47 protein-coding genes and 1 pseudogene are annotated in these 52,554 nt (G+C 61.8%); 19 read left to right on the top strand and 29 right to left on the bottom strand.

Annotation, left to right across the window (positions count from 1 at the left end; all coding sequences use genetic code 11):
* The first annotated feature begins 342 nt into the window (after positions 1–342).
* Positions 343–1,296: a triacylglycerol lipase gene (locus tag DBO86_RS04925; RefSeq protein ID WP_017676782.1), complete on the top strand. Its 954-nt coding sequence runs from the start codon at positions 343–345 to the stop codon at positions 1,294–1,296.
* Positions 1,297–1,423: 127 nt separating this feature from the next.
* Positions 1,424–2,455, top strand: a complete 1,032-nt coding sequence (locus tag DBO86_RS04930) for a lipase secretion chaperone (protein WP_108233122.1) — start codon at positions 1,424–1,426, stop codon at positions 2,453–2,455.
* 3 nt (positions 2,456–2,458) lie between these two features.
* Here DBO86_RS04930 and gntR read toward each other — a convergent pair whose 3' ends face one another.
* The 4 genes from gntR to DBO86_RS04950 form a co-directional block, all read right to left on the bottom strand.
* The gene (gene gntR / locus DBO86_RS04935) at positions 2,459–3,478 is read right to left on the bottom strand and encodes an HTH-type transcriptional regulator GntR (RefSeq protein WP_108233123.1); all 1,020 of its coding nucleotides are present in this window, start codon (positions 3,476–3,478) and stop codon (positions 2,459–2,461) included.
* A gap of 178 nt (positions 3,479–3,656) precedes the next feature.
* Entirely contained in the window at positions 3,657–4,670 is a 1,014-nt protein-coding gene (locus DBO86_RS04940) for a TRAP transporter substrate-binding protein (RefSeq protein ID WP_108233124.1), read from the bottom strand.
* Positions 4,671–4,727: 57 nt separating this feature from the next.
* Positions 4,728–6,005: a TRAP transporter large permease gene (locus tag DBO86_RS04945; RefSeq protein WP_108233125.1), complete on the bottom strand. Its 1,278-nt coding sequence runs from the start codon at positions 6,003–6,005 to the stop codon at positions 4,728–4,730.
* Between the two features lie 49 nt (positions 6,006–6,054).
* Complete coding sequence (locus DBO86_RS04950) at positions 6,055–7,176, bottom strand: gluconokinase, GntK/IdnK-type (protein ID WP_108233126.1); 1,122 nt, start codon at positions 7,174–7,176, stop codon at positions 6,055–6,057.
* Between the two features lie 157 nt (positions 7,177–7,333).
* Here DBO86_RS04950 and DBO86_RS04955 point away from each other — a divergent pair, with 157 nt between their 5' ends.
* The gene (locus tag DBO86_RS04955) at positions 7,334–9,400 is read left to right on the top strand and encodes a TonB-dependent receptor family protein (protein ID WP_170961189.1); all 2,067 of its coding nucleotides are present in this window, start codon (positions 7,334–7,336) and stop codon (positions 9,398–9,400) included.
* Between the two features lie 481 nt (positions 9,401–9,881).
* On the opposite strand, the gene sucD is transcribed toward DBO86_RS04955, so the two are convergent.
* The 9 genes from sucD to sdhC form a co-directional block, all read right to left on the bottom strand.
* Complete coding sequence (sucD, locus tag DBO86_RS04965; protein WP_003459991.1) at positions 9,882–10,769, bottom strand: succinate--CoA ligase subunit alpha; 888 nt, start codon at positions 10,767–10,769, stop codon at positions 9,882–9,884.
* A complete protein-coding gene (sucC, locus tag DBO86_RS04970; RefSeq protein WP_108233127.1) occupies positions 10,769–11,935 on the bottom strand; it encodes an ADP-forming succinate--CoA ligase subunit beta in 1,167 nt (388 codons plus the stop codon). The genes sucD and sucC overlap by 1 nt, the downstream gene beginning before the upstream one ends.
* 244 nt (positions 11,936–12,179) lie before the next feature.
* On the bottom strand, positions 12,180–13,616 hold the full coding sequence (lpdA, locus tag DBO86_RS04975; RefSeq protein ID WP_108233128.1) for a dihydrolipoyl dehydrogenase: 1,437 nt from the start codon (positions 13,614–13,616) through the stop codon (positions 12,180–12,182).
* Positions 13,617–13,682: 66 nt separating this feature from the next.
* Complete coding sequence (gene odhB, locus DBO86_RS04980; RefSeq protein ID WP_074856060.1) at positions 13,683–14,909, bottom strand: 2-oxoglutarate dehydrogenase complex dihydrolipoyllysine-residue succinyltransferase; 1,227 nt, start codon at positions 14,907–14,909, stop codon at positions 13,683–13,685.
* A gap of 65 nt (positions 14,910–14,974) precedes the next feature.
* Complete coding sequence (locus tag DBO86_RS04985) at positions 14,975–17,806, bottom strand: 2-oxoglutarate dehydrogenase E1 component (protein ID WP_108233129.1); 2,832 nt, start codon at positions 17,804–17,806, stop codon at positions 14,975–14,977.
* Positions 17,807–18,055: 249 nt separating this feature from the next.
* The gene (locus DBO86_RS04990) at positions 18,056–18,763 is read right to left on the bottom strand and encodes a succinate dehydrogenase iron-sulfur subunit (RefSeq protein ID WP_003459986.1); all 708 of its coding nucleotides are present in this window, start codon (positions 18,761–18,763) and stop codon (positions 18,056–18,058) included.
* 11 nt (positions 18,764–18,774) lie between these two features.
* Positions 18,775–20,547, bottom strand: a complete 1,773-nt coding sequence (sdhA, locus tag DBO86_RS04995; RefSeq protein ID WP_003459985.1) for a succinate dehydrogenase flavoprotein subunit — start codon at positions 20,545–20,547, stop codon at positions 18,775–18,777.
* A gap of 3 nt (positions 20,548–20,550) precedes the next feature.
* Entirely contained in the window at positions 20,551–20,919 is a 369-nt protein-coding gene (sdhD, locus tag DBO86_RS05000) for a succinate dehydrogenase, hydrophobic membrane anchor protein (protein ID WP_003459983.1), read from the bottom strand.
* A complete protein-coding gene (gene sdhC / locus DBO86_RS05005) occupies positions 20,913–21,287 on the bottom strand; it encodes a succinate dehydrogenase, cytochrome b556 subunit (protein ID WP_003459981.1) in 375 nt (124 codons plus the stop codon). The genes sdhD and sdhC overlap by 7 nt, the downstream gene beginning before the upstream one ends.
* 362 nt (positions 21,288–21,649) lie before the next feature.
* On the opposite strand from sdhC, the gene gltA reads away from it, so the two are divergent.
* Positions 21,650–22,933 carry a citrate synthase gene (gltA, locus tag DBO86_RS05010; RefSeq protein WP_059392428.1) on the top strand — a complete coding sequence of 428 codons (1,284 nt, stop codon included), beginning with the start codon at positions 21,650–21,652 and terminating at the stop codon, positions 22,931–22,933.
* A 254-nt stretch (positions 22,934–23,187) separates the two neighbouring features.
* On the opposite strand, the pseudogene DBO86_RS05015 reads toward gltA, so the two are convergent.
* From DBO86_RS05015 to DBO86_RS05025, 3 genes and pseudogenes are all read right to left on the bottom strand, one after another.
* Positions 23,188–23,786, bottom strand: a pseudogene (locus DBO86_RS05015) (START domain-containing protein).
* A gap of 66 nt (positions 23,787–23,852) precedes the next feature.
* On the bottom strand, positions 23,853–24,104 hold the full coding sequence (locus DBO86_RS05020) for a YkgJ family cysteine cluster protein (protein ID WP_003459965.1): 252 nt from the start codon (positions 24,102–24,104) through the stop codon (positions 23,853–23,855).
* Positions 24,105–24,177: 73 nt separating this feature from the next.
* Entirely contained in the window at positions 24,178–25,092 is a 915-nt protein-coding gene (locus DBO86_RS05025) for an NAD(P)-dependent oxidoreductase (protein ID WP_256672069.1), read from the bottom strand.
* A 268-nt stretch (positions 25,093–25,360) separates the two neighbouring features.
* On the opposite strand from DBO86_RS05025, the gene DBO86_RS05030 reads away from it, so the two are divergent.
* The 3 genes from DBO86_RS05030 (at position 25,361) to rhtA (ending at position 27,698) form a co-directional block, all read left to right on the top strand.
* Positions 25,361–25,909, top strand: coding sequence for a 3'-5' exonuclease (locus DBO86_RS05030; RefSeq protein ID WP_108233131.1), 549 nt, complete (start codon positions 25,361–25,363; stop codon positions 25,907–25,909).
* A gap of 138 nt (positions 25,910–26,047) precedes the next feature.
* Entirely contained in the window at positions 26,048–26,329 is a 282-nt protein-coding gene (ppnP, locus tag DBO86_RS05035) for a pyrimidine/purine nucleoside phosphorylase (RefSeq protein WP_003459961.1), read from the top strand.
* A 517-nt stretch (positions 26,330–26,846) separates the two neighbouring features.
* Entirely contained in the window at positions 26,847–27,698 is an 852-nt protein-coding gene (rhtA, locus tag DBO86_RS05045; protein ID WP_003459960.1) for a threonine/homoserine exporter RhtA, read from the top strand.
* Here the strand turns inward: rhtA and DBO86_RS05050 are convergent.
* The 3 genes from DBO86_RS05050 to DBO86_RS05060 all read right to left on the bottom strand — a co-directional run bounded on the left by DBO86_RS05050 (position 27,695) and on the right by DBO86_RS05060 (position 31,305).
* Positions 27,695–29,452, bottom strand: coding sequence for an ABC transporter transmembrane domain-containing protein (locus DBO86_RS05050; RefSeq protein WP_003459959.1), 1,758 nt, complete (start codon positions 29,450–29,452; stop codon positions 27,695–27,697). The genes rhtA and DBO86_RS05050 overlap by 4 nt on opposite strands.
* 137 nt (positions 29,453–29,589) lie before the next feature.
* Positions 29,590–30,180, bottom strand: a complete 591-nt coding sequence (locus tag DBO86_RS05055) for a DUF1287 domain-containing protein (RefSeq protein ID WP_074856050.1) — start codon at positions 30,178–30,180, stop codon at positions 29,590–29,592.
* Between the two features lie 9 nt (positions 30,181–30,189).
* Positions 30,190–31,305 carry an ATP-NAD kinase family protein gene (locus DBO86_RS05060; protein ID WP_003459956.1) on the bottom strand — a complete coding sequence of 372 codons (1,116 nt, stop codon included), beginning with the start codon at positions 31,303–31,305 and terminating at the stop codon, positions 30,190–30,192.
* A gap of 148 nt (positions 31,306–31,453) precedes the next feature.
* On the opposite strand from DBO86_RS05060, the gene DBO86_RS05065 reads away from it, so the two are divergent.
* Positions 31,454–31,633, top strand: coding sequence for a PA1571 family protein (locus DBO86_RS05065; RefSeq protein ID WP_003459954.1), 180 nt, complete (start codon positions 31,454–31,456; stop codon positions 31,631–31,633).
* Positions 31,634–31,680: 47 nt separating this feature from the next.
* On the opposite strand, the gene msrB is transcribed toward DBO86_RS05065, so the two are convergent.
* Complete coding sequence (msrB, locus tag DBO86_RS05070; protein ID WP_003459952.1) at positions 31,681–32,079, bottom strand: peptide-methionine (R)-S-oxide reductase MsrB; 399 nt, start codon at positions 32,077–32,079, stop codon at positions 31,681–31,683.
* A gap of 170 nt (positions 32,080–32,249) precedes the next feature.
* On the opposite strand from msrB, the gene DBO86_RS05075 reads away from it, so the two are divergent.
* From DBO86_RS05075 to htpX, 3 genes are all read left to right on the top strand, one after another.
* Positions 32,250–33,461: a pyridoxal phosphate-dependent aminotransferase gene (locus DBO86_RS05075; protein WP_108233132.1), complete on the top strand. Its 1,212-nt coding sequence runs from the start codon at positions 32,250–32,252 to the stop codon at positions 33,459–33,461.
* A gap of 6 nt (positions 33,462–33,467) precedes the next feature.
* Positions 33,468–33,914 carry a hypothetical protein gene (locus tag DBO86_RS05080; RefSeq protein ID WP_003459949.1) on the top strand — a complete coding sequence of 149 codons (447 nt, stop codon included), beginning with the start codon at positions 33,468–33,470 and terminating at the stop codon, positions 33,912–33,914.
* 93 nt (positions 33,915–34,007) lie between these two features.
* Positions 34,008–34,880: a protease HtpX gene (gene htpX, locus DBO86_RS05085; RefSeq protein ID WP_108233133.1), complete on the top strand. Its 873-nt coding sequence runs from the start codon at positions 34,008–34,010 to the stop codon at positions 34,878–34,880.
* A gap of 54 nt (positions 34,881–34,934) precedes the next feature.
* Here the strand turns inward: htpX and DBO86_RS05090 are convergent, their stop codons facing one another.
* Entirely contained in the window at positions 34,935–35,591 is a 657-nt protein-coding gene (locus DBO86_RS05090) for a thiopurine S-methyltransferase (RefSeq protein WP_108233134.1), read from the bottom strand.
* Between the two features lie 189 nt (positions 35,592–35,780).
* On the opposite strand from DBO86_RS05090, the gene DBO86_RS26450 reads away from it, so the two are divergent.
* The 3 genes from DBO86_RS26450 (at position 35,781) to DBO86_RS05105 (ending at position 38,369) form a co-directional block, all read left to right on the top strand.
* Positions 35,781–36,347, top strand: a complete 567-nt coding sequence (locus tag DBO86_RS26450; protein ID WP_244185511.1) for a type 2 periplasmic-binding domain-containing protein — start codon at positions 35,781–35,783, stop codon at positions 36,345–36,347.
* A gap of 674 nt (positions 36,348–37,021) precedes the next feature.
* A complete protein-coding gene (locus DBO86_RS05100; RefSeq protein ID WP_003459939.1) occupies positions 37,022–37,789 on the top strand; it encodes a DODA-type extradiol aromatic ring-opening family dioxygenase in 768 nt (255 codons plus the stop codon).
* Positions 37,790–37,889: 100 nt separating this feature from the next.
* On the top strand, positions 37,890–38,369 hold the full coding sequence (locus tag DBO86_RS05105; protein ID WP_108233135.1) for a hotdog fold domain-containing protein: 480 nt from the start codon (positions 37,890–37,892) through the stop codon (positions 38,367–38,369).
* A gap of 37 nt (positions 38,370–38,406) precedes the next feature.
* Here the strand turns inward: DBO86_RS05105 and DBO86_RS05110 are convergent, their stop codons facing one another.
* Both DBO86_RS05110 and sohB read right to left on the bottom strand, forming a co-directional pair.
* Entirely contained in the window at positions 38,407–39,396 is a 990-nt protein-coding gene (locus DBO86_RS05110) for a YhdH/YhfP family quinone oxidoreductase (RefSeq protein WP_075747956.1), read from the bottom strand.
* Between the two features lie 36 nt (positions 39,397–39,432).
* On the bottom strand, positions 39,433–40,452 hold the full coding sequence (sohB, locus tag DBO86_RS05115; RefSeq protein WP_003459934.1) for a protease SohB: 1,020 nt from the start codon (positions 40,450–40,452) through the stop codon (positions 39,433–39,435).
* A gap of 199 nt (positions 40,453–40,651) precedes the next feature.
* Here sohB and DBO86_RS05120 point away from each other — a divergent pair, with 199 nt between their 5' ends.
* The 4 genes from DBO86_RS05120 to DBO86_RS05135 all read left to right on the top strand — a co-directional run bounded on the left by DBO86_RS05120 (position 40,652) and on the right by DBO86_RS05135 (position 43,791).
* Entirely contained in the window at positions 40,652–41,350 is a 699-nt protein-coding gene (locus tag DBO86_RS05120; RefSeq protein WP_108233136.1) for a histidine phosphatase family protein, read from the top strand.
* 56 nt (positions 41,351–41,406) lie between these two features.
* On the top strand, positions 41,407–41,718 hold the full coding sequence (locus tag DBO86_RS05125; protein WP_003459932.1) for an SCP2 sterol-binding domain-containing protein: 312 nt from the start codon (positions 41,407–41,409) through the stop codon (positions 41,716–41,718).
* Positions 41,719–41,939: 221 nt separating this feature from the next.
* Positions 41,940–43,007: a phosphotransferase family protein gene (locus DBO86_RS05130; RefSeq protein WP_108233137.1), complete on the top strand. Its 1,068-nt coding sequence runs from the start codon at positions 41,940–41,942 to the stop codon at positions 43,005–43,007.
* A gap of 16 nt (positions 43,008–43,023) precedes the next feature.
* Positions 43,024–43,791 carry an SDR family oxidoreductase gene (locus DBO86_RS05135; protein WP_108233138.1) on the top strand — a complete coding sequence of 256 codons (768 nt, stop codon included), beginning with the start codon at positions 43,024–43,026 and terminating at the stop codon, positions 43,789–43,791.
* Between the two features lie 307 nt (positions 43,792–44,098).
* Here DBO86_RS05135 and DBO86_RS05140 read toward each other — a convergent pair whose 3' ends face one another.
* Complete coding sequence (locus DBO86_RS05140; RefSeq protein ID WP_108233139.1) at positions 44,099–44,746, bottom strand: hypothetical protein; 648 nt, start codon at positions 44,744–44,746, stop codon at positions 44,099–44,101.
* A gap of 102 nt (positions 44,747–44,848) precedes the next feature.
* Between DBO86_RS05140 and DBO86_RS05145 the strand changes: the two genes are divergently transcribed.
* A complete protein-coding gene (locus tag DBO86_RS05145; protein ID WP_003461436.1) occupies positions 44,849–45,628 on the top strand; it encodes a TSUP family transporter in 780 nt (259 codons plus the stop codon).
* A 47-nt stretch (positions 45,629–45,675) separates the two neighbouring features.
* Here the strand turns inward: DBO86_RS05145 and nudC are convergent, their stop codons facing one another.
* From nudC to dnaQ, 5 genes are all read right to left on the bottom strand, one after another.
* Entirely contained in the window at positions 45,676–46,497 is an 822-nt protein-coding gene (nudC, locus tag DBO86_RS05150; RefSeq protein ID WP_108233140.1) for an NAD(+) diphosphatase, read from the bottom strand.
* Positions 46,497–48,176 carry a FimL-related protein gene (locus DBO86_RS05155; protein ID WP_108233141.1) on the bottom strand — a complete coding sequence of 560 codons (1,680 nt, stop codon included), beginning with the start codon at positions 48,174–48,176 and terminating at the stop codon, positions 46,497–46,499. Before DBO86_RS05155 ends, nudC begins: the two co-directional genes overlap by 1 nt.
* Before the next feature lie 37 nt (positions 48,177–48,213).
* Entirely contained in the window at positions 48,214–49,026 is an 813-nt protein-coding gene (locus tag DBO86_RS05160) for a crotonase/enoyl-CoA hydratase family protein (RefSeq protein ID WP_108233142.1), read from the bottom strand.
* Between the two features lie 201 nt (positions 49,027–49,227).
* Positions 49,228–51,471 (bottom strand): Orn/Lys/Arg family decarboxylase, encoded by a 2,244-nt coding sequence (locus tag DBO86_RS05165; protein WP_108233143.1) that lies wholly within the window; start codon positions 51,469–51,471, stop codon positions 49,228–49,230.
* A gap of 121 nt (positions 51,472–51,592) precedes the next feature.
* Positions 51,593–52,351 (bottom strand): DNA polymerase III subunit epsilon, encoded by a 759-nt coding sequence (gene dnaQ / locus DBO86_RS05170; RefSeq protein ID WP_108233144.1) that lies wholly within the window; start codon positions 52,349–52,351, stop codon positions 51,593–51,595.
* Positions 52,352–52,554 lie beyond the last annotated feature (203 nt).

The following is a 52,554-nucleotide window of genomic DNA, read 5'->3' on the forward strand; positions in this document are numbered from 1 at the left end:
CGCCCCCACTTCGACCCCAACCTTCGATTGGGCGACGGTCAGTCCGCGCATTTCCATCCGCTCAAAAGACCCGTTCCTGGCCCTGGACGCCCCGCCTGGCCAGATCGATTGCGGCCCTCGGCGCGACCTGACGTTTCGGCACGTAACAGAAAGTACGCAGCGATATCGAGGCCAAGTCGCCCGATAACCCCGGAAGGTGCCTGTATAGAGGGTTCGCCGGAAACTGCAGGACGATGGCATGTTTCCTGCCATCGTTCTTGCGCCGTACGCGCCACGGAATGGGCGTGATCTGTGTTGCTGGAAGCAGCTGACTGCCTCAACAAACCCCCATCGAGAGCGCCCATGAAGAACAATAAAACCCTGCTCGCCCTCTGCCTCGGTACCGGCCTGCTCGCCAGCGGCCAGACCCAGGCTTTCTGGTTCGGTTCATCCGGCTACACCCAGACCAAGTACCCGATCGTCCTCGGCCACGGCATGCTCGGCTTCGACAGCATCCTCGGCGTCGATTACTGGTATGGCATCCCGGCAGCACTGCGCCGTGACGGTGCCAGTGTCTACGTCACCGAAGTCAGCCAGTTGGACACCTCCGAAGCACGTGGCGAGCAATTGCTGCAGCAGGTCGAGGACATCGTCGCCATCAGCGGCAAAGGCAAGGTCAACCTGATCGGCCACAGCCATGGCGGCCCAACCACCCGCTACGTCGCCGCCGTGCGCCCGGATCTGGTGGCATCGGTCACCAGCGTCGGTGCACCGCACAAGGGTTCGGCCACCGCCGACTTCCTCAAGGGCATCAGCGACGGCCCGGCCGGTCCGGTCGCCACCCCGCTGCTGGTTGGCATCGTCAACGGCCTGGGGACGCTGATCAACTTCCTTTCCGGCAGTTCCAGCACCACCCCGCAGAATGCGCTGGGCTCGCTGGAGTCGCTCAACAGCGAGGGCGCAGCACGCTTCAATGCCAAGTTCCCACAAGGCATACCCACCAGCGCCTGCGGCGAAGGTGCCTACAGCGTCAACGGCGTGCGCTACTACTCCTGGAGCGGCACCAGCCCGCTGACCAACCTGCTCGACCCGAGCGACCTGCTGATGGGTGCCTCCTCACTGACCTTCGGCAATGAAGCCAATGACGGTCTGGTCGGCCGCTGCAGCTCGCGCATGGGCCAGGTGATTCGTGACAACTACCGAATGAACCATCTCGACGAGGTCAATCAGACCCTGGGCCTGACCAGCCTGTTCGAGACCGACCCGGTGACCGTCTACCGCCAGCACGCCAACCGCCTGAAGAACGCCGGGCTCTGAACTGCTGCGCTTCGTAGGCTGCGCCGCGCGCACCGGATGCTGGGAACGTCGGCATTTCGGTGCGCGCGTCGCACCCTGCGAGGTACCAGCGCTGAGCAATGGTTCGAACGCCTTACTGGAACCTGCCGTGAAGAAAACCCTGTTCGCCCTGCCTTTACTGATCGTTGCCGGCCTGGCGTTGATGCTTTACCTGCAACCCGGACACCAACCGACCCAATTCACGCCTCCCGCCGCCACTGCCACGCCTACGCAGCCCGGGCCGGCGCCGGCTGCAGAGGCCTTAACACCGACCAGCCAAGATACCCAGAAGAAGGCCACGACGCTGGCCCTGCCCAGCTCCTTCGTCGGCACCGAAGTCGACGGCAGCTTTCGCGTGGATGCTGCCGGCAATCTGATCATCAGCGAAGACATCCGCCGGATCTTCGATTACTTCCTCGCCAGCATCGGCGAGGAAAGCCTGGATGCCAGCGTGTCACGCCTGCGCAATTACATTGACAGCCAATTGCAGGAACCTGCGCGTACCCGCGCGCAGGCACTGCTGGAGCAATACCTGAGCTACAAGCGAGAGCTGGTGCTGCTGGAGCGCGACCTGCCGCAAATGGCCAGCCTGGATGCCATGCGCCAGCGCGAGACCGCCGTGCAGGCCCTGCGCGCAAGACTGTTCGACAGCGAAACCCACCAGGCCTTCTTCGCCCGTGAGGAAGGTTACAACCGCTTCACCCTGGAGCGCCTGGCCATCCAGCACGACAGCACAATGAGCGCAGAGGAGAAAGGCGTTGCCGTCGACCGCCTGCGCGCATCCCTGCCTGAAGAGCTGCAGGACGCCGTACTGCCGCAACTGCAGCAGGAACTGCGGCAGCACACCGCGCGCCTGCAGGCCGAAGGCGCCAGCGCGGCGCAGATCCGCCAGATGCGTCAGCAGTTGGTAGGCGCCGAAGCCACCACGCGCCTGGAGGCGCTGGATAGCCAACGACAGAGTTGGCAGCGGCGTCTGGATGACTACATCACCGCCAAGACGAAGATTCAGGTCAATGAGGGACTCAGCAGTGGCGACAAGCGCGCGGCGATCGAGGCGCTGGCTGCAGAACGTTTCGATGAGCGTGAACGCCTGCGCCTCGACGCCGCCGAGCAATTGGCGGCGGCCAACAAGAAGCAGTAGGTCTCAGGCGCTGTCGCGCATCACCAGTTCGAAACCGACGTCAATGCAGTGCTGTTCCGGCATTTCGCCACGCATCAGCGCCAGCAGCATGTTCGCCGCCAGCTCGCCGATACGCCCACGCGTGGTACGTACCGTGCTCAGCGCCGGATGCATCCAGGCCGCTGCCGGCAGGTCGTTGAAACCGGCGATGGCCAGGCGTCCCGGCACGTCCAGGCCCAGCTGACGCGCGCGGAACAGCGCGCCCATGGCCAGGTCGTCGTTGTTGAAGAACACCGCATCAATCTGCGGCTGCTGCGCCAGCAGGCGATCGAGCAACTCGGCGCCCAAGCCGATGGATGACAACTGCGGTGTCAGCAACTCCAACGCCGGATCATGTCGATTGAGGTAGCGCATCACCTGTCGGTAGCCTTCTGCACGCTGCAAGGTGCGCGGGTCAAGCTGCGCTGCGGCGAAGGCGATATGGCGGTAACCACGCTGCACCAGGGCACGGGTCATGGCGGCGCCGGCTTCGACCTGAGAGAAGCCGACGCAGTAATCCTCCGGCTCCTCGCTCAGCTCCATCAGCGTTACCAACGGGCAACTGCTGGCGCCGAGGATTTCGCGCGCCGCGTCGCTGCGCTCGAAACCCGTAAGCAGCAGACCCGCTGGCTGGTGCGCCAGATAGGAACGCAACAGGCGCTCATCCTCCTCGACCCGGTAGTGACTGACGCCGATCATCATTTCGAAGCCGGCCGGCATCAGCACCCGCTGGATGGCCTCCACGGTATCGACGAACACCGAGTTCGACAGCGACGGGATCACCACAGCCACCAGGTTCGAGCGTGAACTGGCCAATGCCCGCGCTGCCGGGTTGGGCACGTAACCCAGCGCCTGGGCCGCGCGCATCACCTGCTCGCGCAACGCATCAGACACCCGCCCCGGCTGCGACAGCGCGCGCGAAGCGGACATCAACGAGCAGCCCGCGGCCTTGGCCACGTCGGACAAGGTGACACGTTCTGCGGACCGGCGACGGCGTTGGCTCATAGCGCCTCCAATGATTTTCAGCGGCCGATTCTACCAGCCCCGCCGGGGAATAAAGCGCGGGACACGCCGCCCGGGGTAACGCCACCATGCAAGGAGCGATACCACCTGCGTGCCCCGCGAAACTGCGAACCTGCCCAGAATCAGCGGCGCACTGGCCTAGCCGGTCCTGGGCAAGCCCTTATAGAGCGGCCTTTTCGGCCTCAGTCTGCACCTGATCGAACAGTTGCTGACCGACTGTGTCGACGACCTTCTGGATCGCCGGCGCGGCCTGCTCACGCATGCGCTGCACTTGCGCCGCTTCCACTTCGTTGATCTGCATACCCTTGTCTTTCAGCTCGGCCAGGGCACGGGCTGCTTCCTCGCGGGTGTCCTTACGCTCGAAGTCACGCGCCTTCTTCGCCGCCTCCAGCAGGATGTTCTGCTCGGTTTGCGACAGGCCATCCCACCAGCGCTTGGATACGGTGACGATCCACGGGCTGTACACGTGGTTGGTCACGGTCAGGTACTTCTGCACCTCGTAGAACTTCGAGGAAAGAATGGTGTTGAAAGGGTTTTCCTGGCCGTCGACGGCCTTGGTCTCCAGCGCGGTGAACAGCTCGGAGAACGGCAGCGGCACGGCATTGGCGCCCATCAGCTTGAAGGTCTCGAGGAATACCGGGTTGGGCATCACGCGCAGTTTGACGCCGGAGAAGTCCTCCAGCTTGCTGATCGGCCGCGTGTTGTTGGTCAGGTTGCGGAAACCGTTCTCCCAGTACACCAAGCCGACCAGGCCCTTCTCCTCCAGCTTGTCCATGACCTGGCGGCCCACCGGGCCGTCGAGCACGGCATCGGCCTGCTCGGCACTGCTGAACAGGAAAGGCGTGTCCCACACCGCCATTTCCTTGGTGATGCCCACCAGAGTCGCGGTGGAACCGACCATCATTTCCTGCGCGCCACCGATCAGCGCACTCTGCATCTGATCATCCGAGCCCAGGCTGGCGGAGCCGAAGGTGCGCACCTTGAGCTTGCCGTCGGAGGCCTTGGCCACCTCCTCGGCGAACAGCTTGGCCGCGCGGCCCTGATTGCTGTTCTCGTTGAGACCGTAACCGAAGCGGATCATGCGCGAACGCACGTCATCGGCATGGGCGGTGAAACTGGCGAGCGGGCTGCACAGCATGGCAGCGGTGAGGATGGCGAGCAGTGGACGTTTCATCGGGTCTACCTCTTATTGTTGTGAATGATGTCGGCGCGCCAACGCCGTCAGGTCAACTCAGCGCAGCCAGGCCAGCGGCACGGTGACGATGGACGGGAACGCCACCAGCAACGCGACGATGATCAGGTAAATCAGGAAGAACGGCATGACGCCGCGTACCAGCACCTCCATGCGCAACTTGCCGATACCGCCGACGACGTTAAGCACGGTGCCCACAGGCGGCGTGATCAGGCCGATGGAGCCGATCAGCACGAACATCACGCCGAAGTACACCGGATCGACCCCAGCCTTGATCGCGATGGGCGCCAGCACTGGCGCCAGAATCAGGATGGTCGGCGTCAGGTCGAGCACCATGCCCACTGCGATCATCAGCAGCATGATCGCCAGTACCAGCAGTTTGGGGTGCTCGGCCAGCGGCCCGAGCATGGCGCCGATTTCGTCAGGCAACTGCGCCAGGGTAATCATGTAGGCCGAGACCGTCGCCGCGGCGCACAGGAACATCACCGACGCCGTGGTGCGACTGGCACGGGTCAGGGTCTCCATCAGGTCGTTCCAGCTCAACTCGCGGTAGAGCAAGGTGGACACGGCCAGCGCGTACATGGCGGCTACCACGGCGGCCTCGGTGGGCGTGAAGATACCGAAGCGCAGACCGCCAACGATGATCACCGGCAGCATCAGGGCAGCGGCGCCGTCGATCAGCACGCGGCGACGCTCGGCAGCAGTAGCCTTGGGCGGCGTAGGCTCGGTGAAGTCGCGAGCGATCAGCGTCCAGGCGACGATCAGGCCGGCGCCCATGATCAATCCCGGCACCAGGCCAGCCATGAACAGCTGGCTGATGGAGGTGTTGGTGACCACGCCATAGATCACGAACGGCATCGACGGCGGAATGATCGGCGCGATGATGCCGCCAGCGGCTACCAAGCCCGCCGAGGAATGCACCGGATAACCGCGCTGACGCATCATCGGCAACAGCAGGGTGGCGAGCGCAGCAGTATCGGCCAGTGCCGAACCGGACATGCTGGCCAGCAGCACGGCGGCCGCAATGGCAACGTAGCCGAGGCCTCCGCGCAGGTGGCCAAAGTAGGCCTGCGCCATGGCGATGATGCGCCGGGAAATGCCGCCGGCGTTCATCAGCTCGCCGGCCAGGATGAAGAACGGCACCGCCAGCAGCGGGAAGCTGTCAGCGCCGGCGAGCAGGTTCTGCGCCAGCAACTGCACGTCCCAGAAATCCAGGTACCACATCAGTACGGCCGCGGTAAGGATCAGGGCAAAGGCGATGGGCATGCCGAATGCCATGAACCCCAGCAGGGAAGAAAGAAATACCGCGACAGTCATCGGCAGGTCCTCGGTGGGCAGTGCCCGTCTTGTTGGAATGGAGCCAGCTTCATTCGACGTGCGCCTCACTCAGGGCCGGCTGCGGCGTACGCCGCCAGAGGTTGATCAACTGCACCACGGCGAGAATCGCCAGCACCAGCATGCTTGCCAGCACCGGTAGCATCGCCAGCACCACTGGGTAACCAACCACCGTACTGACGTTGCCCCAACCGAACTGCACCTGATTCCAAGCACCCAAGGCCGAGAGCAGGCTCGCTCCTGCCACGAGAATCCAGCTCAGTGAATCCACCAGCCGTTGCGCCAGCAGTGGGAAGCGGTCGCGAATCATGCGGAATGTCATCAGCTCGCCCCGCCGCATGCCAGAGGCCACACCGACGAAGACCAGCCAGACGAACGCCAACCGTGAAAGCTCCTCGGCGCCCGGCCAGCCGGTGCCGAAGGCGTAGCGCAGCACCACATTGGTAAACACCGCCACCACCATGAAGGCCATCAGCACCGCCATCAGGCCATCGGTCAGGCGATCGAACATGCGCGCGATGCGACCCTCATAGATCGGTTCGGCGCCTAGCTGGGCTGCTTGGTTAGCGCTATCAATTTCGCTATCGAGCATATCCTGGGCCTGGCTCGACACGGCCTCCGTGGCTTCGCGACGAACCCAGGCCTGGATATCGGCCACCAACGCTTGCCGCGACTGCTGCGCATCGACGACTCGTACGTATGGTTCACCTGCCGGGCTTTCGAGGGTGGCGAACTGGCTGTCGACCAGAGAAGTCGGCATGAAATGTCCAGGCCGAGCGCCGACACGCTGCACCGCGGTGGCGTGATCAATATCCAGATGCACGAACTGCAACCCCGGAACCACCTGACGCAGGCGCTCGCGGTAAGCGCGCTTGAGCGCCGAGCAGGCCAGCACGAAGCATTCACCTGCGGCCTGCGCGCCCTGAATCTGCTCGCACAGTGCATCCAGCCAGTGGCGACGGTCTTCGTCGCTCAGCGCGTTGTCCGCGCGCATGCGCTCTATGTTTTCGGGAGGATGGAAATGATCGGCTTCGATATGGCGCCAACCGAGTGCGGTGGCGACCGCCTGGCTGATCTCGCTCTTGCCGGAGCCACTGACCCCCATGACCACCAGGGTGGTACGGGCGGCCAATGCGCAAGACTGCTGTTGCATGGGAACTCCATGGGCACCATCGAGGTGGCGCCGCTCATTGTTTGATCCAAATGTCAGCGCTACCCAAATCATCCGACAACCCTATTTCGGCAACATTTCGTAGAGCATTTCCGCTAATGGCTATCACCCAGCGCTGGCCCGCTACTGGCTGCCCGCATTGTTCCTGCCACTGGCTGCACAGGCCGAAAACGCCACCTACCAGGCCGACCCACTGGTGATCACCGGCAGCCGCTATCTGGCCAGCGGCTGGCAACTGCCCTTCTCGGTCAACCGCATCGATGCCGAACAGGCCACACTGGGCAAAACCGGCGTCAACCTCTCCGAAGCACTCGGCAGCGTTCCGGGACTGGTGGTGCAGAATCGGCAAAACTATGCGCAGGATCTGCAAATATCCTCACGCGGCTTTGGCGCCCGCTCGGCCTTCGGTATTCGTGGCATCAAGCTGCTGGCTGATGGTGTGCCGCTGTCCAATCCGGACGGCCAGGGCCAGGCGGCGACCTTCGACCTCGACACCCTGGAGCGCATCGAGGTCCTGCGTGGGCCATTCGCCAGCGTCTACGGCAGCAACTCCGGTGGTGTCATCCAGCTGTTCTCGCGCGATGGCGAAGGTGCCCCCAAGGTCGCGCTCGACACCTCCCAGGCCGCTTACGGCACCAGCCGTACCCGCGTCTCGGCCGAAGGCGGCAACGACAGAGCCGGTTTCATCATCAACCGCTCGCATTTCGAGACAGACGGTTACCGCGACCACAGCGGCGCCATCCTCGACAAGACCTTTGCCAAGCTGACCCTGTACCCGGATGACCTCAGCAAGCTCAGCCTGAGCTTCAGCGAACTGGATCAGAACGACACCCAGGACCCGCAGGGGCTGGAGTGGAAAGATGTAAAAGCCAACCGGCGTGCTGCCGCGCCTAGCGCTCTGGAGTTCAATACGCGCAAGACCGTTGATCATCGTCAATTCGGTCTCAACTACGAACGCAGCTTTGCCGCTGGCATCTGGCAAAGCACGCTGTACAGCGGGACACGGCGGGTGATTCAGTACCAGTCGATTCGCCCAAACTTTCAAGCACCACAAAGCCACTCCGGCGGAGTGATCGACTTCGAGCGCCGCTTCCACGGTATCGGCAACCGCTGGATTCAATCGTTCGACCTGGGTAGCAGCCTGCTGACCGTCACCACCGGCCTGGACTACGACTATTCGCGCGATGACCGTCAGGGCTACGAGAACTTCGTCGGTGACACCCTCGGTGTGAAGGGCGATCTGCGCCGCGACGAGCGTAATGAGGTCACCAGTCTGTCGCCCTATCTGCAGGCAGCCTGGCAATTGGGCAAGCTAGAGATACAGGCTGGGCTGCGCCACAGCCAGGTGGAGTTCGACGTGGATGACCGCTTCCTGAGCAATGGCGACGACAGCGGCTCGGTCACCTACCGCAAGCTCACGCCCACTCTTGGCGCCAGTTACGCCTTGCTGCCAGATCTGAATATCTATGCCAGTTGGGGCAAGGGGCTGGAGACACCCACGCTCAACGAACTCTCCTACTCAGGCCCAGGCAACAGCTTCGGCTTCGATCTGAAACCTGCAACTAGCGAGCAGTTCGAGATTGGGCTGAAAGCCCGTCTGGCCGAGGCCACCAATCTGCAAGTGGCGCTGTTCCAGATCGATACCGACGACGAGCTGGTCGTAGCATCGGCCAGTGGTGGCCGCAACAGCTTCCAGAACGCCGCCCAAACCCGCCGCCGTGGCCTTGAGCTTTCCCTGGAAAGCCATCTGAGCGAAACCCTGCGCGCCAACCTCGCCTACACCCACATCGACGCCACTTACAGCAAGGATTTCACCAGTCGTAATCAACTCGTAGAATCCGGCAAGCACATGCCAGGCATTCCCGCCAACACCCTGTATGGTGAACTCGCCTGGCAGCCGGTGGGCTGGTTCAGCACCGCAGTCGAAGGCCTGTACCGCAGCAAGCTGTACGTCGAAGACAGCAATACTGCCAAGGCAGCGCCCAGCTATGCACTGTTCAACTGGCAGGCACGCTTCGAACAGAAGGTCGGTGCAATGACTTTCAACCAGGTGCTACGCATCGACAACCTGTTGGATCGCGAGTACATCGGCTCGGTGATCGTGGCCAATGACAATGGCAGCCCGGGCCCAGCAGGCCGCTATTACGAACCCGGCCCGGAGCGCGCCTGGTATGTTGGCGCGGGCGTGCAGTACCAGTTCGATTGAGCTTGGCGAAGCATGCGCGCATCCAATACCCGGTCCTGAGACCCTCTGCCCCACTTGTGGGGTAAGGCGCCGGATACGCACGCGTTCAAAATCGGGTAGGAGACGGGGTTACCCCCGCCGTCCTCCCACACCACCGTACGTACGGTTCCGTATAAGGCGGTTTACGTCGTAGCGTTCCGTGCAAGTATCGGGCTTTGGCAATCGCTGCTACCTCACCCCGCTACGCCGCCTCTATCCGCTTCCTGTTCGTCAGGCCAGCATTTTGCCTCGGGCTTCCTTCAGATTCGCAGNCGCCCGCGACACCCTTGCCTCTGGCTAACACTTCCCCTTGCCGGGTGTGTAGAGGACTTTCACCTCCAAGTCGTCCAGTCCACCACCACAATGAACCGAACAGCGCCAGTCACGGCGCTACGCGCCATGCCTGGCGCACAACGAAAAAGGCCACCCGAAGGTGGCCTTATCGCGAGCAGTCAGCGAAGGCTTAGGCCTTCTTGACTTCCCAACCGGTCAGCTCGGCCAGGGCCTTGCCGATGTCAGCCAGGGAACGCACGGTTTTCACGCCAGCGTCCTGCAGTGCAGCGAATTTCTCGTCTGCAGTGCCCTTGCCACCGGAGATGATGGCGCCAGCATGGCCCATGCGCTTGCCCGCAGGTGCGGTAACACCGGCGATGTAGGAAACGACAGGCTTGGTGACGTTGGCCTTGATGTAGGCCGCAGCTTCTTCTTCAGCGGAACCGCCGATCTCACCGATCATAACGATCGCTTCGGTCTGCGGGTCTTCCTGGAACAGCTTCAGGATATCGATGAAGTTGGAGCCCGGGATCGGGTCACCGCCGATGCCGACGCAGGTCGACTGGCCGAAGCCGGCGTCGGTAGTCTGCTTGACAGCTTCGTAGGTCAGGGTGCCGGAACGCGAAACGATACCGACCTTGCCTGGCAGGTGGATGTGACCCGGCATGATGCCGATCTTGCACTCGCCCGGAGTGATCACGCCTGGGCAGTTCGGGCCGATCAGGGTCACGCCCAGCTCGTCGCACTTGACCTTGGCATCCAGCATGTCGAGGGTAGGAATACCCTCGGTGATGCAGACGATCAGCTTGATGCCACCGAAGGCGGCTTCCAGGATCGAGTCCTTGCAGAAAGGAGCCGGTACGTAGATGACCGACGCGTCAGCGCCGGTAGCTTCTACAGCTTCCTTGACGGTGTTGAACACCGGCAGGCCCAGATGAGTGGTGCCGCCCTTGCCCGGAGTCACGCCGCCAACCATCTTGGTGCCGTAGGCGATGGCTTGTTCGCTGTGGAAAGTGCCCTGCGAGCCGGTGAAGCCCTGGCAGATGACTTTGGTGTCTTTATTGATCAGGACGCTCATTACTTGCCCTCCGCGGCTTTGACGACCTGCTGGGCAGCGTCGGTGAGGCTGGTAGCCGCGATGATGTTCAGACTGCTGTCGGCCAGGACCTTGGCGCCCAGCTCAGCATTGTTACCTTCCAGACGGACCACGACCGGCACTTTCACGCCGACTTCTTTCACGGCGCCGATGATGCCTTCGGCGATCATGTCGCAACGAACGATGCCGCCGAAGATGTTCACCAGAACGGCAGCGACGTTGCTGTCGGACAGGATAATCTTGAAGGCTTCGGTCACGCGCTCTTTGGTTGCGCCGCCACCTACGTCGAGGAAGTTGGCTGGCTTGCCGCCGTGCAGGTTGACGATGTCCATGGTACCCATGGCCAGACCGGCACCGTTGACCATGCAGCCGATGTTGCCTTCCAGGGCCACGTAGTTCAGCTCGAAGCTGGCAGCGTGGGCTTCACGAGGATCGTCTTGCGACGGGTCGTGGAAGGTCTTCAGCTTCGGTTGACGGTACATGGCGTTAGCGTCGATGTTGATCTTCGCGTCCAGGCAGTGCAGGTCGCCGTCGGCCTTGATGACCAGCGGGTTGACTTCCAGCAGAGCCAGATCGTGATCCTTGAACAGCTTGGCCAGACCTACGAAGATCTTGGCGAACTGAGCGACCTGCTTGCCTTCCAGGCCCAGCTGGAAAGCCAGCTCGCGACCCTGGTACGGCTGAGCGCCGACCAACGGATCAATGGTGGCCTTGAGGATCTTCTCAGGGGTTTCGTGGGCCACTTTCTCGATGTCCACGCCACCTTCGGTGGAAGCCATGAACACGATGCGACGGCTGGAGCGGTCCACTACAGCGCCCAGGTACAGTTCCTTGGCGATGTCGGTGCAGGATTCGACCAGGATTTTGCTGACCGGCTGACCATTGGCGTCAGTCTGGTAAGTCACCAGACGCTTGCCCAGCCAGTTGGCGGCGAAGGCCTTGGCGTCTTCTTTGCTCTTGACCAGCTTTACGCCACCGGCTTTACCGCGGCCACCAGCGTGGACCTGAGCCTTGACGACCCACTCGCTACCGCCGATTTTTTCGCAGGCTTCTGCGGCTTCTTCCGGGGTGTCTACCGCGAAGCCCTTGGATACGGGCAGGCCGTATTCAGCGAAGAGCTGCTTACCCTGATACTCGTGAAGATTCATGCTTGTCTACCGTCTTCGTTTAGGTATTGCGCATTCGGCGCTGTACTTGTGATACCGCACCACCTGTGACTGCCGAAGCAGTCCGCCGGGCCTTCCGCCGCGAGTCGAGCTCGACGCGGGCCACCCGACGTGGTTCTGCTTGCAAATACCACCGTGGCGATGAGGCGATTACACGACGCCCCACCTACCACGGTGGCTTACAACAACTGCTGCAGTGGCCGGACGCTACCGGCCATTTGCACACTCAACGCTTCTTGCGATTGGCGATATGGATCGCGCCACCGTTGACCGCCAGGGCCGCTTCGTGCAGCGCCTCGGACAGGGTCGGGTGGGAGAAGACCATCATGCCCAGGTCTTCGGCACTGGTGCCGAATTCCATGCCGATCGCGCCTTGCTGTACCAGCTCGGCAGCGCTTGGGCCGATCACGTGCACGCCCAGTACACGGTCGGTGTTGGCGTCGGCAATGACCTTGACGAAGCCGCCGGTGTCGTTGGCCGCCATGGCACGACCGCTGGCAGCGAACGGGAAGGTGCCGACGTTGACGGCAACGCCTTCGGCCTTCAACTGCTGCTCGGTCTTGCCGACCCATGCGATTTCCGGGTGGGTGTAGATCACGGACGGGATCAGGTCGTAGTTCATCTGCGCCTTGTGGCCGGCGATACGCTCGGCAACCATCACACCCTCTTCCGAGGCCTTGTGCGCGAGCATGGCACCGCGCACCACGTCACCGATGGCGTAAACGCCCGGAACGCTGGTTTCGCACTGGTCGTTGACGAAGATGAAGCCGCGCTCGTCCAGGTCCACGCCGCTGTCGGCAGCCAGCAGATCAGTGGTCACCGGACGACGGCCTACGGCCACGATCAGCTTGTCGAAGGTCATCTTCTGCTCGCCATTGGCGTCAGTGAAGGTGACGGTTACCTGCTTCTTCTTGACCTCGGTACCAGTAACGCGAGCGCCCAGGCGGATGTCCAGGCCCTGCTTGGTCAGGGTCTTCTGGGCTTCCTTGGCGATCTGCTCGTCGGCGGCTGCGAGGAATTTGTCCATGGCTTCCAGGACGGTGACTTCCGCGCCCAGGCGAGCCCAGACCGAGCCCAGTTCCAGACCGATGACGCCAGCGCCGATGACGCCCAGCTTCTTCGGTACGCTCTGGAATTCCAGGGCGCCGGTGGAGTCGACGATCACATCCTGGTCGACCGGTGCCGGCGGGATCTCGACCGGCTTGGAGCCGGAAGCGATGATCACATGAGCGGCTTCGACCACCTGGCTCTTGCCGTCAGTGCCGGTCACTTCGACCTGCTTGCCAGCCAGCAGCTTGCCGTGGCCTTCCAGCAGGGTCACGCCGTTGGCCTTGAACAGGCCGGCAACACCACCGGTGAGGTTCTTGATGATGGTGTTCTTGCGCGCCACCATGGCCGGCACGTCGATGGTCACACCCTTGGCTTCGATGCCGTGTACAGCGAAGCCTTCTTTGGCTTCGTGGTACTTCCAGGAGCTGTCCAGCAGCGCCTTGGACGGAATGCAACCGACGTTCAGGCAAGTGCCGCCGAGAGCGACCTTGCCGTCGCTGCCCTGGTACTTCTCGATGCAGGCAGTCTTAAGGCCGAGCTGCGCTGCTTTGATGGCGGCTACATAGCCACCAGGGCCGGCACCGATGACTACCACGTCGAATTTCTGGGTCATAACGTATTCCTTCTCGAATAAACCGGACGGCCCTGAGAACAGGGCCGCCGTGGAGGAGACTGGCTTTTAGATTTCCAGCAGCAGGCGAGCCGGGTCTTCAAGCAAGTTCTTGATGGTTACCAGGAAGGTCACGGCTTCCTTACCATCGATCAGGCGGTGGTCGTAAGACAGCGCCAGGTACATCATCGGACGGATCACCACCTGGCCGTTGATCGCCATCGGGCGCTGAACGATGTTGTGCATACCCAGGATCGCAGCCTGCGGCGGGTTGACGATCGGGGTCGACATCATCGAACCGAAGGTACCACCGTTGGTGATGGTGAAGGTGCCGCCAGTCATTTCTTCGATCGACAGCTTGCCGTCTTTGGCTTTCTTGCCGAAGGTGGCGATGCCGCTCTCGATTTCAGCCAGGCTCATCTGCTCGGCGTTACGCAATACCGGCACCACCAGGCCACGGTCGCTGGACACGGCAACACCGATGTCGGCGTAGCCGTGATAAACGATGTCGTTGCCGTCGATCGAGGCGTTGACTGCCGGGAAACGCTTCAGCGCTTCGGTAGCTGCCTTGACGAAGAACGACATAAAGCCCAAGCGCACGCCGTTGTGGGACTTCTCGAACAGGTCCTTGTACTTCGAACGCAGGGCCATGACTTCGGTCATGTCCACTTCGTTGAAGGTGGTCAGCATGGCCATGGTGGACTGGGCTTCAACCAGACGCTCGGCGATCTTGGCGCGCAGACGGGTCATCGGCACACGTTTCTCGGGGCGGTCGCCAGTGGCGACTACAGCAGCGGCAGCAGCCAGGGCAGCGGCAGGCTTGGCAGCGGCAGCCGGAGCGTTCTTCTTGGCTTCGACGGCAGCGACCACGTCTTCCTTGGTCACACGGCCACCTTTACCGGTGCCGGCAATGCTGTTCGGGTCGATGCCGTTCTCTTCGGCCAGCTTGCGCGCGGCCGGCGAGAGGATGGCGTCGTCACCAGCAGCAGCCGGAGCAGCAGCCTGGGCCGGCGCAGCGGCAGCGGCCGGTGCAGCAGCCGGAGCGGCGGCGGCAGCACCACCTTCGGTCAGTTTGCCCAGCAGCTCGTTGGAAAGAACGGTGTCGCCTTCGTTCTTGATGATTTCAGCCAGGACACCATCGGCCTCGGCCAGTACTTCGATCACGACCTTGTCGGTTTCGATGTCGACGATCAGCTCATCGCGCTTGACCGCTTCGCCAGGCTTCTTGTGCCAGGTGGCCACGGTACCGTCGGCAACCGATTCCGGGAAGGTTGGGGCTTTGATCTCGATAGCCATTGTATGCGTTTCCTTAAATTCGGTTTTACCGCCAGGTGGCATCTGCCACCTGGCGGATGAAGGCGTTAAACAGTAAAGGCGTCCTGCAGCAGTTTTTCCTGCTGCTCGGCGTGCATCGACGCATAACCGCAGGCTGGCGCTGCCGACGCATCACGACCGGCGTACTCCAGAATCAGCGACTTCTTGTGCGCGGTAGCGACGCGACGCATGTGGTGCTGGCTGCAGTACCAAGCGCCTTGGTTCATCGGCTCTTCCTGACACCAGACGATGTGCTTGAGGTTCTTGTACGGCGCCAGCGCCTCGGCCAGATCGTCTTCCGGGAACGGATAGAGCTGCTCGATACGAATGATGGCGATGTCTTCGCGTCCCTCGGCACGACGTTTTTCCAGCAGGTCGTAGTAGACCTTGCCGCTGCACAGGATCAGACGCTCGACCTTTTTCGGATCCAGCGAATCGATCTCGCCGATTACGGTCTGGAAGGAGCCTTCGGCCAGATCTTCCAGGGTCGAGATGGCCAGCTTGTGACGCAGCAGCGACTTGGGCGTCAGCACCACCAGCGGCTTGCGCAGAGGACGGATCACCTGGCGACGCAGCATGTGATAGACCTGCGCCGGGGTGGTCGGTACGCAGACCTGCATGTTGTGCTCGGCACAGAGTTGCAGATAACGCTCCAGACGCGCCGAGCTGTGCTCAGGCCCCTGCCCTTCATAGCCGTGCGGCAGCAGAACGGTGAGACCGCAGAGACGACCCCACTTGGTCTCGCCGCTGGAAATGAACTGGTCGAATACCACCTGGGCACCGTTGGCGAAGTCGCCGAACTGGGCTTCCCAGATCACCAGCGCGTTCGGCGTGGTGGTGGCATAACCGTATTCGAACGCCAGTACTGCTTCCTCGGAGAGGAAGGAGTCGTACAGTTCGAACTTCGGCTGAGCGTCGTACAGGTTCTTCAGCGGAACGTAGGTCGAGCCATCCTTCTGGTTGTGCAGCACCGCGTGACGGTGCGAGAAGGTGCCACGGCCGATGTCCTGGCCGGTCATGCGGATCGGATGACCTTCGACCAGCAGAGTGGCGTAAGCCATGGTCTCGGCGAAGCCCCAGTTGATCGGCAAGCCGCCCGCGCCCATCTTCTGACGGTCTTCGAGTATCTTCGCCACCTGACGCTGAACCAGGAAGCCCTCAGGAATTTCCAACAGCTTGGCAGACAGATCCTGCAGGGTCTTCAGGTCGAAGCGAGTGTCATGACGCGCAGTCCAGGTGTGGCCCAGGTACGGACGCCAATCGACGAACAGTTCCTTGTTGGGCTCCTTGACCAGGCTCTTGACCACGTGTTGACCGTTATCCAGCGCGGTACGGTATTCGTCGATCTTGGCCTGCACGTCTTCGCTGCTCAGCACACCGGCAGCGACCAGTGCATCGGCATAAAGCTCACGAGTAGTGCGCTGCTTGGCGATCTGCTGGTACATCAGCGGCTGGGTGCCGTTCGGCTCGTCGGCCTCGTTGTGACCGCGACGACGGTAGCAGACCAGGTCGATGACCACGTCACGCTTGTACTGCATGCGGTAATAGACAGCCAATTGGGTCACGAACAACACGGCTTCCGGATCGTCGCCGTTCACGTGGAAGATCGGCGCCTGGATCATCTTCGCCACGTCGGTGGCATATTCGGTCGAGCGCGAGTCTTCCGGATGGCTGGTGGTGAAACCAATCTGGTTGTTGATCACGATGTGGATGGTGCCGCCCGTCTTGTAGCCACGGGTCTGCGACATCTGGAAGGTTTCCATGACCACGCCCTGACCGGCGAATGCCGCATCACCGTGGATGGAAATCGGCAGTACCTTGTCGCCACTGGCGTCGTTGCGACGATCCTGGCGGGCACGTACCGAACCTTCGACCACCGGAGAAACGATCTCCAGGTGCGAGGGGTTGAACGCCAACGCCAAGTGTACTTCGCCACCGGCAGTCATGACGTTGGAGGAAAAGCCCTGGTGGTACTTCACGTCACCGGACGACAGACCTTCGATCTTCTTGCCTTCGAACTCGTCGAACAGGTCGCGCGGGTTCTTGCCGAAGGTGTTGACCAGAACGTTCAGACGGCCGCGGTGAGCCATGCCGATGACCACTTCCTTGGTGCCGTAGGAGCCGGAGCGCTGGATGATTTCGTCCAGCAGCGGGATCAGGCTCTCGCCACCCTCCAGGCCGAAACGCTTGGTCCCCGGGTATTTGGTGCCCAGGTACTTCTCCAGGCCTTCGGCGGCGGTGATGCGCTCGAGCACGTGCGCCTGCACTTCAGCGGAAAATTGCGGACGACCACGCACGCTTTCCAGGCGCTGGGCGAACCAGTGGCGCTGGCCGGAATCGACGATGTGCATGAACTCGGCACCGATGGTGCGACAATATGTCTGCTGCAATGCGCCGAGAATTTCACGTAGGGTCGCCTCTTCCTTACCGATGTACAGCTCGCCGGTACGGAAAGTGGTATCCAGGTCAGCGTCAGTCAGGCCGTAGTGGTTGATCGACAGATCGGACGGCGCGGTACGCACCCACAGCCCCAGCGGATCGAGCTGGGCGGCTTGGTGGCCACGCACGCGGTAGGCCTGGATCAGACGCAGCACTTCTACCTGCTTCTTCTCGTGCTCGCTGCTGACGGCCCCGGCAGAAACCGGCTGGGCACGACGCGAATTCTTGGCGAGCAGGACGAAATAATCGCGAATGGTCGAGTGCGGCACATCCGCTGCAGCGCTACCGTCGGTCGGCAGCTTCTGGAAGTAAGTGCGCCACTCTTCTGGCACAGCGTTGGGATCGTGCAGGTAGAGCTCGTAGAGCTCTTCCACGTAGGCAGCGTTGCCACCGGATAGGTGGGCACTGTCCCACATGCGCTGCATCACGCTTTCTTGCATGCTTGGTCACCCTCGGTAAAGGGACACCACCGGCGCGAATACCGCATGGTCCTGATCAAAGTCATGATGCTGCGACTCGGATAAAGCCACTTGGGTTCCCGCAGATAGTCCGGGCACCAGCCCGGATGCCCCTGCTGGTCGTCATATTTTTCGAGTATGAGCCGCAGCTTTGTGGGCTGCAGCTCTGGCTTTACTGCGAGGCCGACCTGGGCCGGACTCGCAGGTATTACAGGTATAGCAACTTGCGAATCAGGTACCGCTCTGCAGCAGCATGTTACGCACGTGGCCGATCGCCTTGGTCGGGTTCAGACCCTTGGGGCAGACGTTCACGCAGTTCATGATGCCGCGGCAACGGAACACACTGAACGGATCGTCCAGCGAGGCCAGACGCTCGGCGGTCTTGGTGTCACGGCTGTCGGCCAGGAAGCGATAGGCCTGCAGCAGTGCAGCGGGACCGAGAAACTTGTCCGGGTTCCACCAGAACGACGGGCAGCTGGTCGAGCAGCATGCGCACAGAATGCACTCGTACAGACCGTCGAGCTTTTCGCGCTCTTCCGGAGTCTGCAGACGTTCGATGGCCGGAGCCGGCGTATCGTTCTGCAGGAATGGCTGCACCTTCTCGTACTGCTTGTAGAAGATGCTCATGTCGACGACCAGGTCACGAATGACCGGCAGGCCCGGCAACGGACGAATCACCAGTTTGCCACCCTTGAGGCCGGCAGCGGAGATCGGTGTGATACAGGCCAGGCCGTTCTTGCCGTTGATGTTCATGCCGTCTGAACCACACACGCCTTCACGGCAGGAACGACGGTAGGAGAAACCTTCATCCTGTTCCTTGATCAGCGCCAGCACGTCGAGGACCATGATGTCCTTGCCGCCGGTGTCGACCTGGAAGTCCTGCATGAACGGAGCAGCGTCCTTCTCCGGGTTGTAGCGATAAACACTGACTTGCAACATATCAGTCACCCTTAATAAGTCCGAACCTTGGGTTCAAATGCCGGAACGGTCTTCGGCGCGAAGTTGACATCACGCTTGGCAACGCGCTTCTCGCCTGGGAAGTACAGGGAGTGGCACAGCCAATTCTGGTCATCGCGCTCCTCGAAGTCTTCACGAGCATGGGCACCACGGGACTCTTTACGAGCCTCGGCGGCAACCGCAGTCGCTTCAGCCACTTCGAGCAGGTTTTGCAGTTCCAGCGCTTCGATACGCGCAGTGTTGAACGCCTGGCTCTTGTCCGCGATTTTGACTTTCGCGATGCGCTCACGCAGGTCGGCCAGTTGTTGGATGCCCTTCTGCATGTATTCGCCAGTACGGAATACACCGAAGTAGTTCTGCATGCACTGTTGCAGCTCTTTACGCAGCGGGGCGACGTCTTCACCGGTGCTGCGCTCGTTGACACCAGCCAGACGCGACAGCGACTGTTCGATGTCGGTTTCGCTGGCACCACGGACTTCCACGCCTTCTTTCAGCGCTTTTTCCAGGTGCAGGCCAGCGGCGCGGCCGAATACCACCAGGTCCAGCAGCGAGTTGCCGCCCAGACGGTTGGCACCGTGTACCGATACGCACGCCACTTCACCTACGGCGAACAGACCTTCGATGATCTTGTCGTTGCCGTTGGCATCCTGAGTGATGGCCTGGCCGTGAATGTTGGTCGGCACGCCGCCCATCATGTAGTGGCAGGTCGGGATCACCGGAACCGGAGCGACGACCGGGTCGACGTGAGCGAAGGTCTTGGACAGTTCGCAGATACCCGGCAGACGGCTGTGCAGCACTTCTTCGCCGAGGTGGTCGAGCTTGAGCAGTACGTGGTCCTTGTCCGGGCCACAGCCGTTGCCGGCGATGACTTCCTTGACCATGGAACGGGCAACCACGTCGCGACCAGCCAGGTCTTTGGCGTTCGGCGCATAACGCTCCATGAAACGCTCGCCATGGGCGTTGATCAGGTAACCACCCTCGCCACGGCAACCTTCGGTGACCAGTACGCCAGCGCCGGCGATACCGGTCGGGTGGAACTGCCACATTTCGATGTCCTGCACCGGCACGCCGGCACGCAGGGCCATGCCCACGCCGTCACCGGTGTTGATCAGGGCGTTGGTGGTGGAGGCGTAGATACGACCAGCACCGCCGGTGGCCAGAACCACGGCCTTGGAGCGGATGTAGACGGTTTCGCCAGTCTCGATGCAGATGGCGATGACGCCGACGATGGCGCCGTCCTGATTCTTCACCAGGTCAACCGCGTACCACTCGTTGAGGAACGAGGTGCCGGCTTTCAGGTTGGCCTGATACAGGGTGTGCAGCAGTGCGTGACCGGTACGGTCGGCAGCAGCACAGGTACGAGCAGCCTGGGTCGGATTGTCCGGCCCCTTGGACTGACCACCAAACGGACGCTGGTAGATGCGGCCCTGCTCGGTACGGGAGAACGGCAGACCCATGTGCTCGAGCTCGAACACAGCTTCCGGACCGACGGAGCACATGTATTCGATAGCGTCCTGGTCACCGATGTAGTCGGAACCCTTGACGGTATCGTACATGTGCCAGCGCCAATCATCGTTCGGATCGGCCGAAGCGATGGCGCAGGTAATGCCACCCTGAGCGGAAACGGTGTGCGAACGAGTCGGGAACACCTTGGTGACCACGGCAGTCTTGTGACCGCCCTGGGCCAGTTGCAGCGCAGCACGCATGCCGGCGCCGCCGCCACCCACAATGATGGCGTCATAGGAAAGAGTACGGATGCTAGCCATGAATCAGAAACCCCACAGAATCTGCACGCCCCAGACGAACATCGTGAACATCGCGATGCCACACACAGCCTGGAACAGGAAACGCACACCAGTCGCCCACTTGCCCAGCGCCATCGGCGTCAGGTAGTCGGTGGAGATGGTCCACATGCCAACCCAGGCGTGCACGCTCAGCGCTACAAGAGCCAGCAGACTGAAGATACGCATTGCGGCATGCGAGAACAGACCATGCCATTCGGCGTAGCCCATACCTGGATTACAGATCACATAGCCCAGCAGAAACAGCGTGTAAGCCGCGAGAACGACCGCAGAAACGCGCTGAGCCATCCAGTCATAGAGGCCCGAACGCGAGAAATTCGTGACATTAGTTACCATATCCACACCCCCAGCAGCACGATCACGACCGCCGAGACGGCGATGACGATTTGCGAGCCCAGCTTGCCGCCTTCCAGCGTCTCACCGATGCCCATGTCCATGATCAAGTGGCGTACACCGGCCACCAGGTGGTACAGCAGAGCGGACAACAGACCCCAGATCACGAACTTGGCCAGCGGACTGGTCAGACATTCTTTCACCTGGGCGAAGCCCTCCTCGGAGGTCAACGACTTGTCGAGGCCAAACAGCAGAATGGCGATACCGACAAAGAGGATGACACCGGAGATACGGTGAAGAATGGACGTGTAAGCGGTGATCGGAAGCTTGATAGTCCGAAGGTCTAGGTTTACAGGTCGTTGGCTATTCACGGCTTTTTTATCACACTGAGAGCCCCTAACGATCAGGGCAAAGTTGTTGGGAAGTGCACTGGCAAGGTACCCATCACCCAATGAGTGACAACCGCCATGACACGGCCTAAAGCCTGTGGCGGTCGGCCGCAGAGTATAGACAGTTAGCAGACTAATGACAATGCAATGCCCTCCCCCAAAAAGCGCATTGCAGCCTTTAAACAAATGGCGTAAATAGCGCCCTTTTTTCGTTGAAAATACCGTTCAAACCCTTCTACTGCCTGGGTTCTCGCAAATTGACTTTCGGATTTATCCCACTATAGTGGTGCGGGCCCTGCGTGGGGGGCTGTCTGATGATTTCAAGCATAACTAGGAGGCCACATATGGCTGACAAAAAAGCGCAGTTGATCATCGAGGGCAATGCCCCCGTCGAACTGCCCGTTCTGACCGGCACTGTTGGTCCCGATGTAATCGATGTGCGGAGCCTGACCGCCACGGGTCGGTTCACCTTTGATCCTGGCTTCATGTCGACCGCCTCTTGCGAGTCGAAAATCACCTATATCGACGGCGATCAAGGCATCCTGCTGCACCGCGGCTACCCCATCGAGCAGCTCGCCGAGCAGTCTGACTACCTGGAAACCTGCTACCTGCTGCTCAACGGCGAACTGCCGAGCAAGGAAGAAAAGGCCAAGTTCGTCAGCACCATCAAGAACCACACCATGGTTCATGAACAGCTGAAAACCTTCTTCAACGGTTTCCGCCGCGATGCCCACCCGATGGCCATCATGTGCGGCGTGGTTGGTGCCCTGTCCGCCTTCTATCACGACTCGCTGGACATCAATAACCCGCAGCACCGCGAAGTGTCGGCCATGCGCCTGGTGGCCAAGATGCCGACCATCGCCGCCATGACCTACAAGTACTCCATGGGTCAGCCCATGATGTACCCGCGCAATGACCTGAATTACGCGGAAAACTTCCTGCACATGATGTTCAACACCCCGTGCGAGATCAAACCGATCAGCCCGGTTCTGGCCAAGGCGATGGACAAGATTTTCATCCTCCATGCCGACCATGAGCAGAACGCCTCCACCTCCACCGTACGTTTGGCTGGCTCCTCGGGTGCCAACCCGTTCGCCTGTATCGCAGCCGGTATCGCCGCGCTGTGGGGCCCGGCACACGGTGGCGCCAACGAAGCCGTACTGGCCATGCTCGACGAGATCGGTGACGTTTCGAACATCGACAAGTTCATCGCCAAGGCCAAGGACAAGAACGACCCGTTCAAGCTGATGGGCTTCGGCCACCGCGTGTACAAGAACCGCGACCCGCGCGCCACCGTGATGAAGCAGACCTGCGACGAAGTTCTCGGCGAGCTGGGCATCACCAATGACCCGCAGCTTGAACTGGCCATGCGCCTAGAAGAGATCGCCCTGACCGATCCCTACTTCAAAGAGCGCAACCTGTACCCGAACGTCGACTTCTACTCGGGCATCATCCTCAAAGCCATCGGCATTCCGACCTCGATGTTCACCGTTATCTTCGCCCTGGCACGTACCGTGGGTTGGATCTCGCACTGGAAGGAAATGCTCTCGGGTCCGTACAAGATTGGCCGTCCGCGCCAGCTGTACACCGGTTACGAGCAGCGCGATCTGCCGACCAACCGCGATTGATAGCGCCCCGAGACGAAAAAGGCTGCCCATCTGGCTAATGTCAGTCAGTTAAGCGCCTAGGCACTTGGTTTACGGGCGCTGCAATCGTATAGGAAGGAATTTAACTGTTGCCAGTCGGTTCGACTTGTAGGGTGGGCTTCAGCCCACGCCGGCCGCCGTTGGTGGGCTGAAGTCCACCCTGCAAGAGCAAAAAACCTTATCTGATCGGCATTAGCCCATCTGGCAGCCTTTTTATTCCCTGGCGAGTATCTCGCTCAGCGCCCTTCCACCTTCGCTCGCAAACCCTGCAGCGTCTGCAGCGGCGCATCGACGACGAAACTGTTGGCCAGCCAGGAGGGCACACTGCCGCCCGGTTCAGTGTGCACCTCGTAGGTCACCTCCACCCTGTCCTGGTCCGCGGTTTGAGATGCCACTCGCCGTCGACACGTTACACCCGCACGAAATCCTTATCCTCCGGCAATCACTGCGGCACCGCCTTGAGCAGGCGCTTGACAGCGCCGTCAGCATCAGTGCGCCTGGTCACATGGATCACCGAATCACGCGCCTTCACCGGCCAGGGCGTCTCGAAACGGGTGTACAGCTCGCTCACATTACCCTAGGTCTCGAGCAGTCGCTGCTGCTGGCAGCTGAAGATTCAGGAGCAGGACCCCGCGACATCCTCCTGCGCCGCCTGTATCCCGGCCAGGTCAGCGTTGATCGCCACCACACCGCGATAGGCCTTGTACTTGGATACAGGTACATCAGCCTGGTAAACGCTCACACCGTCTTCTTCGCGCTCCAGCTGCCACTGCCTCTCGGCAACCTGGACAGCGGCCACGCACAACAGCATGGCCAGAACGGAATAACGCATCATCTTCGAGCAACTCCCGGTGGAACTGTTTGCGTTTCGACCCGCACGGGCCGTGAGCGGTTCACATCGTCAGACAGTCGCCTGCTCCAGCCAACCCAACATACGAATGGCGCTCTCGCGATCATCCGCGCACAGCTGCTCTTCCGCCTTGAACCCACCGCACACTGCGGGCCTCTCCGGGCGACCGAAGATGGCGCAGAGAAACTCGGCATTGAGATGGATACAGCGCACGCCAGCGGGCTTGCCGTCAGGCATGCCCGGAATCGGTGAGCTGATGGAAGGCGCGATGCAGCAGGCACCGCAACCGGCACGACACTCCATGAAACGACCTCGACTGGAAGCGAACGGCGGCGATCCTAATGAGCTCCGCGCATGCCGTCGAGGCCTTTGGCGATCAGCGGTTACGCTGCAGGCGAGCCAGCAGGCTGGAGGTATCCCAGCGCCCACCGCCCATGGCCTGAACGTCGGCGTAGAACTGATCGACCAGCGCCGTCACAGGCAGTTGAGCACCGTTGCGACGCGACTCGTCGAGCAGAATCGACAGATCCTTGCGCATCCAGTCGACCGCGAAACCGAAGTCGAACTCGCCGGCCAGCATGGTCTTGTAGCGATTTTCCATCTGCCAGGACTGCGCTGCGCCCTTGCTGATCACATCGACCACCGCATGGCCATCCAGCCCCGCGCACTGAGCGAAGTTGAGCGCCTCTGCCAAACCCTGAACCAGACCGGCGATGCAGATCTGATTGACCATCTTGCTCAACTGGCCGCTGCCGGCCGGCCCCATCAGGCGCATCATCCGCGCGTAACTCTGGATGACCGGCTCGGCAAGCGCATAGGTTTCGGCCTCGCCACCGACCATCACGGTCAGCACACCATTGATCGCACCGGCCTGACCACCGGATACCGGCGCATCGAGAAAACCCAGGCCATGCTCGGCCGCAACAGCCGCCAGCTCACGCGCCACATCGGCCGAGGCGGTGGTGTGATCGACCAGAATGGCGCCCGGAGCCATACCGGCGAACGCGCCCTGCTCGCCCAGAATCACGCTGCACAGGTCGTCATCGTTACCGACGCAACACATCACCAGTTCGGCGCCCGCCACCGCCTCACGCGGGGTCGGCGCAGAGCTGCCGGCATATTCACCCATCCATTGCTCGGCTTTGCCCGGCGAGCGGTTATAGACCGTCACCTGATGCCCTTTGCGTGCCAGATGCCCGGCCATCGGATACCCCATGACGCCCAAACCGAGAAACGTGACCTTTGCCATAGCAACCTCCTGCAGATATAGGCGCCAGAGCCTAACGGGCATGGCGCGAATCATCAAAGCCTTTGCAGCACGCCGCCCCTCATCCGACGCTACGCGCCACCTTCTGCCACAGGAGAAGAACATCAGAAACCGTCGCTGCGCCACGCACGCGTCAACGACGTTTGCCCTGGCCGAAAAGGCCTTCCATACTGCCTGCGATTCGATTCAGAACGGATGCTTGAGCTTGGAGCCTTGGCCCTGATGCCAGGAGCCTTTTCCATGCAGCGAGGCCGAAGCGCAACAGATCGCAGACAGGTTCTAAGGAGCGCCCATGGGGCATTGGCTAGTCATCGACCTGGAGGCCACCACTGATGAGGGCGGCTGGGCGATGGAGGAAATGGAAATCATCGAGATCGGTGCCAGCCTGGTTGGTGTGGACGGCCATGAACGGGATCACTTTCAGCGCATCGTCAAACCACAGCGCCGCCCGTGCTTGACCGAGTTCTGCCGCGAACTCACCCATATCACCCAGGCCGAGATCGACAGCGCCGCTACCCTGTCCCAGGTCTGGGCTCAGTTCGAGCGCTGGCTGACGCAGCATGCACCACGCCTGGTCGGCTGGAGCAGTTGGGGTGATTACGATCGCCGCCAGCTGGAGCAGGAATGGCGTCAACATCAGTTGCACAGCCTGCTGGCCCAGGTGCCGCACCTTAACCTCAAACAGGCTTTCGCCAAGGCGCGCCAACTGCAGCGGCCGGTTGGCCTGCACAGTGCATTGCAACTGGCTGGCATGCAGTTTCAAGGGCAACAGCACCGCGCCCTCGAAGATGCGCGTAACACCGCCCGCCTGCTGCCACTGGTATTGCCCCTCAAAGACTGATGACGAAGAAAAGGCGCTTGGGCATACTGGCGGCCCTTTTATGGCCTGCCATGCATGGCGGTCACCCTTCTGGCCGTCGTCACACGACGTTAAACATGGCTTCCAGCAATTTTTTCAACCCCTTCCGAGGAATCGCAGATGTTCAAGGTCAACGAATACTTCGACGGCACCGTCAAATCCATCGGTTTCACAATGGCTGAAGGCCCTGCCACCATCGGCGTAATGGCCCCGGGCGAATACGAATTCGGCACCAGCCAACTGGAAGTCATGCATGTCGTCGCCGGCGCCCTGACCGTCAAACTGCCGGGCAGCGACAGCTGGAACACCTTCGAAGCCGGCAGCAAGTTCACCGTCGAGGCCAACAGCAAGTTCCAGCTCAAGGTGGCCGTAGACACCGCCTATCTCTGCGAATATCGCTAGGGTCTGTTGCCGTTTCGACACGAGCCGCGTTGCTGCGCCAAATTGCGCCACGCGAGGCGCGGGATGCAGGTAATGGTCGTTCCCTTGCCAAATCCCGCAACGACGCATGGCGCAATTTGCCGCGCAACCCGAAGGGACGGGCCAGTTTTTGCGTGGTACGTCGTTACTCGACGGTTCATTTGGGCGACCAAACTTCGCGTCTCACGCCTAGCCCCACGCAAAAACTGGCTCCGTCGCGGCCGTGCGCGAAACGGCAACAGACCCTAACAGCCCGTTGAGAAACTACCTGCGTTTAAAAGCGACCTCGCGTGCGAGCCCAGTCAAAATGCTCATTTACAGCTCGTAAAGTCGAGCGCGACTCCGACCGTTTTTCGGTCGTTTTTGCGGGGCCGCCATCGGTATTGTCTTGCCTGCCTCGCCTACGTTTTTCTCAACGGTCTGGCAGCCACTACGCGCCACGAAGAACCGGCCCCAGCGGCCGGTTTTTTCTTTGATGATCACCACCAGGACATAGCCCATGTCACGCAGTGCACTTCTCGCCCCCATTGCCTTGTTGCTGGTGGCCATGGTCTCGATCCAGAGCGGCGCGTCGCTGGCCAAGAACCTGTTCCCGCTGGTCGGCGCCGAAGGCACCACAGCCCTGCGCCTGGTGCTCGGCGCGATCATTCTGTCGCTGGTGATGCAGCCCTGGCGGGCCAAACTGGATTTGCGCAAGTGCCATGCCCTGCTCGCCTACGGCCTGGCGCTGGGCGGCATGAATCTGATGTTCTACATGTCCCTGCAGAGCATCCCGCTGGGCATCGCCGTGGCGCTGGAATTCACCGGGCCGCTGGCTCTGGCGCTGTTTTCCTCGCGCCGCCTGCTGGACTTCGTCTGGGTGATTCTGGCCATCGCCGGCCTGTGGATGCTGCTGCCAACCGGCGCCACGCAAAGCGCCATAGACCCACTCGGCGCAGCTCTGGCCCTCGGCGCGGGGGTGTGCTGGTCGCTGTACATCATCTTCGGCCAGAAAGCCGGCGCCCAGCATGGCCGCCACACCGTCGCCCTGGGCACCTGGGTCGCCGCCTTGCTGGTCCTGCCCATTGGCATCTGGCATGCCGGCACGGACCTGCTGAGCGCGGACCTGCTACCCATCGCCCTGGGTGTCGCGGTACTGTCTTCGGCCCTGCCCTACAGCCTGGAGATGGTCGCCTTGACGCGCCTGCCCGCACGCACCTTCAGCGTGCTGATGAGCCTGGAGCCGGCAGTCGCGGCAATGTGCGGTCTGGCCTTTCTCGGCGAGAAGCTGCTCTGGGGCCAGTGGCTGGCCGTCGGTGCGATCATTATCGCCTCTGCCGGGGCAGCCGCCACCATCAAACCCAAGAGCTAGTTGCCGAACTGCAACTCGGCCAAACGCGCATAGAGCGGACTACTCTCGATCAGCTCGGCATGACTGCCGATCGCAGCCAAACGGCCCTGTTCGATCACCGCAATGCGATCCGCCTGCTTCACCGTGGCCAGGCGATGAGCGATCACCAAGGTGGTGCGCCCGGCCATTAGTGACGGCAGCGCCTGCTGGATCAGGTGCTCGCTCTCGGCATCCAGGGCGCTGGTGGCCTCATCGAGCAGCAGGATCGGCGCATCGGCGAGCAAGGCACGGGCAATCGCCAGGCGCTGACGCTGGCCACCGGAAAGCCCGAGCCCGGCCTCCCCCAAATGAGTCTGGTAACCCTGCGGTAGGCGCTGAATGAACTCATGGGCATGCGCCGCCCGCGCGGCCGCCTCCACCTCGGCCTGGCTGGCATCCAGGCGACCATAGCGAATGTTGTCCTCCACCGAGCCGAAGAACAGCGCAGGATTCTGCGACACCAGGGCGAAACTGGCACGCAACTCGCGCGGATCGAGCTGATCGATCGGCACGCCATCGATGAGGATGCGCCCGCCCTGCGGATCGAAGAAGCGCAGCAGCAGATCGAACAGCGTCGATTTGCCAGCCCCGGACGGTCCTACCAGTGCCAGCGTCTCGCCTGCCGCTACCTGCAGATCGATGCCATCGATGGCGTAGCTGTCCAAACGCGACGGATAGGCGAATCGCACACGCTGCAGCTCGATGCGCCCCTGTACCGGCTGCGACAGATGCTGCGGCTGCTCCGGCGCCACGATGGCGTTGCTGGCACGTAACAGCTCGCCGATGCGCTCGGCGGCGCCTGCGGCACGCTGCAATTCACCGATCACCTCGCTCAGCGTGCCGAAGGACGAGCCAACGATCAGGCTGTAGAACACGAAAGCCGCCAGCTCACCGCCGGAGATGCGCCCGGCGATCACATCCATGCCGCCGACCCAGAGCATCACCCCGACAGCGCCGAGCACCAGCACGATCACTACGGTGATCAGCCAGGAACGCTGGGCGATGCGCTTGCGCGCCACATCGAAAGCCGCTTCGGCAGACTCGCCAAAGCGGCGCTTGTCCTCATCCTGATGGTTGTAAGCCTGTACCGTCTTGATCTGCCCCAGCACTTCGCCGACATAACTGCCGACATCGGCCACGCGGTCCTGGCTCTGCCGCGACAGCGCACGCACACGGCGGCCGAACAGCAGGATAGGCGCTACCACCAAGGGTAGAGCCAACAGAACGATACCGCTGAGCTTGGGGTTGGTGACCACCAGTAGCACGCTGCCACCGATCAACATGATCAGGTTGCGCAGCGCCATCGACAGCGACGAGCCAATCACCGATTGCAGTAGCGCGGTATCGGCGGTCAGCCGCGACTGGATTTCCGAGCTGCGATTGCTCTCGTAGAAGCCAGGATGCAACTCAATCAGGTGATCGAACACCCGCCGGCGGATATCCGCGACCACCCGCTCGCCGATCCATGACACCAGGTAGAAGCGCGTGTAGGTGCCGAAGGCCAGCGCCAATACCAGCACGAAGAACAGCAGCAGGGACTGCCGCAGCGCGGCCGGCGACTGCGTGGCCAGCCCCTGATCCACCAGCAGCTTGATGCCCTGGCCCATGGACAGGGTGATGGCTGCCGTGAACATCAGCGCCAGCAGCGCGCCCAGTACCCGGCCGCGATACGGGGCGATAAAGCGCCAGGCCAGGCGTATGGCACCGCGCTGACGGGAAGAGAGCATCGAAATCATGGCAGGTCTCAGGTCAGCGGCCGAAGGTGTCGCAGCCGCTGGCGGCAGGAAGTTGAATGTCTGAGTCAGCAGTTGGGGGCGGCGGCGCGCAACCTCAAGCGGCTGCGTCCATTGCCGAGGCAGGCGACCGCGACGGCTTATGAGCCCGTCTTCGCCAGCTCTGCTGGCGGACGATAATGGCCGGTAATGCGATAGCTGAAGAGGATGTCCTCCTCCTGCGTACCACGGCCGATGTTGTGCAGAATCAGCGGCACACCCGTTGCCGCCCGATGATCGCTGACGATACCGATATGCGTGAGACCACGGCCCAGATCCCAGGTGACGATATCGCCCGGCCGATACGCCGAAGCCGCCTGGCTAAGCGGCAGCGACCAGCCCTGACGCTTGAACCAGGTCATCAGGTTGGGCACACGGCGGTGGTCAATATTGCTGTCCGGGCGATTCAGCCCCCAGTTCTTCGGATAGACGGAGAAGCTGCCGCGCATGTCGCGGTGCACCGCTTCCTGCAAGTCCAGCCCCTGCTGGCGCAGTGCGCGGATCACCACGTCGGTGCAGACCCCTGTGGCCATCGGCACATCACCACCGGGATAGCTCAACTGGCGGTAGGCCGGGTCATAGCTCAGCGTCACACCGATCTGCTGGCGTGCATCGCGCACCAGCTTTTCAGCTTCGATGGCCTGTGCGGCCAGCGCCAGTGACCAGAGCAACAGCAGAATCAGCCCGCGCATCTCGCTCTCCTATCGCGCCAGAGGGTACAGCAACTCTTCCCTGTAACCGGCCCAGACCCGTATGGCATCGGGAAAGGCGTCGTCCAGCGTCACGTCGCCGCTGTCGACCAGCAGCGGCCGGCCATTCAGTGTCGCCAGCTTGCGCTTGGTCGCCACCACACGCAGGCGCTCCAGGCCGACCGCACGCAGCACACGGGGGCTGATCTGCTGGTTGCCACGCCCGATGACATGACCCTGCCCCCCGATGGCGGTGACCAGCAAGTAGGTCGGATGCGCCTCGACCAGGGCGAACAGCTCGGCCTCGTTGACGTCACGGGCGATCACCTGGCCGTCCTCGATCACATCGACGCCCAGCAAGGTGGTGTCCAGCCCGAGATTCTGCGCCAGGCCATGCAAGGTCGAACCGGGGCCAAATACATAACGCACACCGGGCTCCCATTCAGCCTCCAGCCAGGCAGCCAGATCAGCCAGCACCAGCTCTTCGGACTCCACGCCGCCCTGCTTGACCGCCTGCACGTAACCGCCCTCCTGCGGCACGCACAACTCGCCGTACCAGCGCGCGGTAACGCGCCCCTCACGCAGGGCATTCTCGTCGATGTCACGCACCTCGCCGCTGGCCAGACGAACCAAACCGCCTTCGACCAGGCGCGCCGTCAGCTCACCGGCCGCTCGCGGGCTAATGGCGTACACCCCGGACTGGATCTTCACCCCCGCCGGAATGCCCAGCACCGGCTGCCCGTCCCTGATCACGGCACATACATCACGCGCAGTGCCATCGCCACCGGCAAATAGAATCAGTGCCGCACCGGCGTCCTGCAGGTGTTGCACAGCACGACGGGTGTCGTCGGCCGTGCTGGGCTCGTCGCCCAACTGTCCCAGCAGACGATGCTCAAAGCCCATCTGCGCCAACAAATCGCCGCCCATGGCACCGGGATAGGTGACGAACTCAATGCGCTCACGCAGCGCCAACAGTTGCTCCAGCGCCGTGCGCGTACGCTGCGCAGCCTTCGGTTCAACGCCGAGTGCCAGGGCCTGCTCGGCCACGCCGTCGCTGCCCTTGAGTGCAGCCGGGCCACCCAGCCCGGCCAGAGGGTTGATGATCAGACCTATATGAAAACGCGACATGCCTTCCTCAATTACCGGCAGACTGGCATGCAGCCTGCTTGTACCTGCTCTGCGTTGCCGGCGTGACGGTTTTCCGTACACCTTCACTGTCACCGCACCTTCATCCGGCACCACTAGACTGCGCGCAGAATCGATGAGGAGACAGGCCATGAGCTTGCACAACACTGCCAATCAGCCGCAACACCTGAACAACCACGCCCGCCCAACGCCGATCGGTGGCTTCATCATCGACGCTCAGGGGCGCGAAGTGCCGATCACCGAAGCGATGATCCAGCAGGCCTGCCAGCTTCTGGAACAAAGCCAGCAGAACCGTCCACAGAAACGCTGAAAAAACTCAGCCGGGCTGCCCGCTCGTGGCAGTCCATCGTTCATCCATCATGGCTCGCGCGGCGCGAACTTCAGCGACACCGAGTTGATGCAGTAACGCAAACCGGTCGGACGCGGCCCATCAGGAAAGACGTGGCCCAGGTGCGCATCGCATTTGGCGCATCTGACCTCGATACGCTGCATGCCATGGCTGAAGTCATCCAGCTCACGGATCACCGTCGCACTGAGCGGCTGAAAATAGCTGGGCCAGCCGCAACCGGAATCGTACTTGGCGGCGGAGTCGAACAGCGCCTCGCCACAACAGACACAGTGATAGACGCCCGCCACCTTGCTGTCGTGATATTGCCCGGTAAAAGGCCTTTCGGTGCCGCCCAGGCGGCAGACGTGGAACTGTTCCGGCGACAACACTTCACGCCAGGCATCCAGGGATTTCTCGACTTTATCCACGGACTGCTTCCCTCCTCGTAAAAAAGCCCGACCGACAGCTTTGCCAGGGTCAGGCTGCAACGTATGATTCGTGCCCAGTCTGTCACCCGCCCTGCGGGCTGCCAAGGTTCCGCCAGAGGATACTTTTGCAGCGTGATTCAGCGGGTCATCCACCGAATGGGATTTCTCACATGCAGGTCAGCAAATCGAACAAGCTCGCCAACGTCTGCTACGACATTCGCGGGCCGGTGCTCAAGCACGCCAAGCGTCTGGAGGAGGAAGGCCACCGCATCCTCAAGCTGAACATCGGCAACCCGGCGCCGTTCGGTTTCGAGGCACCGGAAGAAATCCTCCAGGACGTCATCCGCAACCTGCCCACTGCCCAGGGCTACAGCGACTCCAAGGGCCTGTTCAGCGCGCGCAAGGCGGTGATGCAGTATTACCAGCAGAAGCAGGTCGAAGGCGTCGGTATCGAGGACATCTACCTCGGCAACGGGGTGTCCGAGCTGATCGTGATGGCCATGCAGGCGCTGCTCAACAACGGTGACGAGGTGCTGATCCCGGCGCCGGATTACCCGCTGTGGACGGCTGCCGTGGCCCTCTCCGGCGGCAAGCCGGTGCATTACCTGTGCGATGAACAGGCCGGCTGGTTCCCGGATATCGCCGACATGCGTGCCAAGATCACGCCGAACACCAAGGCCCTGGTGCTGATCAACCCGAACAACCCCACCGGCGCGGTGTACTCGCGCGAAGTGCTGCAGGACATCGTCGAGCTGGCGCGCCAGCACAACCTGGTGATCTTCTCCGACGAGATCTACGACAAGATCCTCTACGACGACGCCGTGCACATCAGCACCGCCTCGCTGGCCCCGGACGTGCTATGCCTGACCTTCAACGGCCTGTCCAAGAGCTACCGCGTGGCCGGTTTCCGCTCCGGCTGGGTGGCCATCTCCGGGCCCAAGCACAAGGCGCAGAGCTATATCGAAGGCCTGGACATCCTGGCCAACATGCGCCTGTGCGCCAACGTGCCGAGCCAGCATGCGATCCAGACCGCGCTCGGTGGCTACCAGAGCATCAATGACCTGGTGCTGCCCAACGGCCGCCTGCTGGAACAACGCAACCGCGCCTGGGAACTGCTCAACGACATTCCCGGGGTCAGCTGCGTCAAGCCCATGGGCGCGCTATACGCCTTCCCGAAGATCGACCCCAAGGTCTGCCCGATCCACAACGACGAGAAGTTCGTCCTCGACCTGCTGCTCTCGGAGAAGCTGCTGATCGTCCAGGGCACCGCCTTCAACTGGCCATGGCCGGATCACTTCCGCGTGGTCACCCTGCCGCGCGTCGACGACCTGGAGCAGGCCATCGGCCGCATCGGCAACTTCCTTAAGGGCTACAGCCAGTAAGCCGACATGGATCTGCAGATCGACGACTTCTACAAGGATGCCGCCAGCGGCCTGCTCATGCTCTATCAGGCCTTCCCGCGCAAGATGGCGCTGTACGTGGAAGACCTGATCGGGCGTGAGGAGCCGGACGAATTCGGCCTGCCCAGCAAGCGTCACCAGGCCTGCCTCGGCGCGCTGCTGTGGCTGGCCGAGGAAGGCTATCTGCGTTTCGAGTCGACCATCGCTTACGACGCGTTGGATCAGGCGGTGCTCAGCGAGAAAGGTTTTCTGCGCCTGTCACGCGCCATTCCCCACGCTTTGCGCGAGGGTGAAGTGCTGCCGCCAAGCGTGCGCCGCGTACATGCCACATTGGCATTTCAGCTGCGCGAGGCCCTGGCCCAGCAGCACGGCGAGCGCACCGCCCGCCTCACTCGTCTGCTGTTCGAGAGTACGCTACAAGGTCAAGAGACATAGTTTGAAATAGTCGCTGGTTGAAAGCCCCGGGGGTGCGCCCTTATATAGCCGGCATTACTCGTACGTCTTTCCCGTGAGGAGTCCGTTCACACCATGATGCGCATTATGTTGTTCCTGGCCACCAACCTGGCGGTTCTGGTTATCGCCAGCATCACCCTCAAACTGCTGGGGGTCGACCGCTTCACCGGCCAGAACCATGGCAGCCTACTGATTTTCTGCGCCGTGTTCGGTTTTGCCGGCTCGCTGGTGTCGCTGTTCATCTCCAAGTGGATGGCGAAGATGAGCACCGGCACACAGATCATCACCCAGCCACGCACCCGTCACGAACAGTGGCTGCTGCAGACCGTCGAGGAGCTGTCGCGCCAAGCCGGGATCAAGATGCCTGAAGTCGGCATCTTCCCGGCCTACGAGGCCAATGCCTTCGCCACCGGCTGGAACAAGAACGACGCACTGGTCGCGGTCAGCCAGGGTCTGCTCGAGCGTTTCTCCCCTGATGAAGTGCGTGCGGTACTGGCTCACGAGATCGGCCACGTTGCCAACGGCGATATGGTCACCCTGGCGCTGATCCAAGGCGTGGTGAACACCTTCGTCATGTTCTTCGCGCGCATCTTCGGCAACTTCGTCGACAAGGTGATCCTGAAGAACGAAGACGGCCATGGCATCGGCTACTTCGTCGCGACCATCTTCGCCGAGCTGGTACTGGGTATCCTGGCCAGCATCATCGTCATGTGGTTCTCGCGCAAACGCGAGTACAAGGCTGACGAAGCCGGTGCCCGCCTGGCCGGCACTGGCGCGATGATTGCCGCCCTGCAGCGCCTGCGTGCCGAGCAGGGTGTACCGGTGCAGATGCCCGACAGCCTGACCGCTTTCGGCATCAACGGCGGCCTGAAGAACGGCCTGGCCGGTCTGCTGATGAGCCACCCGCCGCTGGAAGACCGCATCGAAGCGCTGCGCCGTCTGGGCTGACCCTTCGACTGACAAAAAGGCGACCTTCGGGTCGCCTTTTGCATTGGGCTGCCGCTAGCGGCGGATCAGCCGAAAGACGTGCTCATCCACTGCCGTCAGACCGCTGTCAATGAAACGCGGATTGCCCGTCAGCACATCCTTTTCCTCGACCTTGTGCAGCGTCCAGCCATCTGCAAAGTGCTGCTCCACCTCGGTGTCAGCGACCGAGAATGGCGGACCATCCATTTTCGCCTGATCGTAAACCAGCGTAACCAGCAATCCCTGACAGGCAACGGGCACTATCGCCTGCAGATGGGCGACATAACGCTCGCGCATCGACGGCGGCAGCGCGATCAGGGCCGCCCGGTCATAAAAGGCCTGGCACCCGGCGACATCCGCATGACTCAGGGCGAAGAAATCGCCACACAGAATCTGCAACTCACCCGCCTGATAGACCTTGAACGCCCCGCGCTGTGACACCTGCGGCTGCACATCACGCTCGTTGAAGAAATCCTCCACGGCCCGCTCGGCCAGCTCGACACCAATGACCGGGTGGCCCTGCTCCGCCAGCCAGACCATGTCCAGGCTCTTGCCACACAGCGGCACCAGCACCGCCGCGCCTTTTGCCAGGCCAAGCGCAGACCAGTGACGACGCAGGTAACCGTTGACCTTCTCCTGATGGAAACCGATTTGATTGCGCGCCCAGCGCTCCTGCCAGAAAGCATCGTGCATCTCTTATCCCCTCACCTAAACTGAAAAAACACCCCAAAGCTAACGAATCGCCATCATGCTCTCACGTCATTCACTCTGCCTGACAGGGCTGCTCCTGACGGCCACACCAGCTCTCTGCGCAGAAGAAAGTCTACCGTACGCCTCGACACCAGCCTTGAGGAGCCGTATCAGGTAGCGGTCGATGGCGAATTGGCCGGTCAGTCGGTAACGGCTCTCGAATGCATCTTCGAGCATTTGCAGCAACCCTATCGCATCCAGCTCACATCAGTGAGCCGAGCGCGGCAGAATGTCAGCCGACATATCGCCGATGGTTTCTTCAGCTCCGCCCCAGACAGCCAGGTCGATGGCTACGCGCAGCTGTCCGCCCCGCTTCTGATGGAGAAATGGTACTGGTATGCCCAGGATCCGCTGATCCTCAACAAGCCGATTTGGGACCGCGAGCTGCGCATCGGCAGCGTGCGGGGAAGCAACAGCATGACCTGGCTGGAGGCTCGCGGCATCGCCGTAGCGCAGAAGGTACCGTGCCTGGAGCAATTGATCGAATTGCTGCAACGTGGGCGCATCGATCTTTTCCTAGCCGATGACAATGCAATGCGTAGCGCCCTCTCTGAGCAGCCATCCCAACAGGGTCTGCAGCGACGCTTCGTACGCTCCTCACCACTGGGCGTCTATTTCTCTCACGATTTCCTGCAGCACCACCCTGATTTCCTCAGCGCCTTCAACCGTCAGGTCGAACACTGTGCCCCCCGAAGGTAGCGCGCTGACTGAAGCCGAAGCCCATTATCTGCGCCAGTTGACCGCCCAGCATCTGAAGCGCTGGGCCTAGGGTCTGTTGCCGTTTCGACGCGAGCCGCGCGCGAAACGGCAACAGACCCTAGCATGACGAACTGTTGAACGCCCTTCGCCAGGTAGCCACGCGCAATACGAGCATGGAGCGCATTAACGAACTGGACCGGCAATGGCTGCGTGAGCTCCTGCTTGAGGAAAAGCCACTGATCCGTCGCCTGCAGCAGACGCCACCATCACGCCTGATGACCAACATAGCGCGTCAACATCACCTCCTGCTCAATAAGATCTTCCGCACTCAGCGACCACTCCGGCCAATTAGTCGCCATCAGCGATGGTCACCAGCGATTATTGGCAAGCTGACGAAGATGACTTTCGACAAGCCATGCGCCTGGCCAGATCCATATCGGCGATATCGAGTACGATGGTTCGACCCAGAGCTTTCAGAGCAAGGTTTCTGCGCCTATTCACGACCCACGGGATGGGCAGTTTCTCGGCGTGCTCAGCCTGGGCATCAATATCGAGACCGCGTTTGGCGCCAACCTGCGCTAAACATCTAACCAGTCGATTGATACCGCGGAAAAACATCATTATTAATCGATGAAGACCTCGGAGAAAATGTGAGCACATTTCTGGAGGTCGTCATGCTGCCCAGCCTGTTCATTTCCCATGGTTCCCCCATGTTGGCCCTGGAGCCCGGTGCCAGCGGCCCGGCGCTGGCCAAACTGGCCGCCGATATACCCAGACCCAACGCCATAGTGGTGGTGTCGGCGCACTGGGAAAGCCAGCGCCTGCTGCTGACGGCGGGCGAACACCCGCAGACCTGGCACGACTTCGGCGGCTTTCCAGCCGAGCTGTATGCGGTGCAGTATCCGGCCCCCGGCGCACCGAAGCTGGCCGAGCAGATCGCCCAGCAACTGAACGACGTGGGTCTGTCCGCACAGCTCGATGCGCAACGCCCCTTCGACCATGGTGCTTGGGTGCCACTGTCGCTGATGTATCCGCAAGCCGACATCCCTGTTCTGCAGCTATCGCTACCCAGCCGCCTCGGCCCCGAGTTGCAGACCCGCGTGGGCCGTGCTCTGGCCAGCCTGCGTGCACAAGGCATCCTGCTAATTGGCTCCGGCAGCATCACCCATAACCTGGGCGAGCTGAACTGGCGTGCCGGCCCGGACGTCATCACACCCTGGGCCAAGGCGTTTCGCGACTGGGTGGTGGAAAAGCTCGAAGCGAACGACGAAGAGGCCTTGCACCATTACCGACTGCTGGCGCCGAATGCCGTACGCAATCACCCTACCGAAGAACATCTGCTACCGCTGTTCTTCGCACGTGGTGCTGGCGGTACCTTCACGATTGAGCACAGCGGTTTCACCTACGGCGCCCTGGGGATGGATATCTATCGCTTCGGTTAGCCACTTTTTTCACGCTATCCCAGACGATCTGCGCCAGTAGCTCGCGGCACTCGCCCAGCTCGTTCTGGGTGCGGCCAGCCAGCCAGTTGCGCGCCAGGTCATGCGTCGGGCCGATCACCACCGAGGCGAAACAGTCATCAGGCAGCGCCTTGAACAGTCCCTGCCGACGGTACTCGGCGAGCGCCGTGAGAATCTGTGCGAAATACTGGCGATTGGCTTCGCGCAGTGCATCGCCCCGCCGATGGTCGAGCTGCGCCCCGGCTATGCCGAGGTCCGCTTCGCCAAACATCGTGAAGTGCTGAATCATATCGGTAGGGTGCATGCCATCGCCCTGTGCAATGCTGCCGAACTTGCCGCCGGCAGCATGACCGACGCCTCCATTCCTAACGGTTGCCGCTGGATTCCCAAAGGGATGACGGTGGAATACCTGGCCAAGGCCGACGGAGACATCCGCACGGTTGCCGCTGGCAGCGCGGTGGATTGGGATCAGACCGGCGACATCAAGGTGCCGGTGATGGCCTACGTCGGTGACAAGCCGGTGTTCCGCGCCGAAATCACCATGTGCGTCAGCCAGGCCTGAAATGCAGAGGCCCGTCATCGACGGGCCTCTGTTCCACTCAATCGAGTCGCACCAGCACGCGACCGACCATGCCGCCAGCCAGTATCCGTTCGATGGCCGCGGGCAGCTCTTCCAGACCGACTTCCTGGCACAGCGCCGAGAGATCGAGCTTCCACTGCAACGACAGCTTGTCCCACATCGATGCCTTGACCACCAGAGGCAGCTCCACCGAATCCACGCCAAGCAGGTTGACCCCGCGCAGGATGAACGGCAGTACGCTGCCCTGGAAGCCGACGCCAGCAGTCAGCCCGCAACAGGCCACGCTGCCGCTGTGGCGCAGCGACTTGACCACATTGAACAGGATGTCGCCACCCACTGTGTCTACCGCTCCCGCCCAGCGTTCCTTGAGCATCGGCCGCTCACTACCTTGCTGCAGCTCTTCGCGGCTGACGATCTCGTCAGCACCGAGACCACGCAGGAAATCGCCCTGTTCGGCCTTGCCGGTCGCGGCGGCTACGCGATAGCCGAGCTGCTTGAGGAGCACCACGGCGATGCTGCCAACGCCGCCCGTGGCACCGGTGACCAGCATGGTGCCGGACTCCGGAGTAACGCCGGCCTGCTCCAGCTTGTCCACGCATAGCGCGGCCGTCAGGCCGGCGGTGCCGAGAATCATCGCCTCGCGCAGCGGCAAGCCTTGTGGGCGCTTGATCGCCCAGGCCGCCGGTACGCGGATGTACTGGCCGAAACCACCGGCAGTGTTCATGCCCAGGTCGTAGCCAGTGACGATCACCTCGTCGCCCACGGCGAACTCGGCCACGGCGGACGCCTCCACCACACCAGCGGCGTCGATGCCCGGCGTATGCGGATACTGCTTGGTAACCCCGCGATTGCCGCTGGCCGACAGCGCATCCTTGTAGTTGAGCGAGGAATAGCGCACGCGGATCAGCAGATCGCCTGCGGGCAGATCCTCGATCTGCCGGGCTACTACCTGGCGCCGAAAACTGCCATCGGCACCCTCGCTGACCAGCAAAGCCTTGAATTCAGTCATCACCTTCTCCTCTTGTCGTTGTTCGGTGGCGTGCTCTTACCAGAAACGTTGCTGATTGAGTCTGCTCAGCCAGGTCAGGACGAAGCGATCTGCCGCCATGCTGGCCGCCAGCCCGACACGCTCCTGCAAACTCTTTTTATGAACGAAATGCAGATAGAACAGCTCAGCCTCGGCGGCGCGCTCGGCCAGGTACTGGTCGCTGGTCTTCAGTTCATCCACCAGCAGGCGCTCTTGCGCCGCAATGCCCAGCCAGACCTCACCGGTGGCGATGGCATCGATGTCCAGCTGAGGGCGGTAACGGGCAACGAAGCCTTTGAACAGTTCGTGGGTGGTCTCCAGGTCTTCCTGGAATTTCTCCCGGCCCTTTTCGGTGTTCTCACCGAATACGGTCAGCGTGCGCTTGTATTCGCCGGCCGTCAGCACCTCGAAATCGATTTCGTGCTTCTTCAGCAGACGATGCACGTTAGGCAACTGCGCCACCACGCCAATGGAGCCGAGGATGGCAAAAGGCGCACTGAGAATCTTCTGGCCGATGCAGGCCATCATGTAGCCGCCGCTGGCCGCTACCTTGTCCACGCACACCGTCAGCGGGATGCCCGCATCGCGGATACGCACCAGTTGCGACGAAGCCAGGCCGTAGCTATGCACCATGCCGCCACCACTTTCCAGGCGCAGCACCACTTCGTCATCGGCCTTGGCCATGGACAGCAGCGCCGTCACCTCATGGCGCAGGTTGTCGGTGGCTGAGGCCTTGATATCACCGTCGAAATCCAGCACGAACACCCGCGGTTTGCTGGGCGGCGCTTTCTTTTCCTGCTTGGCCGCCTTGGCCTGCGCCTTGCGCGTGGCCTTGAGCTGATCCTTGGACAACACGCTGTGCTCCAGGCGCTCACGCAGATCCTTGTAGAAATCATTGAGCTTCTGCACCTGCAACTGACCACTGCCGCGCCGCCCTCTGCCGCGCGTGGCGGCGATCGCCACCAGCACCACGACGATGGCGACCACCAGGGTCAGGGTTTTCGCCAGAAAGCTGGCGTACTCGCTAAGAAACTCCACGGATCCCCCTTGGACAATGCAGCGGCGCCTGGGCGCACAAAGCCCCAAGCATACCGGCGCAGCGCCTCGCCGGCCAAGCGCGGCAGCACTGCACAATGGACATACAAGCAATTCAAACAAGCGTATGTTTTTTCGTTGACAGCCCCCGAGCTTCCTCATACCCTCGCCAAACATTCAACGTGCCGGGACCAATACGGACGTGGGCAGCATCTATCTGATTCGACATGGCCAGGCCTCATTCGGTGCAGACGACTACGATGTCCTGTCTCCCGTCGGCGTGCGCCAGGCCGAAGTGCTGGGCAAGCACTTGGAGCAACTCGGTATCAGTCTCGATCGTTGCGTCAGTGGCAGCCTGCGCCGCCAGCAACACACTGCCAACACCGCCCTGCAGCACATGAGCAGGGCGCCGGCGCTGGATATCGACGAAGCCTTCAACGAATTCGACGCCGATGCGGTGATTCGCACGCTGCTGCCGGATCTGCTGCCGGAAGAACCCGAAGCCCTGCATATCCTGCGCAACGGTGCGCAGAACCGTGCCGAGTTCCAGCGTCTGTTCGCCAAGCTGATCGGCCGCTGGATTTCCGGGGAACATGACAAGCCCGGCCTGCAAAGCTGGCAGGCCTATGTCGAACAGGTCGAAGGCGGTCTGCGGCGCATCCTCGAACAAGCCACCAGCAAACAGAATATCGCCGTGTTCACCTCCGGCGGCACCATCACCGCCCTGCTCCGCCTGATTACCGGCGTACCGGCGGCAAAGGCCTTCGAACTGAATTGGCAAATCGTCAATACCTCGCTCAGCCAGCTGAAATTCCGCGGCAGCGAGGTGAGTCTGGCTTCCTTCAACAGCCATGTGCATTTACAGCTGCTGAAGGCGCCGGAGCTTATCACCTATCGATGAGCTCCAGCCCACTGCGGCCGCGAGGCTGCGCGAAAAAACCGAAAAAGGATAAGACCATGAGTGTTGCTGACATCGCCCAAACCATGCAGTCCAAGTTCAACGCCAGCGCCGCTGCAGGCCTGGATCTGGTATTCCAATTCAACATCGAAGATGGCGAGAACTACGCGCTGATCGTAAAAGACGGCACCTGCGCCCTCGAGCAAGGCGACAATCCGAACGCCAACGTGACCCTGATCATGGACAGCGAAACCCTCAAGGGCATCGTCAGCGGCGAAACCGATGGCATGCAGGCCTTCATGGCTGGCAAGCTGCGCGCCGAAGGCGACATGATGCTGGCGATGAAGCTGGGCGAACTGTTCCCGGTCTGATCGGCGAGCTGAGCGCAAAGCACGAAAACCGGAGTCCTGGCACTCCGGTTTTTTTTGCCCGTGATTTGCGGCCAAGGCGACAAACCGAAATGACTGATCAGGCAGTTTGATCGAGGTGCAACACGCCCGCCTATAACGGCGCGTATTGCTTGTGGCAGCCTGAGTGCAGCATTAGATTAGCCAATTATCTGGGGCACCCATCATAAGCAGAAGGGATAAGCATGGCGCTCACCGACCAATCCACCCGCACCCGTACCGGCGAAGAACTCGACGCCGGCGTCATCGACGCTTATCTGAAAGCCAATATTCCGGGCCTGAGCGGCGCAGCCAAGATCAGCCAGTTCCCCGGCGGCGCTTCGAACCTGACCTACCTGATCGAATACCCGCAGCAGGAATTCGTCCTGCGCCGCCCGCCGTTCGGCCACAAAGCCAAGTCGGCGCATGACATGGGCCGCGAGTACCGCATCCTCAACCAGCTCAATGCCGGCTTCCCCTACTGCCCGAAAGCCTACGTGCACTGCACCGACGAGTCGGTGATCGGCGCCGAGTTCTACGTGATGGAGCGGGTCAAGGGCATCATCCTGCGCTCAGAGATGCCGGCCGAGCTGAACTTCAGCGCCGAGCAGACCGCCGCACTGTGCAAGAGCTTCATCGACAAGCTGGTGGAACTGCACAACGTCGACTACAACGCCTGCGGCTTGGGCGACCTGGGCAAGCCCGAAGGTTATGTCGAACGCCAGATCAAGGGTTGGAGCGAGCGCTACGAGAAGGCCCTGACACCGGACGCGCCGACCTGGGAACCGGTCAAGGCCTGGCTCAATGACAAGATGCCGGCCGATCACCACAAGCCGGGCATCGTGCATAACGACTATCGCTTCGACAACGTGATCCTCGACCCGAACAACCCGATGCAGATCATCGGCGTGCTCGACTGGGAGATGACCACCATCGGCGACCCACTGATGGATCTGGGCAACACCCTGGCCTACTGGATCGAAGCCAGCGACCCTGCGCCGGTGCAACTGATGCGTCGCCAGCCGAGCAACGCGCCGGGCATGCTCACGCGTCAGCAGTTCGTCGACTACTACGCTGAAAAAGCCGGCATCGCGATCGACAGTTTCGACTTCTACTACACCTACGGCCTGTTCCGCCTGGCCGGTATCGTGCAGCAGATCTACTACCGCTTCTATCACGGCCAGACCCAGGACAAGCGCTTCGCCCAGTTCATTCACATGAACAAGCTGCTGGAGCAGATGTGCCTGCAGGTCATCGGCAAATCCACTCTCTAACCCTGGGGTAATCACCATGTCCAAGACCCAACTGTTCGACCTCGACGGCAAGATCGCCTTCGTTTCCGGCGCCAGCCGCGGCATCGGCGAGGCCATCGCCAAGTTGCTGGCCCAGCAAGGCGCACACGTGATCGTCTCCAGCCGCAAGATCGACGGCTGCCAGGCCGTGGCTGACGCCATCATCGCCGAAGGCGGCAAGGCCACCGCCATCGCCTGCCACATCGGCGAGATGGAGCAGATCACCAACGTCTTCGCGCAGATCCGCGACCAGTTCGGCCGCCTCGACATCTTGGTCAACAACGCCGCCACCAACCCGCAGTTCTGTAACGTGCTAGACACCGACCTCTCCGCCTTCCAGAAGACCGTCGATGTGAACATTCGCGGCTACTACTTCATGTCCATCGAAGGCGGCAAGCTGATGAAGGAAAACGGCGGCGGCTCGATCATCAACGTCGCCTCGATCAATGGCGTCACCCCGGGCGAGTTCCAGGGCATCTACTCGGTGACCAAGGCCGCGGTGATCAGCATGACCAAGGTATTCGCCAAGGAATGCGCGCAGTTCGGCATCCGCTGCAACGCCCTGCTGCCGGGCCTGACCGACACCAAGTTCGCCTCGGCGCTGACCAAGAACGACGCCATCCTCAAGCACGCCCTGCAGCGCATCCCGCTCAAGCGCGTGGCTGATCCGAGCGAGATGGCCGGCGCAGTGCTGTACCTGGCCAGTGAAGCATCCAGCTACACCACCGGCGCGGCGCTGAACGTGGACGGCGGCTTCCTTTCCTGAGGCCAGACGGCATAAACGACAAAGGCACCTCAGGGTGCCTTTGTCGTAAACAGGATAGGCCTAGCGCAACGCAATTGTAGGGTGGGCCGGGCGGCGCTCCGTTTTAACCCACCAATGAAAGATCGTGGTGGGCTAAAGCCCACCCTACAGTACCGAGGTGAACGCCAACTTCGCTTCCCTCTCCCGCCCTTCGGGCACCCTCCCCATCAATCGGGAGAGGTTCATCAATTTTTGTAGGGTGGGCTTCAGCCCACCAATGACTCTGCAATGTGGGCTAAAGCCCACCCTACATCCACCCGCCCGGCCGCTACCAATCCTTCAGCGCAGCTTCGGCTGCGGGGTTCATCGGCTCAGCCAGCAGGCCGGTCGGCGTCAGGCTGACGCTATAGACCGCATCAGCGGCAATTGGCAGGTAGGTGACGCGCAGCGCCTGCGGGTCAAACAGCAGCAGATCACGTTGACTCAGACGCAGCCAGCGCCACAGGTCCACGCCATAAGAGCTCTCGGCCAACTGCACGCGACCGTGTTGCGCCAACGCCTGCTGCTCGATGGCCAGAAAACGCCCGGACAGACGTTCCAGACGGTAACCCGGCTCAAGACCGATCAGCTCAGCCAGGCCTTTCCAGCGAATCAGTCGGCCGTCGAGTTGCCACATGTCGCCCTCGAGCGTGACAGTGCGCTCGCGCCCCCCTTCGAGCAGCGTCACCTGATAACGCTGCGGACCATCAGCCTTGAAGCTCAGCGTCACCAGCGGCTTGCCCGGCTGCAGCGGCTCGTAGGTATACAGATCGTAAGCTAACAGACCGACCAGGCCGGCCAGGGCGAGAAATGCCAGACCACAGGTGCCACGCAACCAGCCGAGGAACCAGCCCGTATTGAGCAGAATGCGCAATGCCACCAGCAGCGCCAATACGGCCAACAGCGCCACGGCCCAGGCCAACCCGTCGTATTGCATCGATTGCGTTCCTTCTCTGACGAAATCCCGGCATTATGCGCAGCTCTCCCCACGACGAACAGCCAGCAGGCTGCGCACTCGCCCACAAGTCGACACTTTAATATGCCCTTCGCTCTCGAGCTCGCCATCGATCCCAGCACACTGGCCATTCTCGCTCTGGTCGCCTTCATCGCCGGCTTCATCGACGCCATTGCCGGTGGTGGCGGCCTGCTGACCATCCCTGCTCTGCTTACCGCAGGTTTACCGCCGCACCTGGTGCTGGGCACCAACAAGCTGTGCGCCACCTTCGGCTCGGGCACCGCGGCTCTCACGTTTTATCGCCGCAAGCTGTTCGATCCGAAACAATGGCGCAACGCGTTGCTGGCAACCCTGATCGGCGCCCTGCTCGGCGCCGTCATCGCGCACTGGATGCCGGCCGCCTGGCTCAACCAGATGCTGCCGGTGATCGTCTTCGCCTGCGGTGTTTACCTGCTGTTCGGACGTATGCCGGAGGCACCAGCCGAACACGACCTGCCGATAGCGCGCGGTCGGCAATGGCCGCAAGGGCTTGGCCTGGGACTCTACGATGGGGTGGCGGGCCCCGGCACCGGCGCATTCTGGACGGTCAGCAGCCTGCTGATGTATCCACTCGATCTGGTGCGCGCCAGCGGCGTGGCGCGTACCATGAACTTCGTCAGCAATGCGGCGGCGCTGGCGGTGTTCATCGCCTTTGGTCAGGTAGCCTGGGGGCTCGGTCTGAGCATGGGCGCCGCCTTGATGGTCGGCGCCTTTCTCGGTGCGCGCACCGCGATCAAAGGCGGTTCGAAGTTCATTCGCCCGGTGTTCATTACGGTGGTATTGGCGCTGGCCGCGCGCCTGGTCTGGCAGCACTGGGTCGCGTAGGGCGGGCGCAACCCGCCAGAGTATCGATTTGGCGGGTTGCACCCGCCCTACGACAGACTCGGCTCGGGCAGACCGAGGCGGCGCGCGACGTAGAGGTCGATCAGATGGCGAGCGATGGAGCGCGACGCCGGCAACGGCGGCAAGTCATCAACGCGAAACCAGCGCGCATCCTCGATTTCGTCTTCCTGCATGACGATATCGCCACCGGCATATTCGGCGTGGAAGCCCAGCATCAGCGAATGTGGGAAAGGCCAGCCCTGACTGCCGATGTAGTGCAGGTTTTTCACCGCCAGCCCGACTTCCTCGCGCACCTCGCGCGCCACGCAATGCTCCACCGACTCGCCTGGTTCGACAAAGCCTGCCAGGGCGCTGTATACCCCTGTCACGAAACGCGGCGAGCGCGCGAGCAGGACTTCATCGCCACGCGTCACCAGCACGATCATGCTCGGCGCCAGGCGCGGATAGTGCTGCGATTCGCAGCTGTCGCACCGCATCGCCCGCTCACCAGGAAGCTGGCGCGTCGGCGCACCGCAACTGCCGCAATAACGATGCTCGGCGTACCAGGTGCCGATCTGCGCGGCGTAGGCCAGCATGCGAAAGGTTTCCGCGTCGCCCTGCAGCATAAACTGACGCAGGCTCTGCCAGCTGCAGCCCTCCAGCGTCGCCGAGGGCTTGAGTTGCAGCAGGTAAACGGCATCGTCACCGAAATGACCGATACCCTGCTCGCCGAGAATAGGCAGGTCCTGGCGCTTGATCCAATCACGCGGGAACAGCACGCCATTGCTGTCGGCGAGAAAGTGCTGCTGGTTGTAAAGCAGCGCCCAGCCGCCTGGCTGGGCAGGATCGAGAAAGGTATTGCGCCAGACCATCAGGCTGCCACCGGCATGCCCAGCGCCTTGACGCTTTCTTCAGCCAGGTCGAGCACGCTGGGACGGGTTTCGGGACGCATCACTGCGCCCGCTTCCAGGTAGTACTCGAGGCTGCTCAAGGCATCAGCCAGGGTTTCCAGCATCTGCTCCGATGGCATTTGCGCCGACTCGAGCATGCGCGCCTGGATATAGTCGGCACAGGCACCGACCAGTATCGCGGCACGACGCTGCTCGAGAAACCACAAGCCGCCACGCACGGCCTGCAGGCTGAACGGCACGTTGGACAGGTGCATCTTGTCGCCAGCCGACTCCAGATACGCGGTGATCGCGCGCTTGGCCAGAGCCAGACCGGCCTGTGCCTCGTCGACCACGACGATACGGGCTTCGTTGAGCTGATGAGTAGCGAAAGAATCGGCCTCATTGCCCGGCTCGACGGCAGCCGGCCTGATATCGCGACCTTCGCCACGTTCCAGGCTGGCCACCATGCCTTCGACATAGAGCACGGCATCGGCCAGCTTGTGCAACTGCTCAGCCTGTGGCGGCGCGTCTTCGCTCCAGGCGGCGACCAGCGGCAACTGCGCACCGAGTGAGTTGCCGGCAGAGGTCAGACCGACCATGCCCAAGGTCTTGGCCAGCTTACCCAGCATTGCATGCAGGGTGCCCAAGGTTTCGCCTTGCAAGGTGCCGCGCTCGAGCAGGTCGAGCATGTCCTTGACGCTGGCCAGCTCTTCGCGAATCGCCGTGGACAACGAACGCATCACCGCCTGGCCCGGCCCGGCCAGGCGCCGGTATTCCTCTTCCAGCAGGTGGTCAGTGAACGGCAACGGCGTGAGACCGAACACTCCGCGCATGGCGCTGGCGTGCGGGCCGTGGCTGTCAGCCAGCGCGACCAGATACAGCAGCTCTTTCAGCAAGCTGCGCGGTGCTTCGTACTGGGGGTTGCCGAGCATCAGCTTGAGTTCGCGATCGACCCGCGAGAACAGCTGCTTGCGCGATTTACGTGGCAGCAGTTGACCATCGCACTGCGCTTCGATGGCGGCAGCGCCAATCCAGCACATGCGCCCACGCGGCTCATTGGCGAACAGGCTGTCCAGGCGCGCCATCGCACGCACCATCAGCTTGAGGCTGGCCTGCGGATTCTGCTCACGAATGAAGCCCAGCAGCCCTACCTGATACATGTGACGCAGGCGCTTGCCTTCGCTCAGTTTGGCCGCGCCATCGAGTGGCTGGGTAGTCGTATGTGGCCGCGCATGATCGAGGCGCACGCTGAAGAAGAAACTTTCCGGCAGCGGCTGCTGCGCGCCAGCCTGACGCAAATCGTTGATCGCCGGCAGCAGCAGTTCAGGCATTTCCTGCCGATGAGTGTCGACGTTTTCCAGATAACGGCGCAGCACATGCAGGGCATTGCTCAGTGCCGAGAGCTGTGCGTCGCGCTCCTCACCTGCTCCGGCTGGAATATCGGTCGCCTGACCCAGCACTTCCTGAGCCAGCAACTCGGCACCGGCCAGCTCGATCAGGTTGAGCGTGCCGCGCACCTGGTGCAGGCTTTCCACCGCTTGCTGCAACAGACTGCCGTTATGCCGCTCGGCGATGAAATGCTCCAGGCTCTGCTCGGCCTCTTCCATGGTGACGAACAGCTCGTCGCGCACCAGATTCAGGGATGTGGCTCCACTTACCATGCTCTAGGCCTCGCAGCGAACATCAGCGGATACGGCATCAGTCGGCGAACTCCGGCTTCTGCTTGGTCATGTGCGCCGCCATGGCCAGGCGCAGGTCTTCCGATTGCAGCATGGCGGCGTTCCAGGTGGCGATGTATTCAAGGCCATCGTCGACCCGGTGATCGCGCATATAGCGAATCATTTCCTTGGTGCCACGCACGGCAATCGGCGACTTGGCGGCGATTTGTGCGGCGATCTCCATCACCCCGGCCAGCAGCGCCTCCTGATTCTCGTAGGTGCGATTGACCAGGCCGATGCGCGCAGCCTCGTTACCGTCAATGGTGCGCCCGGTGAAGGCCAGCTCACGCATCATGCCGTCGCCGATGATGCGCGGCAGACGCTGCAGGGTGCCGACATCGGCAGCCATGCCCATGTCGATCTCCTTGATCGAGAACTGCGCATCGAGCGTGGAATAACGCATGTCGCAAGCGCTGATCAGGTCGATGGCGCCGCCGATGCAATAGCCCTGAATGGCAGCCAGCACTGGCTTGCGGCAATTGTCGACGGCGTTGAAGGAGGCTTGCAGCTCGAGAATCTTGCGGCGCAGCGTGGTGGCGTTACGGCCGACATCCTTGCGCAGTTGCGCACCGACCGAGGCCAGCAACATCAGATCGATGCCCGAGGAAAAGTGCTTGCCGGCACCGGAAAGCACCACCACGCGGACCGCATCGTTGTCATCGACCCACTGGAAAATCTCGATGATCTCGCGCCAGAAGTCGGCATTCATGGCGTTGACCTTGTCCGGTCGGTTGATCTGCACGTGAGCGATCTTGCCCACCAGCTCGATGCGGAAGGCTTTGTAGTCGGACATGGCAGGCATCCTCAGCCGCGGCTCGGCAGCACAGTAACAATTTTGTGATTAATAACCGAGCAACTATAACAAGCACGCCATAAAAGTCGATGCTTGCCAGCGTGACGCAGGCCACAGCCCGGGCGTTATCAACTGCTTTGAATATCAGAGATAAGCGTTTGATCTGCCGAAGAACTTGCGCTTCGGCAGATCCGGGGTGGTTTATTCCACCAAGCAATCCACCGTGTAGTGTCCGGCGTCGGTTTGCAGGCCATGTACATCGACGTCAAAGCCGGGGAAAGCCTTGTCGAAGGTGTGCGCGAACGCCAGGTAGTCGAGAATCGAACGACTTTGCGTGGTAAAGCGCTCACCCGGCATGATCAGCGGAATGCCGGGCGGGTAAGGCACCAGCATCACCGCCGCGATACGCCCCTGGAGCTGGTCGATCGGTACCGCCTCTACCTCGCCCCGCACCAAGCGGTCATAGGCATCAGCCGGTTTGATCGCAATCTCTGGCAGTGCCGTATACATGCTTTTCAGCGCCTTGGCCGTGGCGTTTTCACGGTAGCAGCCATGCAGCGCGTCGCACAGGTCACGCAGGCCCATGCCCTGGTAGCGGCCCGCGCCAGCGTGGGCGATGGAAGGCAGCACGTCGATCAACGGCAGATTGGCGTCGTAGCTGCGCTTGAACTCCAGCAGCTCGGTCAGCAGCGTGCTCCACTTGCCCTTGGTGATGCCCATGGAGAACAGCACCAGGAAGGAGTACAGGCCGGTTTTCTCCACCACCAGGCCACGCTCCCAGAGAAACTTGCTGACCACCGCGGCGGGAATGCCCTGCGGCTCCAGCTTGCCGGCGGCATTGAGGCCGGGCATCACCAGCGTGACCTTGATCGGATCGAGCAGCACATAGTCATCGGCCACTTCGCCGAAGCCATGCCAGTCGGCGTCCGGTTGCAACACCCAGTCGGCGGTCGACAGGCTGTCGGCGCCATCGGCCGCCCCTGGCTGCCAGATACTGAACCACCAGTCCTCGGCGCTCAGGTTGCGCCGCACATTGGCCAGGGCGCGGCGGAAGCTCAGCGCCTCGTCGAAGGTTTCCTGAATCAGCGAGCGCCCTGCCGGCCCTTCCATCATCGCCGAGGCCACATCCAGCGAGGCGATGATGCCGTACTGCGGCGAGGTCGAGATGTGCATCATGAAGGCTTCGTTGAAGCGGTCGCGATCCAGCTGGCGCTGCCCGCCGTCCTGCACGTGAATCATCGAGGCCTGACTGAAAGCCGCCAGCAGCTTGTGCGTCGAATGGGTGGTGAACACCAGCGGTGAATGCTCATCGTACTGGGTGCCCATGCCATAGCGGCCAGCATAGAACTCATGGAAAGCGGCGTAGGCGTACCAGGCTTCGTCGAAGTGCAGCACCTCGACCGAGTCACCCAGCGCCTGCTTGACCATTTCAGCGTTGTAGCACAGCCCGTCATAGGTGGAGTTGGTTACCACCGCCAGCTTGACCCTGGGCGCACGACCGCGCGCCAGCGGGCTGGCGTCGATCTTGGCCTGAATCGATTCCTTGCTGAACTCGGAAAGCGGAATCGGCCCGATGATCCCCAGTTCATTGCGCTCCGGGCAGAGATACAACGGGATCGCGCCGGTCATGATGATCGAGTGCAGGATCGACTTGTGGCAGTTGCGGTCCACCAGCACCAGGTCATCGCGGCCGACCATCGAATGCCAAACGATCTTGTTCGCCGTCGAGGTGCCGTTGATCACGAAAAAGGTGTGGTCGGCGCCGAAGTTACGCGCCGCACGCGCCTCGGCCTCGGCCAGCGGGCCAGTGTGGTCGAGCAGCGAGCCCAGCTCCGGCACCGACACCGACAAATCCGAACGCAGTGTGTTTTCACCGAAGAACTGGTGGAAGGCCTGACCCACCGGACTCTTGCGATAGGCCACGCCGCCGCCATGCCCTGGCGTGTGCCAGGAATAGTTGGATTGCGCAGTGTGCTGCACCAGCGCCTTGAAAAATGGGGGTAGCAGGCCTTCCAGATAATTATGCGCCGCGCGCGCCACCTGTCGGGCCAGGAAGGAGACGGTGTCTTCGTAAAGATAAAGGATGCCGCGCAACTGATTGAGATCGGCCATGGCCTCGGCCGGGGCGTTCTCGATGGTCACCTGCTCGCCCAGGGCGAAGATCGGCAACTGCGGTGCACGCACTCGCGCCACGCGGATCAGCTCGACCATGTCCTGCAACAGGCGGCTGTTCTCCCCCGCTCCCTCGGCGGCCACCAGGATGCAGGCCAGGCCGTGGTGGGTGGACGCGACAATGCGCCCCTCGGCGGCGCTCGCCGTGGGCAGAATGCTGAAACCGTCCTGGGTAAGCTCCTGAGCGATGGCGCGCACGCGATCACCGGCCACGGTGTCAGCCTTGATGTCGCGATGCACGATTAGGACAGGAAACTTGAGATCTTTATACATTGTGACGTCCTGAAGGCTGGCAGGCTTGGCCTGCCCATTACCTCAGGTTAGAGGCTCCCCCTGATCGGCGGAACCCCCTGTGCATCACGCTATAAGAAAAGGTCACAATTGCGCTGTTCGGTTATTCCGGCGCTTTTTCCAACTGCGCCCACAGCGACGGACCGCCTGCGGATTTTTCGATCACGGCCAGACGTGCCATGTGCGCCGCAAGTTCGTCGTCGCTGGCGCGAATGACGCGAGTACGAGGACGCGACGCGTCAAGGCGACGGATCGGCGTGGCCTGCTGACGCCCACTGCCATCACCATCGGAACCTTCACCGGCCAGTGACAGATTGGTCTGCCCACCAGTCATCGCCAGGTAGACGTCGGCGAGGATCTCCGAGTCGAGCAAGGCGCCGTGCAGTTCGCGGTTGGAGTTGTCGACGCCGTAACGTTTGCACAACGCATCGAGGCTGTTGCGCTGGCCCGGATGACGCTCGCGCGCCATCATCAGGGTATCGAGCACCGAGCAGTAATCGCTCACGTCGGCGCGTTCGCTCTGCCCCAACAGGGCGAACTCGTTGTTGATGAAGCCAACGTCGAACGCCGCGTTGTGAATGATCAGTTGGGCGCCCTTGATGAACTCGTAGAATTCATCGGCGACTTCCCGGAAGCGCGGCTTGTCGGCCACGTATTCGTTGGTGATGCCGTGAACCGCGATGGCGCCTTCGTCGATCTCGCGATCAGGGTTGAGATAGACATGGAAATGACGCCCGGTCAGGCGACGCCCCAACAACTCGACACAACCGATCTCGATGATGCGGTGCCCGTCAGTGACCGGCATACCCGTGGTTTCGGTATCCAGCACCACATAGCGCTTGACGGTATTCTCGGTTGTCACGCCTTGCTTCTCCAATCTATTCGGGTTGTCGCACATTCAAGCGCGGCATATTAACTCAAGTGGCCTAGCAGGCCGTTGAAAAACGTTGGCGAGGCAGCCAGTGCAAGGCGAAAACAGGCGAAAAAGCGGAGTTTACGAGCTGTAAATGAGCATTTTGAGCCTGTTTTTAACGCAGCAATGGCAACGCAGGTAGTTTTTCAACA

It is taken from the genome of Ectopseudomonas oleovorans, from assembly GCF_003052605.1.
GTDB lineage: Bacteria > Pseudomonadota > Gammaproteobacteria > Pseudomonadales > Pseudomonadaceae > Aquipseudomonas > Aquipseudomonas oleovorans_A.

Excerpts from the sequence above, each read along its gene's own strand:
- DBO86_RS04925 (WP_017676782.1), top strand. The coding sequence starts at position 343 with ATGAAGAACAATAAAACCCTGCTCGCCCTCTGCCTCGGTACCGGCCTG.
- gntR (WP_108233123.1), bottom strand. The coding sequence starts at position 3,478 with ATGAGCCAACGCCGTCGCCGGTCCGCAGAACGTGTCACCTTGTCCGAC.
- DBO86_RS04940 (WP_108233124.1), bottom strand. The coding sequence starts at position 4,670 with ATGAAACGTCCACTGCTCGCCATCCTCACCGCTGCCATGCTGTGCAGC.
- DBO86_RS04945 (WP_108233125.1), bottom strand. The coding sequence starts at position 6,005 with ATGACTGTCGCGGTATTTCTTTCTTCCCTGCTGGGGTTCATGGCATTC.
- DBO86_RS04950 (WP_108233126.1), bottom strand. The coding sequence starts at position 7,176 with ATGCAACAGCAGTCTTGCGCATTGGCCGCCCGTACCACCCTGGTGGTC.
- sucD (WP_003459991.1), bottom strand. The coding sequence starts at position 10,769 with ATGAGCGTCCTGATCAATAAAGACACCAAAGTCATCTGCCAGGGCTTC.
- sucC (WP_108233127.1), bottom strand. The coding sequence starts at position 11,935 with ATGAATCTTCACGAGTATCAGGGTAAGCAGCTCTTCGCTGAATACGGC.
- lpdA (WP_108233128.1), bottom strand. The coding sequence starts at position 13,616 with ATGACCCAGAAATTCGACGTGGTAGTCATCGGTGCCGGCCCTGGTGGC.
- odhB (WP_074856060.1), bottom strand. The coding sequence starts at position 14,909 with ATGGCTATCGAGATCAAAGCCCCAACCTTCCCGGAATCGGTTGCCGAC.
- DBO86_RS04985 (WP_108233129.1), bottom strand. The coding sequence starts at position 17,806 with ATGCAAGAAAGCGTGATGCAGCGCATGTGGGACAGTGCCCACCTATCC.
- DBO86_RS04990 (WP_003459986.1), bottom strand. The coding sequence starts at position 18,763 with ATGTTGCAAGTCAGTGTTTATCGCTACAACCCGGAGAAGGACGCTGCT.
- sdhA (WP_003459985.1), bottom strand. The coding sequence starts at position 20,547 with ATGGCTAGCATCCGTACTCTTTCCTATGACGCCATCATTGTGGGTGGC.
- sdhD (WP_003459983.1), bottom strand. The coding sequence starts at position 20,919 with ATGGTAACTAATGTCACGAATTTCTCGCGTTCGGGCCTCTATGACTGG.
- gltA (WP_059392428.1), top strand. The coding sequence starts at position 21,650 with ATGGCTGACAAAAAAGCGCAGTTGATCATCGAGGGCAATGCCCCCGTC.
- DBO86_RS05020 (WP_003459965.1), bottom strand. The coding sequence starts at position 24,104 with ATGGAGTGTCGTGCCGGTTGCGGTGCCTGCTGCATCGCGCCTTCCATC.
- DBO86_RS05025 (WP_256672069.1), bottom strand. The coding sequence starts at position 25,092 with ATGCCCGTTAGGCTCTGGCGCCTATATCTGCAGGAGGTTGCTATGGCA.
- DBO86_RS05030 (WP_108233131.1), top strand. The coding sequence starts at position 25,361 with ATGGGGCATTGGCTAGTCATCGACCTGGAGGCCACCACTGATGAGGGC.
- ppnP (WP_003459961.1), top strand. The coding sequence starts at position 26,048 with ATGTTCAAGGTCAACGAATACTTCGACGGCACCGTCAAATCCATCGGT.
- rhtA (WP_003459960.1), top strand. The coding sequence starts at position 26,847 with ATGTCACGCAGTGCACTTCTCGCCCCCATTGCCTTGTTGCTGGTGGCC.
- DBO86_RS05050 (WP_003459959.1), bottom strand. The coding sequence starts at position 29,452 with ATGATTTCGATGCTCTCTTCCCGTCAGCGCGGTGCCATACGCCTGGCC.
- DBO86_RS05055 (WP_074856050.1), bottom strand. The coding sequence starts at position 30,180 with ATGCGCGGGCTGATTCTGCTGTTGCTCTGGTCACTGGCGCTGGCCGCA.
- DBO86_RS05060 (WP_003459956.1), bottom strand. The coding sequence starts at position 31,305 with ATGTCGCGTTTTCATATAGGTCTGATCATCAACCCTCTGGCCGGGCTG.
- DBO86_RS05065 (WP_003459954.1), top strand. The coding sequence starts at position 31,454 with ATGAGCTTGCACAACACTGCCAATCAGCCGCAACACCTGAACAACCAC.
- DBO86_RS05075 (WP_108233132.1), top strand. The coding sequence starts at position 32,250 with ATGCAGGTCAGCAAATCGAACAAGCTCGCCAACGTCTGCTACGACATT.
- DBO86_RS05080 (WP_003459949.1), top strand. The coding sequence starts at position 33,468 with ATGGATCTGCAGATCGACGACTTCTACAAGGATGCCGCCAGCGGCCTG.
- htpX (WP_108233133.1), top strand. The coding sequence starts at position 34,008 with ATGATGCGCATTATGTTGTTCCTGGCCACCAACCTGGCGGTTCTGGTT.
- DBO86_RS05090 (WP_108233134.1), bottom strand. The coding sequence starts at position 35,591 with ATGCACGATGCTTTCTGGCAGGAGCGCTGGGCGCGCAATCAAATCGGT.
- DBO86_RS05100 (WP_003459939.1), top strand. The coding sequence starts at position 37,022 with ATGCTGCCCAGCCTGTTCATTTCCCATGGTTCCCCCATGTTGGCCCTG.
- DBO86_RS05105 (WP_108233135.1), top strand. The coding sequence starts at position 37,890 with ATGCGTCGGGCCGATCACCACCGAGGCGAAACAGTCATCAGGCAGCGC.
- DBO86_RS05110 (WP_075747956.1), bottom strand. The coding sequence starts at position 39,396 with ATGACTGAATTCAAGGCTTTGCTGGTCAGCGAGGGTGCCGATGGCAGT.
- DBO86_RS05125 (WP_003459932.1), top strand. The coding sequence starts at position 41,407 with ATGAGTGTTGCTGACATCGCCCAAACCATGCAGTCCAAGTTCAACGCC.
- DBO86_RS05130 (WP_108233137.1), top strand. The coding sequence starts at position 41,940 with ATGGCGCTCACCGACCAATCCACCCGCACCCGTACCGGCGAAGAACTC.
- DBO86_RS05135 (WP_108233138.1), top strand. The coding sequence starts at position 43,024 with ATGTCCAAGACCCAACTGTTCGACCTCGACGGCAAGATCGCCTTCGTT.
- DBO86_RS05140 (WP_108233139.1), bottom strand. The coding sequence starts at position 44,746 with ATGCAATACGACGGGTTGGCCTGGGCCGTGGCGCTGTTGGCCGTATTG.
- DBO86_RS05145 (WP_003461436.1), top strand. The coding sequence starts at position 44,849 with ATGCCCTTCGCTCTCGAGCTCGCCATCGATCCCAGCACACTGGCCATT.
- nudC (WP_108233140.1), bottom strand. The coding sequence starts at position 46,497 with ATGGTCTGGCGCAATACCTTTCTCGATCCTGCCCAGCCAGGCGGCTGG.
- DBO86_RS05155 (WP_108233141.1), bottom strand. The coding sequence starts at position 48,176 with ATGGTAAGTGGAGCCACATCCCTGAATCTGGTGCGCGACGAGCTGTTC.
- DBO86_RS05160 (WP_108233142.1), bottom strand. The coding sequence starts at position 49,026 with ATGTCCGACTACAAAGCCTTCCGCATCGAGCTGGTGGGCAAGATCGCT.
- DBO86_RS05165 (WP_108233143.1), bottom strand. The coding sequence starts at position 51,471 with ATGTATAAAGATCTCAAGTTTCCTGTCCTAATCGTGCATCGCGACATC.